The organism is Allobosea sp. TBD101 (assembly GCF_059817965.1).
This window is the reverse complement of record NZ_CM187543.1, coordinates 3,723,423-3,780,017: the sequence shown is the minus strand read 5'-3', so window position 1 is coordinate 3,780,017 and position 56,595 is coordinate 3,723,423. Positions and strand designations below refer to the sequence as shown.

The following is a 56,595-nucleotide window of genomic DNA, read 5'->3' as shown; positions in this document are numbered from 1 at the left end:
AACCACGATCGCGACCTCGCGCGGATATTTCAGCAGGCCACGCAGCGAGCTCTCGCGTTTGATGCCGCTCTTCTTGGCGGCCTCGAACGACTCGGTCTCGTGCATATGGCGGCGCATGAACATGGCGGTGATCGCCAGGAGCGCGCCGATGACGAAGGGAATGCGCCAGCCCCAGGCGACGAGCTGCTCATGTGTCAGGAAGACGTTCTGGAGCAGCAGCAGCACCAGGATCGCGGTCAACTGCCCGCCGATCAGCGTGACGTACTGGAAGCTCGAATAGAAGCCGCGATGTTCAGGGTCGGCGATCTCGGAGAGATAGGTTGCCGAGGCGCCGTATTCGCCGCCGAGGCTCAGGCCCTCGATGATGCGCGCCAGCGCCAGCATGGCCGGTGCCGCGAAGCCGATCGTGGCATAGGTCGGCGTCAATGCGATGATCAGTGAGCCGAAGCACATCATCAGGACGGAGACGGTCAGCGACAGGCGCCGTCCATAGCGGTCGGCGATATGTCCGAACAGCCAGCCGCCGAGCGGACGCACGATGAAGCCGGCCGCGAACAACGTCGCTGCGTTGAGCTGCTGCACCACCGGGTCGTGCGACGGAAAGAAATGCGGCGCGAAATAGAGCGCGAAAGCCGTATAGGCGTAGAAATCATACCACTCGACGAGATTGCCGACCGAGCCAATGAAAATCGCCTTGAGGCGGCGCTTGGCGTCGTCGAACTGGATGGGATGGGTGGGAGATGTCGCTGTCGTCTCGGACATGGCGGCCTTCTGAGCTGGGGAGCGTCAGAAGCGGGCGCGCGGCGCGAAGGGGCCGTGGGACGGGTCTGGCGGCCTCCCGGAGGCGGCTTGGATGGCCCCTTATGCTGCCGATCCGGTCATGCGTCCAGAAATCATCGCGCCGTTCTCTGATGGTCTTCCATGCGCTGGCCGCATGGAACTTTTTGCGTTCAGGGCCGCGCGACCTGTGGGCCCAGATTGGGCGCGAGATTGGGCGCGACGATCCGCACCGTCCGGCGCTCGCCGGTGGCGCTGCCCGATTCGCTCTTCAGCCCGTCCTTCTTGTCGAGCACCTTCTCGCCGACGATGACGGGGCCGACGCCGGCCGACTCGGTGCCGGCCGTCGGCGAATCCTCTGATGGCATCGGCTTCTCGTCAGGGATGGCCGGAACCGGCGCCGCTGCCGGCTGGGCGGCCGCAGCGCCCTTGCGCTTCGGGTCGGCTTTCGGGCGCGACAATTCGGCCGCGCGCTGCTCGCTCAGGATGACGTCGCCCTTGCGCTTGTCGAGCAGGTACTCGGCGTCCCTGAGCGCGGCAGACCAGCTCTGCCCCTGGCCGCGGCAGGTACAGGCGGCGTCGAAGCTGCGGGTGTATTTTCCGGCATTGGCCAGCGAGGAATAGGGCTGGCCGGTCGAGCGGGAGGCGGCGTTCTGGATGTCGCCGCCGGCGCTCATGCCATAGGCCAGCGTCTCGGTGCCCGGGCACAGCGCCTGGCACATCTCGTCGCCATTGCCGGTGTTGTTCGAGAGCGGGAAGAAGTAGCCGTCGCAGGTGCGCACGCAGACGGTCTGCGGACCGCCCAGACGCGGCTTCGCCGGCTCCGTCGGCTGCTCGGGATCGAGCTCGGGCAAGGTCGAATCGAGCGTGCCGGGGCCGGGATCGCGTCCGAAGATCGTGTCGAAGAAGCCGCGCGGCTGCGCCCGGCAGTTGTTGTTGATCGCGGCGGCGAGTTGGGCCCGGCGCTGCTCGATGCCGCCGACTTCGGCCTGGCGCTGCAGCGCGCCGTACTGGTTTTGCAGCTGGCCGATCTGCTGGCGGACGAAATTGCATTGCGGCGGCGGCGAGTCGAAGAAGCTGAAGCCGCGGTCGCAACCCATCGAGCGATACTGGTTGCTCAATTGCGCGAGCTGGGCGCCGACGCGCTGCGCGGCCTGCGTCGCGCGCGGATCGCCGCCGCTGCGGCCGTGAAGGCTCTCCAGTTCGGCGCGCCAGGCATTGCAGGACGCCGACTGCGCCACGGCGGTGCCGCCGAGGGCCGCCAGCATCAGAAGGGCCATGCCGAAGCGTCTGGACAGTCGCAGCATCATCGCAGGTCGGGTCACGTCATCCATAGTCGAGCCGGCAGGCCGGCCCTGTTCGGGAACTGTGGTCTAGAACACCCGCCAAACACGACGGAACTATGGAGCGGAGCCTCGCCTGAAAGGCCGCGGGGACGCTCCATCACGGAGCTTCGCATGCCATATTCGGACAAGCGCAGCAATGCGGGGAAGCGCGCGCCGTCGCGGTGGTGGAAAACTACCGCTTTCGCTGGAGCCGGGTCCGATCAGGTTGATTCAACCTGATCCGTGAATCCGTCTCCAAACTTGAGTGAGAGAACGCGTTATCCGATCCGACTGCGTTGCAGTCGGATCGGCGCGTGCTTTAGAAGACCTGCGGCAGCGGCCCGGCCGCGCCGGCCTTCCGTGCAGCGCCAATGAGGCAAGCCCCGCCCATGTCCGATTATCTGCCTCTTCACGAAGCCGTCATTCCCGAGCTGCCGAATTATTATCGCGGCAAGGTCCGCGAGAATTACGACCTGCCCGATAATCGCCGCATCCTGATCTCGACGGACCGGCTCTCCGCCTTCGACCGGGCGATCGCCTCGATTCCGCTGAAGGGCCAGGTGCTGACGCAGACCGCGCGCTACTGGTTCGAGCAGACCGCCGATATCTGCCCCAACCATGTGCTGGAATATCCGGACCCGAATGTCGTGGTCGGCAAGCGGCTGGAGATCCTGCCGGTCGAGATGGTGGTGCGCGGCTATCTCGCCGGCACGACCGGGACCTCGATCCTGACGATGTATAAGCAGGGCCGGCGCGAGATGTACGGCATGACCTTGCCGGAGGGCTTGCGCGACAACGAGGCGCTGCCGCAGGCGATCATCACCCCGACCAGCAAGGCCTTCGACGGCGGCCATGACGAGCCGCTCTCGGCCGAGCAGATCGTCGGGGAGGGGTTGCTGACGCAGAAGCAATGGGACACGGTCTCGGCCTATGCGTTGGCGCTCTTCGCCCGTGGCCAGAAGCTCGCCCGCGGGCGCGGCCTGATCCTCGCCGACACGAAATACGAGTTCGGCACCGATACTGAGGGCAACATCGTGCTGGCCGACGAGATCCATACGCCGGATTCGAGCCGCTACTGGTTCGCCGAAAGCTATCCCGAGCGCTTCGCCGCCGGGGGCAAGCCCGAATCCTTCGACAAGGATTTCGTGCGCAACTGGGTCGTGGCACGCTGCGACCCCTATACGCAGGACCTGCCGCCGATCCCGCAGGAGCTGATCGACGAGACCTCTGCGGTCTACGTCCGTGCCTATGAGGCGATTACCGGAACGGCTTTCGCATATCCGCCGAAGGGCGAGGACCCGGCGCAGCGCATCAGGCGCAACCTGGCGCGGTATTTCTAGGAAACTCTGCCGAGTCGCTCACCCTCGACATGTCATCCCGGGCGAAGCGAAGCGGAGACCTGGGATCCATGCCTGAACCTTCATCGGAAACGTTCCGGCATGGATCCCGGATCGGCGCCGCTTCGCGGCTTGTCCGGGATGACCGCAGCGGGGAGAGGGAGGAACTAAGCCCCGTCTTCCTCGCGATAGTTTCCGGCGAGATGCCGGCCGCGCTCGGTCAACGTCGAGAGCACGCGCTCGAACACCTTGAGCTCGTCAGGCGCGATGCCCTCGATCCAGCGCGCCTCGAAGCCCAGTGCCAGCGGCACGATCTGGTCGTAGATGCGCTTTCCCGCCGGCGTCAGCGCGACGAAGGATTCGCGCCGGTCCTGCCGGTTCTCGGCGCGCGAGACGAGACCGCGCTTCTCCAGCTCGCCGACGGCGCGCGAGACCTTGGTCTTGTGCATCTGGGCGAGCTCGCCGATGTCGCGCGAGGTCAGCTTGCCGAACTCGCCGAGCTGCGCCACCACGCGCCATTCCGGGATGCCGATGCCGAAATGCTCGCCATAGATGCGGCCGAGCGCGCGGCCGCCGAGCGTGCCGACGACATTGAGGCGATAGGGCAGGAAACGCTCCAGATGGAGCGCCTTGGCCTCGGGATCGGTGGGTGGTTTCGTCGTCATGGCGAGGAGGAAGGCGCGCGTCAGCGCGCCTTCAGCCTGTTCATGAACGAGTCGTAGGACAGTTCCGCGACCTGCCACCAGAGCAGATTCTCGCCGCGGAAGGCGACCATCGAATCGTAGCCCTTCTTGAAATCCGGGCTCTTGGCGCTGGTCTCGGCGTAGTATTCCTCCGCCGCCTTCAGCGCCGCTTCCATCACCGGCAGCGGGAACGCCTTGAGTTGCGCGCCCTGGGCCACCAGCCGGCGCAACCCACCCGGGTTCACGAAGTCGTACTTGGCCAGCATCCAGTTGTTGGCCGCCTCGCAGGCGTTCTGGACAATTGCCTGATAGTGCTTCGGCAGCTTGTTCCAGGCGTCCTTGCCGATGATCAGGTGCAGCATGGCGCCGCCCTCCCACCAGCCGGGATAGTAATAGTACTTGGCGACGCGGATGAAGCCGAGCTTCTCGTCGTCATAGGGGCCGACGAACTCGGCCGCGTCGATCGTGCCGCGCTCCAGCGCCGGATAGACGTCGCCCGGCGCGATCTGCGTCGGCACCACGCCAAGCTTGGCCAGAACTGCCCCGCCCATGCCGCCGATGCGGAATTTCAGGCCCTTGAGGTCGTCGATGCTCTTCAATTCGTTGCGGAAGAAGCCGCCCATCTGGCAGCCGGAATTGCCGCAGGGGATCGAATAGGCGTTGAAGCGGTCGAGCACGCCGTTCACGATCTGCTCGCCGCCGCCGAAATACCACCAGCTATGCTGCTGGCGGGCGTTGAGGCCGAAGGGGATGCCGGTGCCGAGACCCAGCGTCGGGTCCTTGCCGATATAGAAATAGGTCGGCGAATGCGCGCATTCGACCGTGCCGGATGAGACCGCATCGAGCGCCTGCAGGCCGGGCACGATCTCGCCGGGCGCGAAGACCTGGATGTCGAACTTGCCGTCGGTCGCCTCGGAGACATATTTCGAGAACTGCTGCGCCGTGCCGAAGATCGTGTCGAGCGACTTCGGGAAGCTCGACGTCAGGCGCCATTTCACCTCGGGCTGCGACTGTGCGATCGCGGGCATCGCGACCGTCGTCGCGGCGGCGGCCAGCGCCCCCGATTTCAAAAAGCTGCGACGTTCCATATGGTTTCCTCCCGAGGGCTTGTTATGCCCTTATTGGCGCGTCCGGGAAGGAATGAAAAGACATGAAGCTCGCCTCGCTCGCGCATGGCCGTGACGGCCGTCTCGTCGTCGTCTCGCGGGACCTGACCCGCGCCACCGACGCCTTTCCGGTCGTGCCGACGCTGCAGGCGGCGCTCGACGATTGGGATCGCCACGCTCCGCGTCTCGCCGATCTCGCCGAGGGGCTGGAGCACGGCTCGGTCCCGTCCTTCCGCTTCCATGAGCATGACTGCGCCGCGCCGCTGCCGCGCGCCTATCAATGGCTCGACGGCTCGGCCTATGTGAATCACGTCGATCTCGTCCGGAAAGCGCGGGGCGCCACCATGCCGGAGAGCTTCTGGATCGATCCGCTGATGTATCAGGGCGGCAGCGACGCCTCGCTCGGCCCGCGCCAGGCCGTGCAGGCCCGCAGCGAGGAGGACGGCATCGATTTCGAGGCCGAGATCGCGGTCGTCACCGGTGACGTGCCGATGGGCGCAAGCCGCGACGAGGCGCTCCGGTGCATCCGCCTCGTCATGCTCGTCAACGACGTGAGCTTGCGGAACCGGATTCCCGGCGAATTGGCGAAAGGCTTCGGTTTCGTTCAGTCGAAGCCGTCCTCGGCCTTTTCGCCGGCCGCGGTGACGCCGGACGAGTTGGGCGGTGCCTGGCGCGACGGGCGTTTGCATCTGCCGCTGCTGGCGCAGGTCAACGGCTCGCTCTTTGGCAAGCCCGATGCCGGCGCCGACATGACCTTCGATTTCGGCACGCTGATCGCCCATGCCGCCGCGACGCGCCGCCTCTCGGCCGGCACGGTGATCGGCGCCGGCACGGTCTCGAACCGTGACGCCGATGGCGGCCCGGGCCGGCCCGTGGCCGAGGGCGGGCTGGGCTATGCCTGCATCGCCGAGCAGCGCATGGTCGAGACGATCCGGCAGGGCGGGCCGAAGACACCGTTCCTGCGCTTCGGCGACACCGTCCGCATCGAGATGAAGGATGCTTCCGGGCATTCGATCTTCGGCGCGATCGAGCAGGAAATTCTGCCCCACAGCTAATCCAGTTCCGGTTGTCTCGGCTTGGCGGCAGCCGGGCCGCCGGATAACCTCAGGCCGATGCCAGACGCGAGAACCGAGACGCCATGATCGAGACCGTGCCGTTCTATTCGACCACCATTCCGCTGGCCTTCTTCATCTGGGGGCCGGTCCTGGTGGTGGTGCTGTTCTGGGCGGTTGGCGTCTGGTCGAGCCGGCAGGGCGTGCCGCGCATGCTCGAAAGCGACTGGGACGGCTACAGCGTCGCCGATGTCGAGAAGCTGTTCACGCTCTATGGTGAGGACAAGCGCGCGCGCTACCGCAACCGTGTCCTGCCGGCCGATGTCGCCTGCGCCTTCACCTATGCGATCGTTGGCGCCCTGATCGTCGCTGGTCTTGCGATGCGCGGCCAGCCCTGGTGGGTGGCGGCGCTCTGTGGCGGCGGCTGGCTGATCGGCGGGCTCTGCGATGTCGCCGAGAATTTCGCCGTGGCGCGATTGCTCGATCGCTACCCGCAGGTGGATGGCGGCAATGTCGCCTTCGCCAGCACGATGACGCGGTTGAAGTTGGTTCTCTTCGCGCTCGGCGTGATCGGCGCGCTCGTGGCCGCCTATCTCGTCTTCAAGCCGCTGACGGGTTGAGACCAGCGGCTTTGCGCCTGACCGATATTGTGCGGCGCAAAGCTCTGGTGCGCAGCCGCCCGACTTCCCATATCCTGACCGGCGCCAAGCTGGAACGCGCCGGGAGAATGGGAATGCTGCTTCGTCGTTGGGTCCTGGCCGCTCTGGCCCTCACCCTGTCGGGAATGATGCTGTCGCCAGCCACGGCGCAGGAAGACCTGATCTTCAGGAAATCGACCGTCTGGAAGATGCTGACGCCGAACGACAAGCTCGCCGTCTATGGCGTTGACGACCCGATCGTCGAGGGCGTCGCCTGCCATTATACCGTGCCCGAGAAGGGCGGCATGTCCGGCATGTTCGGCGTCGCCGAGGAGGTCTCGGAGGTCTCGCTCGCCTGCCGCCAGATCGGCCCGATCAAGTTCAAGGAGAAGGCGGAGCAGGGTGATGTCGTCTTCCGCGAGCGCCGCTCGCTGGTATGGAAGAAGATGCAGATCGTGCGCGGCTGCGACGCCAAGCGCAACGTGCTGGTCTATCTCGTCTATACCGACAAGCTGATCGACGGTTCCCCGCAGAACTCGACCTCGACCGTGCCGCTCATGCCCTGGGGCGCGTCGGGCGAGCCGCCGAAGTGCTCGGAATGGATTCGGTGAGACTGTAGAGGGCTATTCGCCGCAGGTGATGCTGAGCGGCTGCTCGGCCGTCTGGGCCGGGCTCTGCTTGGTCACCGAGCCGGTGAAGTCCTCGCGGGTGGCGACGCCGAAGGCGACCGCCTTCCCGAAGCCTTGCGACTCGCACCAGGCATTGGCGACAATCTTGCCGCATTCGGCCTTGGACGAGATGCAGTCGGCGACGCCGTAGCCGTCGCTGGCCGGAATCAGGAAGGTGCGCGGCTCGTTCGCGGCAGCGGCCGTATGGCTGGTCGGCATGACCGACAGCGAGATGCCGGCGGCAACGATCCCGAGCAGTCCGACGAGAGCCACGGCGCGGCGCATGAATTTGGGTTCCTGATGGGTTGCGGGCGCAGAACCCGCGAATCGGGAGGATGGTTCCGGCCGGTTAAATTTGAATGAACCGCGGCAATTCTGAGGCAATGCTGCAATGCAGCAATCGGGCGCCCTCTTGACGGAAAGCGCGCGGAAAGGCAATCAGCTCCGATCATGACGCGAGCCGCCATCAACAGCCCTTGCATTATTTGCCGCTAGCTTTCGCTGGCCGGCTGCTCACGTCCTCGTCCTGAAAAACGAACCGACAAAAGCGCCCCCGGCCAGCGGCCAGGTCGCCCTTTCGTATTTCGCCGTTCGTTTCGTTCCAGGATTTCGCCCCGATGTCGCCGACCCTGAGGCTCTACAACACGCTGACGCGGACGAAGCAGGACTTCGCGCCGATCGATCCGTCGAATGTCCGCATGTATGTCTGCGGCCCGACGGTCTACGACTACGCCCATATCGGCAATGCCCGCCCGGTCATCGTCTTCGACGTGCTCTACCGGCTGCTGCGCCACATCTACGGCGCCGATCACGTCACCTATGCCCGCAACCTCACGGACGTCGACGACAAGATCAACGCCCGCGCGGCGCGTGATTATCCCGGCCTGCCGCTGAACGAGGCGATCGCCAAGGTCACTGAGACCACGACCGCGCAGTTCCATGCCGATATCGATGCGCTCGGCACTTTGCGCCCGACGACGGAACCGCGCGCCACCGAGCATATCGAGGAGATGAAGGCGATCATCGAGCGCCTGATCGCCCGCGGCGTCGCCTATGTCGCCGAGGAGCATGTGCTCTTCCATGTCCCGGCCGTGGCGCATCTCGTGAAGGCACCGAAATACGGCACGCTCGCCCGCCGCTCGCTCGACGAGATGCTCGCCGGCGCCCGTGTCGATGTCGCGCCCTACAAGCGCGACGCAATGGATTTCGTGCTGTGGAAGCCGAGCCGCGACAGCATCGATCCCGGCTGGCCGTCGCCGGCCGGCATCGCCACGCCCGGCCGTCCCGGCTGGCATATCGAATGCTCGGCCATGTCGATGGCGAAGCTGCTGACCCCCTTCGGTGGCGGACTCGCCTGCGACGATCCCATGAAGAACGTCTTCGACATCCATGGCGGCGGCATCGACCTCGTCTTCCCGCACCACGAGAACGAGATCACCCAGTCCTGCTGCGCCTTCGGCGGGGCGGAAGGGCAGCCGCTGATGGCCAATATCTGGATGCATAACGGCTTCCTGCAGGTCGAAGGCGAGAAGATGTCGAAGAGCCTCGGCAACTTCGTCACCATCAACGAACTGCTGGAGACGCGCGTTTTTGGCTCCAACATGTGGCACGGCAAGGTGCTTCGTCTCGCGATGTTGATGACTCACTATCGCCAGCCGATTGATTGGACGGTCAATAGGCTCGTTGAGGTCAGGAAGACGTTGTTTGAATGGGTAAGCACGGCTTCGGGGCACAAGCCCGATAGCGCGTTGCCCGACCCAATTGTGCTCGAAGCGCTCTTGGATGACTTGAACACGGCGAAGGCGGTAGCTCAGCTCCACTCGCTCCAATCCGCTTCAATGAAGATGGATGCCCAAGCTTCACAACGGCTCGCCAACACTCTTGCCTTCCTAGGTCTTTGGAGTGGTGAGGAGCCGAGCGATATTTACAGCTATGGGTACGAGGTGACGGATGGACCGTCCGGCGCAGATCTTGAGCACGCAACGATCGAACGCCTGATCGCCGCCCGCCTCGCCGCCCGCCTCGCCAAGAACTTCGCCGAGTCCGATCGTCTCCGCGACGAGCTCGCCGCGATGGGCATCGCGCTCAAGGACGGCAAGGACCCCGCCACCGGCGAGCCGACGACGGCCTGGGAGGTGAAGCGATGACCCCCAAGATCCGCCCGGCGGGCTCGCTCTCCTTCGCCATCAAGCTGGTCATGCTGGCCATGGTCGTGCCGCGCGTCGTCCGCTTCAAGTTGAGGCGGGGACGATGAGCGCGGCCCGCGTCCATCTCTTCGACACGACCCTGCGCGACGGCGCCCAGACCACGGGCGTCGACTTCTCGCTCGACGACAAGCGCGCGGTCGCAAGCCTGCTCGACCGGCTCGGCGTCGATTATGTCGAGGGCGGCTATCCCGGCGCCAACCCGCTGGATACCGCCTTCTTCGAGCAGAAGGCGACGAAGCAGGCGAAATTCGCCGCCTTCGGCATGACTAAGCGGGCAGGGCGCTCGGCCGCCAACGATCCCGGTATCGCCGCGCTGCTGGAGGCCAAGGCCGACGCCATCGTCTTCGTCGCCAAAGCTTGGGACTACCATGTCCATGTCGCGCTCGAGATCTCGCTGGAGGAGAACCTCGCCGGCATCCGCGAGAGCGTCGAAGCAGCCAAGGCTGCCAGCCGCGAGGTGATGCTCGATTGCGAGCATTTCTTCGATGGTTACAAGGCGAACCCCGATTACGCGCTCGCCTGCGCCCGCACGGCGTATGAGGCCGGCGCCCGCTGGGTCGTGCTCTGCGACACCAATGGCGGCACGCTACCGGACGAGGTCGGCGCGATCGTGCGCGAGGTCGCCAAGACCGTGCCGGGCGACAATCTCGGCATCCACGCCCATGACGATTGCGGCTGCGCGGTCGCCAATTCACTGGCGGCGGTCGAGGCCGGCGCGCGCCAGATCCAGGGCACGCTCAACGGGCTCGGCGAGCGCTGCGGCAATGCCAATCTCGTCACGCTGATCGGCGCGCTGAAGCTCAAGGAGCGCTATCGCGGCCGTTTCGAACTCGGCGTCAGCGAGGATCAGCTCGGCGAATTGACCCATGTCTCGCGGGCGCTCGACGAGATGCTGAACCGGGCGCCAAACCGGCACGCGCCCTTCGTCGGCGCCTCGGCCTTCGCGACCAAGGCCGGCATCCACGCCTCGGCCGTGCTGAAGGACCCGCGCACCTACGAGCATGTCATGCCCGAGGCGACCGGCAACACCCGCAAGGTCCTGATCTCCGACCAGGGCGGCAAGTCGAACCTCGTCGCCGAGCTGGAGCGCATCGGCGTCACCCTCGGCCGCGACGATCCGCGCCTCAACCGCGTGCTGCAGGAGGTCAAGGACAAGGAGGCGCAGGGCTATGCCTTCGAGGGCGCTGACGCTTCGTTCTTCCTGCTGGTGAAGCGCATCCTCGGCGAAGTCCCGGATTATTTCGCGGTCGAGCGCTTCGCCGTGAATGTCGAGCGGCGCTACAATGCGCTGGGCGAGCTCGTCACCTTCTCCGAGGCGATCGTGAAGGTGAAGGTCGGCGACGATGTGCTGATCTCGGCGGCGGAGGGCGATGCCGGCCCGGTCAATGCGCTCGATATCGCGCTCCGCAAGGATCTCGGCCGCTACCAGTCATTGATCGGGGGCTTGCGCCTCGTCGACTACAAGGTCCGCATCTTCCAGGGTGGCACCGATGCCGTGACCCGCGTCCTGATCGAGTCGGGCGACGAGACCGGCGAGCGCTGGACCACGGTCGGCGTCAGCGCCAACATCATCGACGCCTCGTTCCAGGCGCTGGTCGACTCGATCACCTACAAGCTGGTCAAGGCCGGCGCGACGGCGTGACCGGAGCCTTCCCTTCTCCCCTTGCGGGAGAAGGTGGCCCGCAGGGCCGGATGAGGGGTCGCACAGGTTCGGAAGCTTGGTCTGTGGCTGGCGATGACCGTCGCGAGACCCCTCATCCGCCTGCCGGCACCTTCTCCCGCAAGGGGAGAAGGGCGCTGTTTGGCGGGCTCGCCAATCCTACTCCGTCAGCCGGATCACCCGGTCCCTGCACAGGTCCATATCGGCGTCGCTCTCGGCTTCGTCCTCGAATTTCGCCTGCACCGTATAGGCGCAGCCCTGCGGCTTGTTGAGCTTCAGCGCAACGCTTTTGCCGGGCGCCAGCGGCTTGGCGAGCTTGGCGACGAGGCGCGGCTGGTCGCCGGGCGTGGCGATCGCGAAATTGATGAGCGGCACGGTGCGCTGGTTGGTGATCGTGATCTGCGGATGCGGTCGAGAGTTCTGCGCCACGGCAGGCAGAGCGAGGACGAGCGCGGCGGTAATGCCGACCCCGGCGGCTGCAAGCTGTTGAGCCTTCATGGTGTTTCCTTCCCTGATGGCGGACGTCGAGCGCCAGAGCCGGGATCGGATACCTGGGATGGGGCGATGGCAAGGCAGCTTTCGGGCGAGCTGCCGCATGCTCCCCACGCAACGACATTCCCATGCAATGGCGTCCGATTGCGTCTATATGGGCGCTCTAACTGGAATCGTTTGAAAATGTCCGCGCCGTCCGCGCCGCCTCCGGCGCCGAGCTTCCAACGCTCTGCCGTGATCCAGCCCGGGTCCGGCTTCTTCGCCACCTTCCGTGCGCTCTGGCCCTATCTTTGGCCGGCGGAGCGTGCCGACCTGCGCACGCGCGTCGTCGCGGCTTTCGCTCTGATGCTCTGCGGGCGGTTGGTGCTGATGGGCGTGCCCTTCACCTTCAAATGGGTGACGGACGCGCTGGCCGGCTCCTATTCCAATCTTGAGAAATGGCTGCCCTGGCTGGTCGGCGCGCCGCTGGCGCTGACGGTGCTCTACGGTCTCGCCCGCGTCGGCGCGGCCGCTTTCGTCCAGATGCGCGACGCGATCTTCGCCCCGGTCTTCATGCATGCGGTGCGGACGCTGGCGCTCCAGACCTTCGGCCATCTCCACCATCTCTCGCTGCGCTTCCATCTCGAGCGCAAGACGGGCGGGCTCACCCGCGTGCTGGAGCGCGGCCGCAACGGCATCGAGGAGATGGTCCGCCTCGGCCTCAACCAGCTCGTGCCGGTGATCATCGAGGTCGTGCTGATCATCACGGTGCTGCTCTATCTGTTCGACTGGCGCTATGTCGTCGTGCTGGTGACGATGGTCACGGCCTATATGACTTACACCATCAAGGCGACGGAGTGGCGCATCGCCATCCGCTCGGCGATGAACGAGTCGGATACCGACGCCAATGCCAAGGCGATCGACTCGCTGCTGAATTACGAGACGGTGAAGTATTTCGGCGCCGAGGCTCGCGAGACCGCCCGCTACGACCAGTCGATGGCGCGCTATGAGCGCAACTCGATCAGGTCCTATACCTCGCTGGCCTGGCTCAATTTCGGCCAGGCCGCGATCTTCGCGGTGGGGCTGACGCTCTCGATGGTGATGGCGGTGCGCGGTTTCCAGGCCGGCACCAACACGGTCGGCGATCTCATCCTGATCAACGCCATGCTGATCCAGCTCTACCTGCCGCTGAATTTCATGGGCACCGTCTATCGCGAGATCAAGCAGGCGACGCTCGACATCGCCCAGATGTTCTCGCTGATCGGCCGCGATCCCGAGATCCAGGACAAGCCCGGCGCGAAACCGCTGGCGGTGCCCGCCGGCGAGGTCGCGTTCGAGGACGTGCATTTCGCTTATGTGCCGGAGCGGCCGATCCTGCGCGGCGTCTCGTTCAAGGTCCTGCCGGGCCAGACCGTCGCCATCGTCGGTCCGTCGGGCGCCGGCAAGTCGACGATCTCGCGCCTGCTCTTCCGCTTCTACGAACCGCAGGCCGGCCGCATCCTGATCGATGGCCAGCCGATCGCCGATGTCCAGCAGATCTCGTTGCGCGCCGCCATCGGCATGGTCCCGCAGGATACGGTGCTGTTCAACGACACCATCGAGTACAACATCCTCTATGGCCGCCCCGAGGCGACGACGGCCGAGGTCGAGGAGGCCGCACGCCTCGCCCAGATCGACCGCTTCATCCGCCTGCTGCCCGAGGGCTATTCGACCTCGGTCGGTGAACGCGGCCTGAAGCTCTCCGGCGGCGAGAAGCAGCGTGTCGCCATCGCCCGCACCATCCTGAAGGGGCCGCCGGTGCTCGTCCTCGACGAGGCGACCTCGGCACTCGATTCCTTCACCGAGAAGGAAATCCAGGACGCGCTCGACCGGGTCAGCGAGGGCCGCACGACGCTGGTCATCGCTCACCGGCTCTCCACCGTGGTCAATGCCGACGAGATCATCGTGCTCGACAAGGGCCAGATCGTCGAGCGTGGCCATCACCGCGATCTGCTGGCGGCGAACGGCGTCTACGCCGCGATGTGGAACCGCCAGCGCGAGGTCGACGAGGCCAAGGCCACGCTCCAGCGCGCGACCGAGGCCGAGGGCGAGAGCGTTCGGGTGACGCTGTCGTAGAAGCTGGGCCGGCGGCACGCGCCGGCCAGTTTGAAACCGCTCGCAACTGCGGTCCGTTTTCTGCATGCTGCCCAGGCAGGGTGAAGCTGGGGGGCTGCCATGTTCGATCCGACCACATTCGTAGGTTTTCACACCTGGCTGAGCCTGATCGCCATCGTGGCCGGGTTTCCGGTCACGGTCGGACTGCTCCATGGACATACGCGGCCGGGCTGGACCGGCATCTTCCTCTCCACGGCCTTCGCCACCAGTGCGACCGGCTTCGGCTTCCCGTTCAACGGCGTGCTGCCGTCGCATGTCGTCGGCGCGATCCATATCGTGCTGGTCGCGATCGCGGCCTACGCACTTTATGGGCGCAGGCTGGAGGATGGCTGGCGCCGGATCTATGCGATCATGGCCGTGCTGTCCTTCTACCTGCTGATCTTCGTGCTCGTCGCGCAGCTCTTCTCGAAGGTTCCGGCCCTGCGTGCGCTGGCCCCGACGCAGTCCGAGCCGCCCTTCGGCATCGCCCAGGGCATCGTGCTTGTGGTCTTCGCCCTGCTGACCTGGAAGGCGGCGGCGCGCTTCGTCCAGGTTCCGCACCGGGTAGCCTGACCGGAAAGGCCGCGACATCGCGCGCCGTTCACCGGCGCGTGCCGGGGCTTTCCCTTCGCGCTGGAACGCCCTAAATCAGCGCAACGTTCGCCGCCGGCCTTCGACGGCGACCATGTCATTCCCGTGCGCCCGGCGCCGACAGCCTAACGGAAACCGCTATGTCCCTCGTCGATTCCGTCCGCAAGGTGATCGTGCCCATCCACAAGGAGGGCTATGTCTTTATCGCGATCGGCCTGGTCGCGACGATCATCCTCGCCAATCTCTGGTCGCCCTTCGGCTGGATCGGCGCGATCATCACGATCTGGATCTGCTATTTCTTCCGCGATCCGGTCCGCGTCACGCCGCAACGCGAGGGGCTGGTGATCTCGCCGGCCGACGGCCGCATCAGCCAGATCGCACAGTCGCTGCCGCCGCCGGAGCTCGAGCTGCCGGCCGAGCCGATGACCCGCATCTCGATCTTCATGAACGTCTTCGACTGCCATGTGAACCGTGCGCCGGTGCCCGGCCGCATCGCCAAGATCGCCTATACGCCCGGCCTCTTCCTCAATGCCGAACTCGACAAGGCGAGCGACGACAACGAGCGCAACGCGCTGGCGATCGAGACCAAGTCCGGCATCGTCGGCGTCGTCCAGATCGCCGGCCTGATCGCACGGCGCATCGTGCCCTTCGTCAAGGAAGGCGACGTGCTCGGCACCGGCGAGCGCTTCGGCCTGATCCGCTTCGGCTCGCGCGTCGACGTCTATCTGCCGTCCCATGTCGTGCCGCTGGTCGGCGAGGGCCAGACCATGATCGCCGGCGAAACCGTGCTGGCCGACCTGAGCGGCAACGAGCCGGTGGCGCGCAGCTTCCGCGACATCTGAGGGCAAGCGCCCAAAGAGGCGGTGTCATCCCGTGCGCGCTGCGGCATGCGAATGCCGCTGCGCAGACACGGGACCGCTCCCCGAAAGGGGCGCCCGATCCCAACGCTCCCGAGAAGAACACCCAATCCTGATGACGATCCCGCATCTGCGCAGCGGCACTTTGCGCCGCAGCGCGCGCGGGATGACACGCGCGGGCGCCTAGCCTGCGCCCTCAAAACCGCGTATTCCGGCTGACATGAGCGACCTGTTTCCTCCCTTCGAGCCCGAGCGCGCCGAATCCAGGCGCGCCCGCTTCAAGCCGATTCCCTTCCGGCTTCTGGCGCCGAACGTCATCACGCTGCTGGCGCTCTGCCTTGGCCTCACCGCGATGCGCCTGATCGTCGAGGGCAAGCTCGAGACGGCGACGATCTGCATTCTGATCGCGGCGGCGCTCGATGGTGTCGACGGCCGTCTGGCCCGCATGCTCAAGGGCACCTCGCGCTTCGGCGCCGAGCTCGATTCGCTCTCCGATTTCGTGAATTTCGGCGTCGCCACCGGCTATGTCCTGTGGATCTTCGTCCTGCACGACCTGAAGTCGTTCGGCTGGATCATCGTGCTGACGCTGGCCTGCGCCATGGCGCTTCGGCTCGCGCGCTTCAACGTGATGATCGACGATCCCGACCGGCCGGAATGGCAGAAGAACTTCTTCGTCGGCATGCCGGCTCCCGCCGGTGCGATCACGGCCATGTTGCCGGTCTATCTGCACATGATCGGCGTGCCCGTGCAGGAATACGGCGCGCTCCCTGTCGGCATCTACATCCTGTTCATCGCTTTCCTGACGATCTCGCGCATCCCCTGCTATGCCGGCAAGACGCTCGGCACCCGCATCCCGCGCACCCAGGTGCTGCCGATCTTCGTCGCCGTGGTGGTCGTCGCCGGCCTGCTCTTCGCATACACCTTCGAGGTGCTGGCGGTTGTCGTGATCGCCTATCTCGCGCTGATTCCGGTCAGCGTCGCGCGCTACCGCAAGCTGGAGCGCGAGCACGCGCTCCAAGCGCCGGTTACCGCGACGGAAGCGGCACCCGATAGTCAGGCCTGATGGGTCGGAGAGCTTTAGCGGCGATAGCCGCTGAGGCGCGCCGCGTTGGCGCGGGTGCGCCGGGCGAAGGGCTCCAGCGTGCTGTCGGCAGCCTTGACCGCCGCTGTAGTGAGATCGAACTGGCCGAACGGGTTGAAGGCGAGGCCCCACCAGAAGGCCGTCGTTGCCTGCGTCGCGGCAAAGCTGCTCTCGAGCACGGCCGATACCTTTTCCGTCACGGCCTTGGTCGCCTCGCGCTGGCCGTGGCTGTCGCCGAAGGCGCCCTTCATCAGAAGCGGCATCCGCATGGCGATGGTCAGGCCGGCTTCGGCATGCATGGACATCACGCGGGCCGCGAGAACCTGCGCCTCCGCCCCGGTCGCAAGGGCGGAGCCCGTCGATTTGCGCGGTAGGGCCATGAGGGAAACTCCAATAGATCGGCGTCACCAGAGAGCGGAGCGCCGAGGGGAGGGAAGTCTGCCGGCAACGGCCCGGCTTGGCAATGCCTAGTATACCAGCCTCCCGCCCGGATTTCGGGCAGCCGGGCTGGATGCCCAAATGGGTGGCACCTCGTCGGCGCTGCCTCTCCGGATGGATTTATCGGGCTGCGGAAATGCTCTAAAGGCTGATCCGGTGCCGATCTTCCCCGGCACCTTAATTCTGTCGAGCAGCCTGTTGAGCCTTTTCTCCACTCCCAAACATCCCGGCTGGCGGCCGATGCTCGTTCTCGCATCGGCCTCGCCGCGCCGCCTCGCCCTGCTGGAGCAGGCTGGCTTGAAGCCGGACGCGTTGCTGCCCGCCGATCTCGACGAGAGCCCGCTGAAGGGCGAGCGCCCGCGCGATCTCGCCCGCCGCCTGGCGCGCGAGAAGGCTCAGGCTGCGTGCGAGGGCGCCAAGGCCCGTGCCGATCTCGAAGGTTGCTATATCCTCGCAGCCGACACGGTCGTCGCCGTCGGCCGGCGCATCCTGCCCAAGGCCGAGATCGTTGATGAGGCGGCCGCCTGCCTGCGCCTGCTCTCGGGCCGCGCGCATCGCGTCTATACCGGTGTCGCGCTGGTGACGCCGTCCGGCACGATCCGGGACCGCATCGTCGAGACGCGCCTGCGCTTCAAGCGCCTCTCCACCGAGGATATCGAGACCTATCTCGCCTCGGGCGAATGGCGCGGCAAGGCCGGCGGTTATGCCGTGCAAGGCATTGCCGGCTCCTTCGTCGTCAAGCTCGTCGGCTCCTATACCGGCGTCGTCGGCCTGCCGCTCTACGAGACGGTCAATCTTCTCGGCGGAGAGGGTTTCCCCATTCGCTTCGGCTGGATGAACGCAGCCTGATACGGCGCCGATGCGGGTTGCCGGATCACGTCTCGCGGCCGATCCTGCCGCCGGGAAACGCGCCGCGCTGGAACGCGCCGATGAGGGGGAAGCGGAGATGACGGGACGTCTGAGCGGCAAGGTCGCGATCGTGGCCGGGGCGGGGTCGATCGGGCCGGGCTGGGGCAACGGCAAGGCGACGGCGACGACCTTCACCCGTGAGGGCGCCAAGGTCGTCTGCGCCGACATCAACCGCGACGCCGCCGAGGAGACCGCCGGCATCATCCGCAACGAGGGCGGCGAGGCCTTCGCCATGCAGGCGGATGTTACCAAGGCGGAGCAGGTCGCCGGGCTCGTCGCCCAGGCGCTCGGCCGCTATGGTCGCATCGACATCCTCGACAACAATGTCGGCATCGCCGAGGTCGGCAGCGTCGTCGATCTCTCGGAGGAGGTCTGGGAGCGCGTCTTCCGGGTCAACCTCACCGGCGCCTTCCTGGCGATGAAGCATGTCATCCCGGTGATGCAGCGCCAGTTCGCGGAAACGGGCGAGGGCGGTTCGATCATCAACATCTCGTCGATCGCCTCGATCCGCCATACCGGCGTGCCCTATGCCAGCTATTCCGCGACCAAGGCGGCGCTCAACCAGCTCACCCGGACGACGGCGGTGCAGTTCGCTCCGCAGAAGATTCGCGTCAACGCGATCCTGCCCGGCCTGATGAAGACGCCGATGGTCGAGCATTCCGCCGGCCTCGCCGCCGTCTACGGCAAGGGCGATGTCGATGCGATGTGGGCCGCGCGCGCCGCGCAGGTCCCGATGGGGCATATGGGCGAGGCCTGGGACGTGGCCAATGCCGCGCTCTTCCTCGCCAGCGACGAGGCGCGCTACATCACCGGCATCGAACTCGTCGTCGATGGAGGCATCACGCTCAAATATGACTGACACCGACAAAGCACCGCCGGCCGCGAAGCCCTGTGCGATCTGCGGCAAGCCGGCGGTTGCGCGCTTCAAGCCATTCTGCTCGCCACGCTGCGCCGATATCGACCTCGGCCGCTGGCTGAAGGGAAGCTATGTGATTCCCGGCGAGCCCGTCGAGGATGCGGAGGAGGGCGCGCCGCAGCAGCGCGAGCGCGAGGACTGAAGGGCGGAAACGCCGTCCGTGGTACGGATTGAGTTCCGAGACCCCATCGGTGCAAGCTGTGGTGGACAATCGAGTGGCCGTCGCGGGAGTTCTCCGCATGCTGACCTCACAAGCCGCGATCTCTCACCGGCGGCCGGGCCGATGACCGCCACGCCGGAGCATCACGTCGTCATCGTCGGCGCCGGCTTCGGCGGGCTCGAAGCCGCGCGCAATCTCGCCAGCGCTCCGGTCCGGATCACCATGATCGACCAGCGCAACCATCATCTCTTCCAGCCATTGCTCTATCAGGTCGCGACCGCCTCGCTGCCGACTTCCGAGATTGCCTGGCCGATCCGCTTCCTGCTGCGCGGCCACAAGAACGTCACGACCCTGCTCGGCACGGTCACCGGCGTCGACAAGGCGAACAAGCAGGTGCTGCTGGAGGGCGAGCGGCCGATTGGTTTCGACACGCTGATCCTCGCGACCGGCGCCCGCCATGCCTATTTCGGCCATGACGAGTGGGAGCCCTATGCGCCCGGCGTCAAGACGCTGGAGGATGCGACGCGGATCCGGCGGCGCATCCTCTCGGCCTTCGAGCAGGCGGAATGGGAGACCGACCCGGAGCGACGCGCGCAATGGCTGACCTTCGTGATCATCGGGGCGGGGCCGACCGGCGTCGAGCTTGCCGGCACCATCGCCGAGCTGGCGCATGACACGCTGCGCGGTGATTTCCGCAATTTCGATACGCGCAGCGCCCGTGTCGTGCTGGTCGAGGCCGGCCCGCGTATCCTCGCCGGCTTCACCGAGGACCTCTCGGCCTATGCCGAGCGGGCGCTGAACCGCCTCGGGGTCGAGGTCAGACTGGGCCAGCCGGTCTCCGAATGCCGCGCTGACGGCATCATGCTCGGCGGTGATGTCCTGCCGGCGCGGACCATTCTGTGGGCGGCCGGCGTCGCCGCTTCGCCGGCGGCAGAATGGCTGGAGGCGCCGGCCGACCGGGCGGGCCGCGTCCGCGTCGAGCCCGATCTCACGGCTCCCGGCGAACCCGACATCTTCGTGATCGGTGATACCGCCTTCGTTGCCGGCGCCGACGGCAAGCCGGTGCCCGGCATCGCTCCCGCGGCCAAGCAGCAGGGGCACTATGTCGCTGGCCTCATCAAGGCACGGCTGCGGGGCAAACCGACCCCACCGCCCTTCGCCTATCGGAATGCCGGCAATCTCGCGACGATCGGCAAGCGCGCGGCCATCGTCGATTTCGGCTGGATCAAGCTGCGCGGGCGCCTGGCCTGGTGGATCTGGGGCATCGCCCACATCTTCTTCCTGATCGGCTTGCGCAACCGGCTCGCCGTCGCGCTCAACTGGCTGTGGATCTATGTCAGCGGCCATCGCAGCGCGCGGCTGATCACGCAGCGCGATCCCGGAAGCGGCGGCGAGACGCGTTAACGCCGCCAGCCCGGTGGCGATGGCGGCCCCTGCAGTCTCTTCTCTCCGTCCGGTTGGAAAGGACCGGCTAACCAATTGGCAGGTTTGACGCTGCTGCCGATCCCCCTTCGGTGATAGTTTGAAGCTTGCTTGGCCTCTTGACGCAATCTCCTTCGACGGAGGGGCAATGGCTGACTGGATGAAGGATCTGCTGGCGCGCGACATCGAAGCGCTGCGCGCCGACGTGCTCAAGGCTGGCCTTCTCAACGCGAAGGCTTTGCAGGAAAGCGCGGAAACCCACGTTGCGCATCTCCATGATGTGCTGCGCGAAACCCGCGAGCTGCAAGAAGCCTCGTTCCAGGTGGTGAACGACACCATCGGGTTCGCCAAGCTTCTCTATGGCCATGCTGCCATCGCCGAATCGGAGCAGGCCCGGCGCGCAGCGCTGGCCGCCATCGATCGCCTCGCAGCGGTGCTCGGGCGTTGCGAATGCCGGGAGGCGGCGGGCTCTCCCTGAACCAGGCTGACTGACGGCATTCAACGGCGATTTCGGGCCACCCAATCCACAGGCCTGGAGCCAGTTGACGCCGTATTGAAGAAAGCCGGCTGAAGTGACTGGACAGGCCGAGCGCCTGCCTCTATATCGCCCCCACCAACACGAACGGCCTCGCGCCGCTCCCGGTTCGCCCAGGTAGCTCAGTTGGTAGAGCATGCGACTGAAAATCGCAGTGTCGGCGGTTCGACTCCGTCCCTGGGCACCATTTTCCCGCCAAGTGGTTGCAAGCTCAAAAAATCTCGGGCCAATCTGCGGCTTGAACGCGTTTTGTGGCGTGGCGGGCTGAGCTGAGCACGCGCCGGAACGGCACGCTCGCTCCAGAATCGTCAGGTATGCGCCAAAGGAAGCGTTGACGCTGCCGGCCGATGCGGAAACGATGGCGCATGCTTGCTGCTGCGGCTCCCGGGTGCCGGGGCCCTCATCGGTCTGGTCGACGACGGGCGCGCGTTTGCGCGGAGGCCCGCGCTTTGCCGCAGAGCTGCCAGGCCCTGATCCCCTGGAGTTCCCGACGATGAATCAGACGAGCCCGCTCGCCGCGACGGCGCCTGCGCAGCCGCTGCGCCTCACCAGCCTGGCCCATGGCGGCGGCTGCGGGTGCAAGCTGGCACCGGCCGTGCTTCAGCAATTGCTGGCGGGGCATCCGGCCGCCGGCCCCTACAGCCAGCTCCTCGTCGGCACCGAGACGGGCGACGATGCCGCAGTCTGGCAGGTCGACGAGAACACCTGCGTCGTCGCCACCACCGATTTTTTCATGCCCGTCGTCGACGATCCCCGCGATTTCGGCCGCATCGCCGCGACCAACGCGATTTCCGACGTCTATGCCATGGGCGGGCGGCCGATCATGGCGCTCGCGATCCTCGGCATGCCGCTCGACAAATTGCCGATCGAGGTGACGCGCGAGATCCTGAAGGGCGGTGCCTCGATCTGCGCCGAGGCCGGTATTCCGGTCGCCGGCGGCCATTCGATCGATGCGCCGGAGCCGATCTACGGACTCGCGGTCATCGGCCTGCTCAAGCCTGCGAACCTGCGCCGCAACAGCGGCGCGAAGCCCGGCGATGCGCTGATCCTGACCAAGGCGCTAGGCGTCGGCATCTACTCGGCCGCCTTCAAGAAGGGCGAGCTCTCGGCCGCCGCCTATGACGAGATGGTCGCCTCGACGACGCTGCTCAACCGCGTCGGCGCCGACCTGGCGGAGGATCCCGCCGTCCATGCGGTCACCGATGTCACCGGTTTCGGCATCCTCGGCCATGGGCTCGAGATGGCGCGCGGCTCCGGCGTTACGCTGAAGCTCCGGCTTTCCGACCTGCCGTTCCTGACGCAGGCCGAGCGTCTGGCGCGGGAGGGCAGGGTCACCGGCGCTTCCCACAGGAACTGGACGAGCTATGGCGAGGGCGCGGTTCTCCCGGAGGGGCTGCCCGATTGGCAGCGCCATCTGCTCACCGATCCGCAGACCTCGGGTGGCCTGCTGGTTTCCTGCGCAGTCGAGCGGGCCGATGCCCTGCTCGCGCAGATCAAGGCAGCCGGCTATCCGGCGGCGCGGATCATCGGCGCGGTCGAGGCCGGGCCGGCGCAGGTCGTGGTGAGCTGAGAAGCGTCACCGCGCCTCCTGCACCTCGAGGTTCCGGCCCCAGACGTCGAAGAAGGCGCCCTTGTTGAGGGTGAGTCGGTCCTCGCGCAGCGCCGCTTCCAGCTCGCGCAGGCGGTTGCGGGCGGTCGCGTCGGGTACGAGCCCGCCATCGTCGTCGCGGGTCGGGAAGAAGGCGGCGCCGTCCCAGTTGACGCCGGCGCCGCGCAGCATCAGGACGATGTCGCCCCAGTCGATCTCGTTGCCGACGACATGGACGAACGTCGAGCGCAGTGGCTCGACCTTGGGCTCGGCGATCCTCACCAGCACGATCAGCGCCGTGAACGGGCCCTTGCGGAAGAGCTTGCCGAGCCAGCGGTCGAAATCGGTTCCCAACCCCCTAGAAGTCGACACGCGGCGTCTCGGGCATGTAGCGGTCGAACAGGGCGTAGAAATCGCTGCCGGTCTCGGCGCCGTACCAGTCTTCGAAGGTGGCGAGGGCTTCCTGCACGGCTTCCGGGTTGCCGCGATCATCGGCCATGCTGGTCTGAAGGGCTTCGAAGACAGGCGTCAGCCGCGCCAGGACCAGTTCCTGTCGGGGCCCGATCTCGTCCCAGCCCAGAGACTGGGCGACGAGGAACCGGGCGCGTGCGATCGGCTCCTCGGCCGCCGCGAGGGCCGTGCTTGCCTGTCGCAGCAGGTTGAGGCGCCGGAAGGCCCGGCCGCGGGCCTGCGCGAGCGCTTCGATCCGCTTCGCCGCCTCACGCCGATAGGCATCTTCGGCTTCGCGCGCGGCTTCCGCAGCCTCTTCGAAGCGGGCGATCAGGCCGATCGCGGCTGTTTCGGCGTCCGTCATGCGCCCTCAGTGAATTGGCGGAAGAGAATGGGAGTCGAACCCACCAGAGACCGTCTGACGGCCCCTCCCGGATTTGAAGTCCGGACGCCCCACCGGGGACGCTTCTCCTCCATCGCTCAAGCCGGGCGGCGGGCCGAACAGGTCGAGCCGCCGCCGGTTGATGCGTCTCAGGTCGCCGCGGCGGATCGTGATGCCGTGGCGATCGAAGAACTCGAGAATCTGGATAGCGACCTTTCGGCCGTTGTCGAGCCTGTCTCGGAACTGCGCCGCATTGAAGCCGGCCGGATGCAACGCCGCAAGCTCGGCCGCGATGCCGACCATCTCGGCAAGCGTATCGCGCAGGAAGAAATGGTCGAGCGCGACCTCATGGACATCGCCGCGCCGGCCGGTGAGACGTAGCAGGCGCCGGATCTCCTCCTCGGGCCGCCCGAGCATCTGGCCGATATCGCGCACGCGAGGTGGTCGGAAGCGCTCGCCCTCAGCGATCAGCGGCGCGATTCGCTCCCAGAGCGCCTCGTCCTCCGGCAAGAGCCGGGCTTCGTGACCGGGCCGCCGGAGCCATGACCCGGCCGGCACCAACACGCCGTCCTCCGCGAGCCGGGCGAGGGCCTGCCGGAATAGGGGCGCGGGCCAGCGCGGCGCGACGGCGAAGCGCAGGCGCTCCAGTCCCATGCCGGGCAGGTCGGGATGCTCGGCATGAAAGGCGTCGAGCCTCTCGGTCGCGGCCTGCGCCAATACCTGCCAATGTGCGGGCAACAGTGCGAGCGGGCCGATCCTGACGAGGTCGAGCCGGTTCGACAGATTTTCCGCCGCACCGGGGCCGAGCGCGCGGTCGCGGACGAAGCCGTCGAGATCGGCGTGATAGGGTGGCACCGCGAGCAGGGCCTGCAGCGCATCCGCGGGGTCGAAATTGCTGAGCGCCGCGAGCTGGGCCAGGCGCTCCGGGCTGCGCCGTCGGCGTTCCGGCGCGCGCAGGTCAAGGAAGCGGCCGCCGCCGATCGTGCGCGTCGCACTGGCGTCGCGCAGCACGAACCGGTCGAGCACCGCGGCGGCGAGCGGCTCGTCGAGAACGAGCTGGATCAGGCCGTCCGCGCCGGGCGCGGTCTCGTCGCCGAGCAGGACGATGCGGGCGCCGATCTCGGCGGCGGCATGGTGCAGGCGGACTGGCTGCCACATCGTCAGCGCCTTCTCGCCGGGCAGCAGCGTGACTTCGGCGTCGATCCGCATCGTCGGCGCATGGAGTGCCGGCGCCAGCACCATCTCGCCATGCCGGATGGCGTCCTTCGTGATGCCGGGGCCGGCAAGATTGAGCGCGCAGCGCTCGCCGGCCATGCCGCGCTCGGCCGGGCGGTTCTGGGCGTGGATCGAGCGTACCCGCGCCGGCAGGCCGCCGGGCGAGACGACGACGCTGTCGCCAATCGCCACACTCCCGGACAGAACGGTGCCCGTCACCACCGTTCCTGCGCCTTGCAAGGTGAAGCAGCGATCGACCGCCAGCCGGAAGGCGCCGTCGCCCTGCCGCGCCTGGGCTTCCAGGGCGCGAGCGGCGAGCAGGTCGGCGAGCGCGGGCAGGCCTTCTCCCGTCAGCGTCGAGACAGGGAGCATCGGTGCCCCGGCAAAGGGGCTTGACCCCAGCAGCGCTGCGATCTCTCCCTCGACGGTCTCTATGCGCTCGGCGTCGACCAGATCGGCCTTCGTAACTGCGACCACGGCCTCGGCGATGCCGAGCAGCCGGGCGATCGCGACATGCTCACGCGTCTGCGGCATCACGCCGTCATCGGCCGCGACGACCAAGAGCAGCAGGTCGATGCCGGTGGCGCCGGCCAGCATCGTGTGCACGAATTTCTCATGGCCGGGCACGTCGATGAAGCCGACGATCGAGCCGTCTGCTTGGGGCCAATAAGCGAAGCCGAGCGCGATCGAGATGCCGCGCGCCTTCTCCTCTTTCAAACGGTCGGTATCGACACCGGTCAGCCGCCGGACCAGCGAGGTCTTGCCATGGTCGATATGGCCGGCGGTTCCGATGATCATGGCGCCGTCTCTGCGGGAGAGACAGCCGCGCGCGCGGCCTTGATGAAGGGCGCCGCGAGCGAGCTGCCCTTGCCCTCGGCCGAGAGCAGCAGCGCGAGCGCGCGTTCGGCATTGGCCGGCACGCCCTGGCCAAGCAGGGTCGCAGCGCCGAGCATGGCCTCGGAATCCGGATCGCCGGCCGCCATGCCGCGCTGCCACCATTGCGCGGCGGCATCGGCATCGCGATCCACGCCCAGTGCATCGTGATGCATCATGCCGAGCCGCGTCATGCTGGTGGCGATGCCGGCCTCTGCCGCCGCCTGCGCCCAGCGCAGAGCCTCGGCCCGGTCGTTGGAAACTCCGCCTTCCAGCAGCATCCAGGACAGCATGTCCTGTGCCGGGGCGTCGCCCTGTTCGGCGGCGAGCCGATAGAGCCGCATCGCCTCGGCATCGCTCTGCGCGACGCCTTCGCCCTTGAAATGCAAGGCGGCCAGATTGCGCTGCCCGACCGGATCGCCGCTTTCCGCCGCCAAGGTCAGCCAGCGCAGAGCCAGGGCCGGATCGCGTTCGACGCCGAGTCCCTCGGCGAAGCAGGCGCCGATATTGTTCTGCGCCCGCCCGACGCCGGCATGGGCGAGCGGCCCCCAAAGCGCGAGCGCAGCCGCATGGTCGCCGCGTTCGACGGCCGCTGTAGCTTGCGCCATCGTGGCGGCGACATCGCCATCGGCGGCCACGTCACGGCCGAAAAGGCGCTCAAGCCAGCGCATCGGGCGATCCGGGTTTCAGAGCGTCGAGCTGCGCCGCGAACAGCACCTCGTCCTCCAGGCAGCGCAGGTCGAGGATGAGCGCGCCCTGCGCGATCCGTCCGATTACCGGCACCGGCACGGCGCGGAAGGCCGCCGCCAGTTTTTCGACGGCGGAACCCGCAGCCTTGCCGGCCGGCCGCAGTGCAAGCCCCGCACTCGGCAGCGTCTCCAATGGCAGCGCGCCGGAGCCGATCTGGCTGGCGCAGTCGCTGATCTCGACGATCCAGCCCGGGCCGACTGCCGCTGTGACCTTGTGCTGAAGGCGCTCGGCCAGCGCGCGCAATTCGGCGGCAGTCCGCGTGAACAGTCTGAGCGTCGGCAGGCGCTGCGCCAATCGGTCGGGGTCGCGATAGAGCCTGAGCGTCGCTTCCAGCGCCGCGAGCCGGAGCTTGTCGAGCCGCAGCGCCCGCTTCAGCGGGTTCTTCGCCAGTTTCGCGATCAGGCCCTTGCGCCCGGCGACGATGCCGGCCTGCGGCCCGCCGAGTAGTTTGTCGCCGGAGAAGGTGACGAGATCGGCACCGCCTTTCAGCGCATCCTGCACCGTCTTCTCGCGGCGCAGGCCCCAGCGCGAGAGGTCGATCAGCGTGCCCGAGCCGAGGTCGTCGACGAAGGGCACATCGTGCTGGCGCGCGAGCTTCGCGAGTTCCGCCGGCTCGACCTCGGCGGTGAAGCCCTGCACCACGTAATTCGAGGTGTGGACCTTCATCAGTAGGCCGGTCTCGGGACCGATGGCCTCGGCATAGTCCTTGAGATGCGTGCGATTGGTGGTGCCGACCTCGCGCAAGGTCGCGCCGGCACGCGCCATGATGTCCGGCATGCGGAAGGCGCCGCCGATCTCGATCAGTTCGCCGCGCGAGACGATGGCTTCGCGATCCCGGGCGAGGGTGTTCAGCACGAGCAGAACGGCCGAGGCGTTGTTGTTGACGAGGATCGCGTCCTCGGCGCCGGTCAGCTCGCGGATGAGGCCGCGAACATGCGCATCGCGCTCGCCGCGTTGACCTGCCTCGATCTCGTATTCGAGATTGGTCGGCGCGCGCATCGCCGCGACCACGGCCTCGATCGCCTCCTCGGCCAGGAGCGCGCGGCCGAGATTGGTGTGCAGTACCGTACCGGTCAGGTTGATGACCGGGCGCTGCGAGGGGCGGTTCTGCTCGTCCAGCCAGCCCAGCGCCATGCGGCCGACCTGCTCAGCCGAGGCCGCCGCCGGCGCACCGCCCGCCCGCAACCGCTCGATCACATGCCGGACCGCATCCGTCGCGGCAGCCCGCCCGTGCTGCGCGATCGCGAGCCCGCCTGCGGGGCTGCGCAGCACCGTGTCGACCGATGGCGGGCGGAAGCTTTCCGGCTTGTTCATCAGGCTCCCTCCGGGAGACGCTTGATCAGTATCCGAGCAGGAATGGGTTCACCCCGGCCCGGCTCCAGCCGGCCTCGGTCACCAGCAGGTCGAGCCCGAGGCTCGCGACATCGTCCGCCACGGCTTCCAGCTCCGGGGCCTTGCGGCGGTTCAGGATCTTCACATAGGTCCGGCATTCGTCGCAGGTCTCGGCCTTGATCGTGTCGGCGATGCCCTCGATCTCCTGATAGGCGATGCCCTTGGTCGAGCCGCAGGAGACGCATTTCACCCGGACATGGTTCCACTGTGCCGCGCAGAGCGAGCACTGGACATAGCGCACGCCCTCGACATTAAGGTCGGCGACGACCGCGCTCGCCACCGGCGGGCCGCCGCAGCAGGGACAGACGCCGTCGGCGACCGGCTGGGGCAGGGCGGGGTCGAGCCGCGCGCTGCGCAGCGCTGCGACGACCTGCAGGGCGGCGGCGGCAAAGATGTGCTCGGCAACGGCCTCGACCGGCACCGCATCGGCCAGGACGGCGGCAAACATCGCCTGTCGTGCCTCCGGTTCCGCCGCGACGGCGCGGGCGAGGGCGGCGCGGGCGAGGTCCGGCATAGCGACATCGGCCAGCAATGCCGCCAGTCGGTCGAAGGCCTCCGAAACCGCCGGATCGGTGGCTAGTTCCTCGCGCGGAAGCAGCGGCATGCCGTTGGCCGCGCGCAATCGCAGATCACCGGGAGCGGGCAGGCCGGGCGCGTCGATCGTCGCCGCCAGCGTCGCCTGCGCCTCGCTCAAGCCGCCGAGAAAGCTGAGATAGGCTTCGAGCTGATGCCCCGGCGCCAGCGCGGCGAACCGTTCCGCCCGCAAGGCAAACAGCTTCGCAGGCTCTGGCAGGCGCAGGAAAGGCGGCTTGTCGCGTTCAGGCGTGCCGACATCTTCGAAGGTGACGAGATCCTGGTCGTCGCTCATTCCTTGTCCTCTCGAACCGCACGGGTCACGGGAGGCGGAGCGGCGGGTGCCGCCCCGCAGTCGAACTCATTCGGCCGGGCCGGCGCTGTGGCGGCGCGGCGGCGCCTGGCGCTCGTCGATCACGCCCTCGCGCGCTTCCTGCCGCAGCCAGAGCCGGTGGTGGCGGAAGGCCCAGCCGCCCGTCACCTTGCCCTCGGTCATGGCGCTGATCGTGCCACGGACATAGAAGCCGGCATAGATATGGACGATGACGACGAGCAGCATGGCGATCGCCGCCAGCGCATGCACGATATGGCCGACGCGCTGCTGCTCGATGGTGAAGCTCGCGCCGAAATACTCGTACCAGATCACGATGCCCGTCCCGAACAGGACGATGATCAGGAGCGTCATCAGCCAGAAGACGATCTTCTGCGCGCCGTTATACTTGCCGATCTCGGGCAGGTTCTCCTCGCGGCCCGACATCGCTTCGCCGATATGGCTCATCCATCGGGTGTCGGCCTTCGTCCAGAAATTGTATTTGACCATCTGGATGAAGAGGATCGCGAAGCTGGCGAGCAGGACGACGCCGATCCAGGGATGCAGCGCGCGTGTGTTGGAGCCACCGCCGAACAGGCTCGACAGGAAGAACAGCGCCGGATGGAACAGCGCGGCCCCGCTGAGGGTGAGCAGGATCAGCGAGATCGCGGTGACCCAGTGATTGACGCGCACGCGGCCGGGATAGCGGTCGACGGTCGTGCGCTCCTCTTCACGTCTTACGGCCACGGGCTGCCTCCTCGTCGATCAGATGCTCGGCCTCGCGGTCTTCGGCGCGGCTGACATCGTTGCGTCGGGCGATCGTCGCATGGACGAAGGCGAAGGCGGCGGCGAAACCGACGGCCGCCATGCCGGCATATTTGGTCAGCCCCTTCCAGAGCTCGACGACCTGGCTGATGCGCGGGTTGTTCGGCAGGTTGGCGTAGAGCTGCGGCTTGTCGGCGTGATGCAGCACATACATCACATGCGTGCCGCCGACGCCGGGCGGATCGTAGATGCCGGCATTCTTGAAGCCGCGCGACTTCAGGTCGGTGATACGGCCCTGGGCATGGTCGAGCATCGCCTTCTTGGTGCCGAACACGATCGCGCCGGTCGGGCAAGCCTTGGCGCAGGCCGGCGCCTGGCCGACCGAGACCCGGTCCGAGCAGAGCGTGCATTTATAGGCCTTGTGATCGGCCTGGCTGATGCGCGGGATGTTGAAGGGGCAGCCCTTCACGCAATAGCCGCAGCCGATGCAGTTCTCCGAGACGAAGTCGACGATGCCGTTATTGTACTGCACGATCGCGCCGGGCGAGGGGCAGGCCTTGAGGCAGCCCGGATCGGCGCAATGCATGCAGCCGTCCTTGCGGATCAGCCATTCGAGATTGCCGCTCTCCGGGTTCTCCCATTCGGTGAACCGCATCAGCGTCCAGCTGTTCGGCGTCAGGTCGTGCGGGTTGTCGTAGACACCCCGGTTGATCCCGACCTCCTCGCGCAGGTTGTTCCACTCGAGGCAGGCCGCCTGGCATGCCTTGCAACCGATGCATTTGGAGACGTCGATGAGCTTGGCCACCTCGAAATCGTGGCGGACATCCGGCGGCCTGAAGGTGGTCGCCGAGATGCGGGCGAAGTCCTGACTCTGCAATCCTGCCATTGGACCCTCCCTAGCTCGTCGCCGGACCGTTGGACGGCTCGACATTCACCAGGAACGCCTTGAACTCGGGCGTCTCGATGTTGGCGTCGCCGACGAACGGGGTGAGGCTGTTGGGGCCGAAGCCCTTCTTGGCCGCACCGGTGAAGCCCCAGTGGAGCGGGATGCCGACGACATGGACGGTCTTGCCGTCGCAGATCAGCGGCTTGATGCGCTTGGTCACCACCGCCTTGGCATAGACCGTGCCGCGGGCCGAGGAGACCTTCACCCAGCCGCCCTTCTGGATGTTCTTCTCCGCGGCCAGCTGCTCGCTGATCTCGACGAAGAACTCCGGCTGGAGCACCGCATTCACCCAGACATGCTTCGTCCAGTAGTGGAAGTGCTCGGTCAGGCGGTAGGAGGTCGCCGCATAGGGGAACTTGTCGGAGGTCCCGAGCGCGGCGAGGTCGTCCTTGAAGATGCGCGCGGCGGGGTTGCCGCGGATCTTGGGCGCCATGACATTGGCGACCGGGCTTTCGAACGGCTCGTAATGGGCCGGGAAGGGGCCGTCCTTCATCATGCCGCGCGAGAACAGGCGTGCCGTCCCCTCGGGGTTCATGATGAACGGACCGACATCCCGCGGCTTGGCCGTGACCGCGATGTCCGGCACGTCGTAGCCAGTCCAGGCCGTACCGTTCCACTCGATCAGCTTGCGCTTGGGATCCCAGGGCTTGCCGTCGATATCGGCCGAGGCGCGATTGTAGAGGATGCGCCGGTTGGCCGGCCAGGAGAAGGCCCAGTTGGGATAGGCGCCGGTATTGGCCGGGTCGTTGGTGTCGCGGCGGGCCATCATGTTGCCCCGCTCGGTCCACGAGCCGGAATAGATCCAGCAGCCGCAGGCCGTCGAGCCGTCGTCGCGCAACTGGCCGAACGTGTCGACCTGCTTGCCCTTCTCCAGCAGGACCTTGGTCGGGTCGACCGGGTCCGTTACCGTCGAGACGACATAGCCGTTCATCTCCTTGGCCATCTCGTCCGGCTGCGGATCGTCGGGCTGGCGATAGGGCCAGTGCAGATTGACGATCGGATCCGGGAAGGCGCCGCCCTCCTTCTCGTAGAGGGCGCGCAGGCGCTGGTGGATCTGCGCCATGATCCAAGTATCAGGCTTGGCCTCGCCCGGAGGTTCCTGCCCCGGCCAGTGCCATTGCAACCAGCGGCCGGAATTGACCAGCGAGCCCTCGTCCTCGGCGAAGCAGGTCGTCGGCAGCTCGAAGACCTCGGTCTGGATCGACTCGGGCTTGACGTCGTTATGGACGCCTTCGTCCTTCCAGAACCGCGCGGTCTCGGTCTGCAGCGGGTCCATCACCACTAGGAATTTCAGCTTCGACAGCGATGCCGAGACCTTGCCGCGATTGGACAGGGAGAGCAGCGGGTTGAAGCCCTGGCAGAAATAGCCGTTCACCTTGCCCTGGTGCATCATGTCGAAGTACCGGAGCATGTCGTAGCCGGGCACGTCGAGCTTCGGCAGCCACTGGTAGGCGAAGTCGTTTTCCGGCGTTGCGGCCTTGCCCCACATCGACTTCAGGAAGCTCACCATGAACTTCTTGTAGTTCTGCCAGTAGCTCATCTGGTTCGGCCGCAGCGGCTTGAAGCCGCGCGTCGACATGTAGGTCTGGAAATCGACCTCCCTGTCGGTCCCCAGCGTGAGATAGCCCGGGATCAGGTTCGACATCAGGCCGATATCGGTCAGACCCTGGATGTTGGAGTGCCCGCGCAGCGCGTTCATGCCGCCGCCGCGCACGCCGATATTGCCGAGCAGCAATTGCAGCATCGCCATCGAGCGGATGTTCTGCGAGCCCTTGGAGTGCTGCGTCCAGCCGAGCGCGTACATCGAGGTCATGACCTTGTCGCGCGCGGAGGTCTCCGAGATCATCTTGCAGATCGCCAGGAACTTGTCCTTCGGCGTGCCGCAGATGCGCTCGACCATCTCCGGCGTATAGGCCGCGATGTGCTTCTTCAGGAGTTGGTAGACTGAGCGCGGATGCTGGAGCGTCTCGTCGATCTGGACATAGCCGTCCGGCCCGAGCTCGTATTCCCAGCTCGAGCGGTCATAGTCGCGCTTGGCCTCGTCATAGCCGGTGAACAGGCCGTCCTGATAGCCGAAGCCCTCCTTCACGATATAGGGCGCGTTGGTAAAGGCGCGCACGTAGTCGTGCTGGATCTTGTCGTTGTCGATGCAGTACTTCATCGCCCCGAGCAGGAAGGCGATGTCGGTGCCTTGCCGGATCGGCGCATAGAAATCCGCGACCGAGGCCGAGCGCGTGAAGCGCGGATCGACGACGATCAACTTGGCACCACGTTGGGCTTTCGCCTCAGTGACCCATTTGAATCCGCACGGATGCGCTTCGGCGGCATTGCCGCCCATGATGATGACGAGGTCGGTGTTCTTGATGTCCGTCCAGGAGTTGGTCATCGCACCGCGACCGAATGTTGGGGCCAGACTGGCCACCGTCGGTCCGTGTCAAACGCGCGCCTGGTTGTCGAACGCCAATATCCCGGTGCTTCGCACGACCTTGTAGGTCAGGAAGGCCGTCTCGTTGGTGGTGGCCGAAGCGGCCAGGAAGCCCGTGGTCAGCCAGCGGTTGACCGTCGTGCCATCCTGGTTCTTGGCGACGAAGTTCTTGTCGCGATCGTCCTTCATCAGCCGCGCGATGCGGTCGAGCGCCTCGTTCCAGCTGATCTGCCGGAAGGCCTTCTCGCCTGGGCCGCGATATTGCGGGACCTTGGTGCGGGTCTCGGAATGAACGAAGTCGAGGAGGGCGGATCCCTTCGGGCACAGCGTGCCGCGATTGGTCGGGTGGTCCGGATCGCCTTCGATATGGATGACCGCCGGATGGGCGTTCTTGGACTTGTCGCCCAGGCTGTACATGATCACGCCGCAGGCGACGGAGCAGTACGGACAGGTGTTTCGTGTTTCTGTGGTGCGCGCCAGCTTGAAGGGCCGCACGGCCTGGGCAAGCGCCTCTTCGGCGCCCCCGAACCCAAGCGCGGCGACGGCAGAGCCGGCGACACCCGCACCCGCGGCTTTCAGAAACTGGCGACGCGAGAGCTCATGCAGCATCTCAACCTCCCAGGCGAACGACAAGGCGTTGTTCAATTTGGAATAGTGAAACTCTGCAACGGAGGCGTCAAGGCGCACTTCGGGAGGGCGGATGAGCGGCTTCTTAGACTTTCGATGTACGATCGGCGGGGGCGGCGCAGCGACGCGAGCGGGCCCGGCGCCGGACGCTGTCGCATGGCAGGCGGCTCGGGTAGAGACGGGCTCCGCTGGAGCTTGCGGAGCCTTCCTTTTGCCGGTCGGTCTCGCTCTGGTGATGCCTCAGCGCGACATCATCTGCAGCGGCCACATCACGATCTGCGGGAAGATCACCAGCAGGGCCAGCACGATGAGCTGGGCGACCATGAAGGGCGTCACGCCCTTGATGACGCCCGTCATCGGCACCTTGGCGACGCCGCAGACCACGTTCAGCACGGTCCCGACCGGCGGTGTCACCAGTCCGATGGCGTTGTTCATGATGAACAGCACGCCGAAATAGACCGGGTCGATGCCCGCCTGCTTGACCACCGGCATCAGCACCGGCGTCAGGATCAGCACTGTCGGGGTGAAGTCGAGCGCCGTGCCGACGATGAAGACCATCACCATCAGGATGGCCATCAGCAGGATCTTGTTCTCCATGAAGGGCGCGACCATGTCGGCGACCTGCTGGGGAATGTTGGCCGTGGTGATCAGCCAGGCAGAAACGCCGGCCGCCGCGACCAGGAACATGATGACGGCGGTTGTCTCGGCCGCGCGGTACATCAGGCCGAACAGGTCGCGGATCTTGATCTCGCGATAGATGAAGACACCGACGAAGAGCGAGTAGGCGGCTGCGATCACCGCGGCCTCGGTCGGGGTGAACCAGCCGACCTTGAGCCCGCCGATGATGACCACGGGCAGCACCAGCGCCCAGCCGGCATTGCGGGTTTCGACCAGCCGTTCGCGCATGCTGCGCTTCGGCTCGACGCGCGGGTTGTCGCGCTTGATGCTCCAGCGCCAGGCCAGCATGATCGCCATACCCATCATCACGCCCGGCACGATGCCGGCGATGAACAGCTTGGTGATCGAGACGCCGCCGGTGACGCCGAAGATGATCATGCCGATCGAGGGCGGAATGACCGGCGCGATGATGCCGCCGCAGGCGATCAGGCCGCAGGAACGGTTGATGTCGTAGCCGGCATTGCGCATCAGCGGCACGAGTACGGAGGCGAGCGCCGCGGTGTCGGCGACGGCCGAGCCCGAGAGCGAGGCCATGATGACGGCGGCGATAACAGCGACATAGCCGAGGCCGCCGCGGATATGGCCGATCCAGGCCATGGCCATGGTGATGATCCGGCGCGTCATGCCGCCGGCATTCATCAGCTCGCCGGCCAGCATGAAGAAGGGCACGGCCAGCAGCGGGAAGGAATTGGCGCCGTCCCACATGTTCTGGATGATGATCTGCGGGTCGGAGATGCCCATGTAGAGCATCATGGCGAGGCCGCAGCCGATCAGCGCGAAGGCGACCGGCATGCCCAGCGCCATCAGGCCGAGCAGCGACGTGATGAAGACGAAGACGATCACGGCTTGGCTCCCTGCGCCTTCATGTCGCGCTCGGCTTCGAGTCCCTCGGCCATTCCCTCCTCGTGCACGTCGATCAGCTCATTGTCGGAGACCTGTCCCAGCGCGAGGCGGATCAGGTTCGACAGGCAGATCAGCGCGATCGCGGCGCCGGTGACATAGCTCACGCCATAGACCCAGATCATGCTGAGCTGCGCGACCGGCGAGGCGTTGCCGGCGATGATGTCGTGCTGGAGATAAGTGCCGTAGAAGATGAACAGCGCGCAGATCAGCATGATGACCTGGCTGATCGCCCAGCAGACCTTGCGGCCGAAGATCGGCAGCGCCTGGACCACCATGTCGACGCCGAGATGGCTGCGCCGGTGCAGGCCGATGATGCCGCCGAGGAAGGTCATCCAGACGAAGGCGAAGCGCGGGATTTCTTCCGACAGGTCGATGCCGGTGTTGAAGAAGATCCGCAGCATCACGTTGCCGAAGACCATGACCAGCATCACGGCCATGCAGATCACGAGGATGACCTCGATCAGGCGGTAGAAACCGTCCGTCGCTGTCTTGAGCAGGCTGGTCATCGGTCACCTCGCCGGCGGCACTTGGAAGGGGATCGCCGGCTCGGCGCCGGTACTTGAGAAAAGGACAGCCGGCCACTCGGGCCGGCTGTCGTCGCGTGCATTACTTGGCGGCGCGTGCCTTTTCGATCTCGGCGACGAAGCCGTTCACGAACTCCTCGCCGATCTGCCCCTTGAACTTGTCGACCACCGGCTGAACCTTGGCCTGCACCTTGCGCAGGTCGTCGGCCGAGACCTCGTCCACCGAAACGCCAGCGGCCTTGAACTTGGTGATCACGTCGCGGTCGCCCTCGTCGAGCAGCTTGCGCTGCAGCAGGCCGGCCTCGGTCGCGGCCTTCTGGACGCCGGCCTTGTCAGCGGCCGAGAGCGAGTCCCAGAACTTCTTGGAAGCGACCAGCGCCACCGGCGTGTAGACGTGGTTGGTGATGGAGATGTGCTTCTGCACTTCCTGCATCTTGTTCGCCCACATGTGCTGGAGCGGGTTCTCCTGCCCGTCGAGCGCCTTGACCTCGAGCGCGGTGAACACTTCCGAGAAGGCCATCGGCACGGCGTTGGCACCGATCGACTTCCAGGTGTCGAGCGCCACCGGGTTCGCCATCACGCGCAGCTTCAGGCCGTTGACGTCCTCGGCCGTCTTCACGGCACGGCGGCTGTTCGAGAGGTTGCGGAAGCCCATGCCGGTCCAGGTCAGGCCGACGAGGCCGCTCGGCTCGATCTTCTCGAAGATCTTCTTGACCGAGGCGCCGTCGAGGACCGCGTAGACCTCCTTCTCGTTCTGGAACAGGAAGGGCAGGTCCCAGACCTGGACTTCCTTCACGCGGGTCGAGAGTGGCGCCAGCGTGCCGATGTAGAATTCCTGCGTGCCGGCCTGCGTCGCCTGGAGCTGCTTCTCGTCGCTGCCGAGCATGGCCGAGTGGAACGCCTGAATCTTGACGTTGCCATTGGTATAGGTGCCGGCGAGTTCCGCGAACTTGGCGACGGCGGTCGCCTGCGGGTGCGTGTCGGGCATCGCATGGCCGATCTTCGCCTTGACCTCGGCCATGGCCGCTGTCGAGCCCAGCAGGGCAGCGGCCAGTGCGGCGATGAAAGCGAAGCGTGTCGGATGGGTCTTGGTCACGATACTCGTCTCCGGAACAGTTGCTGGGGGATGTGTCACCGAACGAAGGCAGGCTCAACCGCTCGGCGGCGTTGTCCACCGCCGAGGGCAGGGACTCATGTCCGGTGTCTCTTGATCTCGGCGTGGACGTCGCGGGAAGATCCGGCCTGACCGTCCCGGCCTCTTGACGGCGCGGCCAAGGCTGCTCCGGCGACGGGCGGAGTCCGGCGGGTCCCTGCGAGCATATCGGCCTTCCCTCGATCGCGGCGCGTTGTTTTCGCTCTGGAGGCGGGCGCCGTTGCGGCACCCATAACGCGGCAGAAGTCAGGTTGTCAAACAACTGACAACATGACAATGATGCTCTAGCAGGAAGTCACCATGCAGCTCTCATCCATCGGATCACGGCCCAATCTCGCGAGCGATGCCGCCACCGCGCTGGCGACCTCGATCCGTTCGGGCGCCTTGCAGCCGGGCGATCGGCTGCCCTCCGAGACGGAGCTTGCCCGCCAGCTCGGCGTCAGCCGGCCGGTGGTGCGCGAGGCCATCGCCTATCTGAAGGCCGACGGCATCGTCGAAAGCCGCCGGGGGCTCGGGCTCTTCGTCAACCAGCAGGATTCATTGCGCCTGCGCCGGGCCGAGATCGCGGCCTCCGAGCAGTCGATCCTGCAATTCCTGGAATTCCGCCTCGGGCTGGAAGTCGAGGCAGCGCAACTGGCCTCGCTGCGCCATACGCCGGAGGACCTGGCCCGGATGGAAGCGGCCGAGGCCGCGCTGAACGCCGCCGACGATACGGGGGAGGACAGCTCGGCCCATGACCTCGCGCTGCATCTCGCCATCGCAACGGCCGCGCATAACCCGCTCTTCCTGACCGTGCTCCAGTTCGTCTCGAGCCCGCTGCTCAATTCGATCCGCAGCATGCGCGACAAGGATCGCGGCGAGGATTCGAACATCGCGATCCGCCGTGCCGACCATGCCGCCATCCTCGGCCGCATTCGTGCCCGCGACCCGGCCGGCGCCGGCGAGGCGATGCGCAAGCATATCGGCGAATCCTACCGCCGCTACGCGGCTAAGCTCGCCGCGAGCGGTACGATGCCGGCCCATCCGGCCCTCCAGATCCCATCGACATAGGACGCTCAAGCGTGACCTCTCCCTTCGATCTCTCGGGGCGCACCGCGCTCGTGACCGGTTCCTCGCGCGGGCTCGGCCGTGCCATGGCCGAAGGGCTCGCGGCCGCTGGTGCGAGTATCATCCTCAACGGTGCCGATGCCGGGCGCCTCTCCGAGGCCGTCGCGGCGATGACCGCGGCCGGCCACACCGTGCGGGGCCTCAACTTCGACGTGACCGATGAGCAGGCCGTGGTCACCGCCTTCGCGGCACTCGATGCCGAGGGCGTCGCGGTCGACATTCTCGTCAACAATGCCGGCATCCAGTTCCGCAAGCCGATGCTGGAGCTGGAGACGGCCGACTGGCGCCGCGTGCTCGACACCAACCTGACCAGCGCCTTCGTCGTCGGTCGCGAGGCGGCCCGCCGCATGGCCAAGCGCGGCCATGGCAAGGTCATCAATATCGGCTCGCTGACCAGCGAACTCGCCCGCGCGACCGTCGCGCCCTACACGGTGGCCAAGGGCGGCATCAAGATGCTGACCAAGGCCATGGCGGCGGAATGGGGCGAGCTCGGCATCCAGGCCAATGCGATCGGCCCTGGCTACATGCTCACCGACATGAACCAGGCGCTGATCGATAACCCCACCTTCGACGCCTGGGTGAAGGGCCGCACGCCCGCCCGCCGCTGGGGCCGCCCGGACGAGCTCGCCGGCACCTGCGTCTACCTCGCCTCCTCGGCTTCCGACTATGTCAGCGGCCAGATCATCTATGTCGACGGCGGCATGATCTCGGTGCTGTGAGCCCACGATAACCGACAAGCGGCGAGGGGTCTGCGCGCCTGCTCCCGGACTGATTGAACAGGACGAAACGCCATGAAGATCACCGCCATCGAAACCCTGCGCGCCGAGGAATTCGGCAATGTGCTCTGGGTGCGAGTCCACACCGATTCAGGCCACATCGGGTTGGGCGAGACGTTCTACGGCGCTGCCTCCGTCGAGGCGCATATCCACGACACGTTGGCCGGCCGCCTGCTCGGCAAGAACCCGCTGCATATCGAGGCGCTGCATCGCGAGATGACCAACCTGCCGATGGCGCAGTCCTCGACCGGCGCGGAATCGCGCGCGACCTCGGCGATCGACATCGCGCTCTGGGACCATTTCGGCAAGGTCTGCGGCCAGCCCGTGCACCAGATGCTGGGCGGCCTCTGCCGCGACAAGCAGCGCATCTACAACACCTGCGCCGGCACTCGCTATGTCCGCTCCAGCAACATCAAGCCGGTCTCGAACTGGAGCCTGGGCGACGAGGGCAGCCCCTATGAGGACCTCGACGGCTTCATGAACCGCGCCGACGCGCTGGCCGAGAACCTGCTGGAGCAGGGCATCACCGCCATGAAAATCTGGCCCTTCGATCCGCCCGCGATCGAGAACCAGGGCCTCTACATCACGGCCGAGCAGATGAAGAAGGCGGTCGAGCCCTTCGAGAAGATCCGCAAGGCCGTCGGCGACAAGATGGAGATCATGGTCGAGTTCCACTCGCTCTGGAACCTGCCGACAGCCAAGCAGATCGCCCGCGTGCTCGAGCCCTACAAGCCGACCTGGTACGAGGACCCGATCAAGATGAACTCGCCGCAGGCGCTGGCTGAATACGCTCGCTCGACCGATGTCTGGGTTTGCGCCAGCGAGACGCTGGGTTCGCGCTGGCCCTACAAGGACATGCTGGAGCGCGACGCCGCCCATGTCGTGATGGTCGACCTGTGCTGGACCGGCGGCCTGACCGAGGGCCGCAAGATCGCGGCGCTGGCTGAGACCTGGCACCGCCCCTTCGCGCCGCATGACTGCATCGGCCCGGTCGGCTTCGTCGCGGCGGTCCACACCTCTTTCAGCCAGCCGAACACGCTGATCCAGGAATCGGTGCGCGCCTTCTATCGCGGCTGGTATCTGGAACTGGTCACCGAGATGCCCCGCATCGAGAACGGCTATGTCTACCCGATGGAGGCGCCCGGCCTCGGCGTCGACCTGCTGCCGGCCGTCTACGAGCGCTCCGACCTGACGGTGCGCCGCTCGACGCTCTGAGAATGCCGGGGCGCCGTCCGCAGCAGCGTCCGCCTCGGGAAGCGTAGTAAACATGGAGGTGCCGGAGCATATCGACGGATCGTCGACGTGCTCCGGCACGATTCTTTGCGTCACCCCCCAAATGGGAGATGCATAATAACAATGGCTTTCTCAAAGACGCTCGAATATTCCAAACGTTCGTATTTCTCGTGGGGGGGCTGCGACCTGTCGTGCCGGGCTGCCGGTCGCGGCCAGAACGTCGCGCCATGGCGGTTTTTGGCATGAACATCGGTGTATTCGCGCAGGAATATCTGCGCGCGGCAGTTCGCAAGCCGGGCCAGTTCCTGCAGGCGCGCCCGGCGCGGCTCTGTACCATCTGCGGTCATGAGGGGCGCTTCCTCGATGTCGGCCCGCGGCCCGAGGCGCGCTGCCCGAACTGCTCCTCCAAGGAGCGCGACCGGATCATGGGGCTGTACCTGCGCGCCAACCGCCTGGACCTGGCCGACAAGGCCGTGCTGCATTTCTCGCCGGAGCGGCCGTTCTTCCGCTTGTGGAAGGACAATCCCCGTTACGTCGCCGGCGACGTCAAAATCAGCAAGGTCGCCAATGCCGTCGTCGACATCACCAATATCCAGTTCGCCGACGACCATTTCGACTATCTGATCTGCCATCATATCCTGGAGCGCGTTCCCGATGACGCCCAGGGCATGCGCGAGTGCTTCCGCGTCCTGAAGCCCGGCGGCACCGCCTTCTTCTCGGTGCCGCTCGACCAGTCGCGGGCCGAGACCTGGGAGCCGCCGGCGGATATGCCGGCCGCCGAGATCGAGCGCATCTGCGGCTGGGACCATGTCCGGCTCTATGGCCGCGACTTTCCCGACAAGCTCGCTGCCGCCGGTTTCGACGTCGACGAGATCAGGTTCTCTGCGGAAGATGGCGACCGCAGCCGCCTGACCGAGAAACATGCGCTCGAGCCGCAGGGGCTCGACCGCCTCTTCGTCTGCCGGAAGTGACCGGCGCCTTCGCCGCTCAACCGATTGCGTGAGTGATCGACCGCGGCTCGCAGGAGCCACGGTCCATCATCGTGCCGGCCGTGCCGATCACTCCGCCGGAGCCATCAGCGGCTCGTCGAGGAAATCCGGCAATTCGCCAGCGAGCGCGGCCTTCAGGCGGTTCTCGTCGAGTTCGCCTTCCCAGCGCGCCACCACGATCGTGGCCACGGCATTGCCGATGAAGTTGGTCACCGCCCGGCATTCCGACATGAAGCGGTCGATGCCGAGGATCAGCGCCATGCCGGCGACCGGGACGGCCGGGACGACGGAGAGCGTGGCGGCGAGCGTGATGAAGCCGGCCCCGGTGATGCCGGCCGCGCCCTTCGAGGACAGCATCGCGACGAGCAGCAGCAGGATCTGGTCGCCGAGCGGCAGGTGGATATCCATCGCCTGCGCGATGAACAGCGCCGCCAGCGTCATGTAGATGTTCGTGCCGTCGAGGTTGAAGGAATAGCCGGTCGGGATGACGAGCCCGACGACCGAGCGCTTGCAGCCGGCGGCTTCCATCTTCTCCATCAGGCTCGGCAGCGCCGCTTCCGAGGAGGAGGTGCCGATGACGAGCAGGATCTCGTCCTTGATGTAGCGGATCAGCGCCAGCACCGAGAAGCCGTTATAGCGAGCGACCGCGCCGAGCACGACCAGCACGAAGACCGCCGCCGTGATGTAGAAGGTCAGGATCAGGAAGGCGAGGTTGGCGACCGAGCCGATGCCGTAGCGGCCGATGGTGAAGGCCATCGCGCCGAAGGCGCCGATCGGGGCGGCCTTCATCAGGATCGCGACCAGCTTGAAGATCGGGGTCGAGAGCGCCTGCAGGAAGTCGAGCACCGGCTTGCCGCGCTCGCCGACCATCGCCAGCGACAGGCCGAACAGCACGGAGAAGAACAGCACCTGCAGGATGTCGCCCGAGGCGAAGGCGCCGACGATCGTGTCCGGGATGATGTTCTGCAGGAAGCCGACGATGCTCGTGTCATGCGCCTTGGCGGCGTAGCCCTGCACGGCCTTGGCATCGAGGCTGGCGGGATTGATGTGCAGGCCGGCGCCGGGCTGGATCAGGTTGCCGATGACGAGGCCGACGATCAGCGCCAGCGTCGAGAAGCACAGGAAATAGATCATCGCCTTGCCGGCGACGCGCCCGACCTTCTTCATGTCGGTCATCCCGGCGATACCGGTCGAGACCGTCAGGAAGATCACCGGCGCGATGATCATCTTCACGAGCTTGATGAAGGAATCGCCGAGCGGCTTCAGGGCGGCGCCCTGTTCCGGCCAGAAATGGCCAAGCAGGATGCCCGCCGCGATGGCGAACAGCACCTGCACATAGAGATGTTGATAGAACTTCTTCGGGTGCGCCGGCTGAGCGGGCGCGACGTCGATCATGGTCGCCATGGTCTGCTCCTTGGGTCGGCGGTCGTCTTGGTTTTGTTCGAAACCGCTGCCCCTCTTTCGCAACCGGCGTGCCAATCGATCGAGATGAGAGGAATCGTGTGAAAACAAAGGGTTGCGCTTCCATCCGGAATCAATCTGCGAGCGGTCCGAGTGGAATTCCGCACGCGGCCTCTTGATTTGTGCGGGAAACCGCACAACGACAGGGGATGAGCCGCTCCAGGCGCGACCCGTGGAAAAGTGCCGTGACGCTGCGCTGGCTGGTCTTCGGACTGGTCGTCGCCGCGCTGGCCATCGCCTCGCTGTTCGCCGTCGGCGAGATCGGCCGCAGCCGCGCCATCGCGGCGACGCAGAGCCGTGCCACGGACGGCGGCACGCTGGCGCTCGCGATCCTGCGCGGTGAACTCGAGAAGCAGCGTGCGCTGCCGGTCATCCTGGCGCGCGATCCCGATGTCCGGCAGGCCCTGACCGGCGGCAGCCGCCACGGGCTGGACCTCAAGCTCGAAGCCATCGCCCGCGAAGCCCGTACGGCGGTGATCTATCTCCTCGGTCCCGACGGCGTCGCGATCGCGGCCAGCAACTGGAACGAGCCCACGAGCTTCGTCGGCAGCGACTACAGCTTCCGCGACTACTTCAAGGGCGCCGTCGCGAATGGCGCGGCCGAGCAATTCGCGCTCGGCACCGTCAGCCAGCGCCCCGGCATCTACGTCTCCCGGCGGATCGAGGAGGGCGGCCGGAGCCTCGGCGTCATCGTCGTCAAGGCCGAGTTCGATCGCGTCGAGGCGGATTGGCGGGCGCTCGGCGGCCAGACCTATGTCGTCGACCGGCGAGGCGTGGTGCTGCTCTCGACGGTCGAGGATTGGCGCTTCCGGGTCGAGGCGCCGCTTGCTCCGGCGACCGCGGCCGCGATCCGGGATTCGCTTCAGTTCGGTACCGCTCCGCTGACAATGCTGCCGCTGCAGGAGCGCGGGGATCTCGTGCAGGGCGCAGATGCCTTCGCCGGGCGCTATGTCCGCATCCGTCAGCCTGTCGCGACCACGGACTGGCTCTTGGAGGTGCTCCAGCCTGTCGATGCCGCGATCACCGCCGGACGCTCGCAATCGCAGGCGCTGGTTGCGCTCCTGCTGATGCCGGGGGCGGCGCTGGCTGGCTTCGCGCTGCATCGCCGACAGCGCAACCTCGCCCGGCAGGAGGCCGATGCCCGCTCCAAGGCCGAACTGGAGGACCGCGTCGCCGAGCGCACGGCCGAGCTGGCCGGAGCCAATGAACGCCTCGTCGCCGAGATGGCGAAGCGCACCCGCGCACAGGAACGGCTCTCCAATCTCCGCGAGGAATTGGCCAAGGCCAACCGCCTCGCGACGCTCGGCCAGGTCACCGCCGGCGTCGCGCATGAGGTCAACCAGCCGCTGGCGGCGCTGCGCACCTATGCCGAGAACGCCCGCGCCTTCCTCAAGCGTGCCGAGCCTGCGGATGCGGACGGGGCGCTGGTCCGGATCGTCTCGCTGACCGACCGGATCGGCGCGATCACCGAGGCTTTGCGCGGCTTCGCGCGGCGCGGCAAGGAGCCGTTGGCCCCGGTTCCGATCGGCACGATCATCGAGGGCGCCTTGACCCTGCTCGAAGGTCCCTTGCGGCAGGCGGGCGTGACGCCGCTCGTCACCGTGCCGCCGGAGCCGATCCATGTCATCGCCCGCCCGATCGAACTCGAACAGGTCTTCGTCAACCTGTTGCGCAATGCGATCGAGGCGTTGATGGAAGGCGGGCAGGGCGGCGAGCCTGCGCTCGCGATCACGGTCACGCCAGGCGACGAGAGGGTCGAGATCGCGATTACGGATCGCGGCCCCGGCTTGTCCGAGCAGGCGCTGGCGCAGCTCTTCGTCCCGTTCAGCACGTCGAAGCCCAAGGGGCTCGGCCTCGGGCTGGTGATCTCGCAGGACATGATCGTCTCCTTCGGCGGCACCTTGAACGCGACGAGCGCTCCCGGCGCCGGAGCCAGCTTCATCATCACTCTCGAAAGGGCGGCGGCATGAGCGATTCCGCAGGCTCCATCGCTGCGATCGAGGTCTCCTTCGTCGATGACGACCCCGATCTGCGCGATGCCAATGTCCAGGCACTGCGCCTCGCCGGCTTCCGGGCGGTGGCACTATCCTCGGGCGAAGCGGCGCTGGAACGGATCGGGCCGGACTATGCCGGCATTGTCGTCACCGATATCCGCATGCCCGGCATGGACGGGATCGAACTGTTCCGGCGCTTGCGGGCGCTCGACCCCGATATCCCGGTGATCATGATCTCCGGCCATGCCGATATCGCCACCGCCGTCGGCGCGATGAGCGAGGGCGCTTACGACTTCATCGCCAAGCCCTATGCCGGCGAGCGCCTCGTCGAGACACTCCGGCGCGCGGCCGAGAAGCGCGCGCTCGTCCTCGAGAATCGGCGGCTGCGGGCGCTGGCCGAACAGGGCGAGGAGGAGACCGCGCTGATCGGCGAGACCGCCGCGATCACGCGCCTGCGCCAGACCATCCGCGAACTCGCCGATGTCGATGTCGACGTGCTCGTGCTCGGCGAGACGGGCACCGGCAAGGAGGTCGTCGCCGGGCTGCTGCACCGGCTCGGTCGCCGCCGCGACAAGCCGTTCGTCGCGCTGAACTGCGGCGCGCTGCCCGACAGCGTCATCGAGAGCGAGTTGTTCGGCTACGAGCCCGGCGCCTTCACCGGCGCGCAGAAAAAGCGGATCGGCCGCATCGAGCATTCCAGCGGCGGCACGCTCTTCCTCGACGAACTGGAGAGCATGCCGCCTTCGGCTCAGGTCAAGCTGCTGCGCGTATTGGAGATGCGCGAGATCGCCCCGCTCGGCTCGAACGACTTGCGCCGCGTTGATCTGCGGGTTGTGGCCGCGACCAAGGCCGATCTCGGCGATCCCGCCCAACGCCGCGATTTTCGCGAGGACCTGTATTATCGGCTGAACGTGGTGACGCTCCGCATTCCGCCGCTGCGCGAGCGCCGCCGCGACATTCCGCTGCTCTTCACGCGCTTTCTCGCCCGTGCGGCGGAAAAGTATCGCCGGCCGGTGCCGGTTCTGGATCGCGCGGTCGAGCGGCATCTGGTCGAGAACGACTGGCCGGGCAATGTCCGCGAGCTCGTCCATTTCGCCGAACGTGTAGCGCTCGGCCTCTCCAGCGTCCTGCCGGCGCAGCCCAACCGCAACGATGTCCCGGTCGCCAGCCTGCCGGATCGCCTCAACGCGATCGAGGCCAATCTGATCCGCGAGGCGCTGGAGGCCAATCGCGGCGATGTCCGCGCGACGCTGGAGACGCTCGGCATCCCCCGCAAGACCTTCTACGACAAGCTCGCCCGTCATGGCATCGATAGGGCGGCCTATGCGATGGCGGAGTGAAATGGCGGCAGGGGCTGGCCGACCATTCTCGGAACCACGCGGGTCATCCCGGGCTTGACCCGGGATCCATTCCGGAACGCTTCCGATTGAGGTTCAGGCATGGATCCCGGATCTTCGCTGCGCTCCGTCCGGGATGACCCGCGTTTTCTTACAAGACAGCCAGTTCCCGGGGCATCACACGAACAGTGCCCCCGGATCCGGTGTATAGCGGCCGAGCTTGTCGCGATCGATCGTGACGCCGAGCCCCGGCAGGTCCGGAATCGTCAGCCAGCCCTCGGCATCGAGTGCGAAGGGCGTGGCGAGGATGCCGTCGACATAGGGGCTGCCGCCGATGAACTCGACGAGATCGGCATCCGGGAAGGCCGCGGCCATCTGCAGGTCGGCGGCGAGGCCGAGCGCCGTGTTCCAGCCATGGCCGACATATTTGATGCCGAGATCATAGGCCATCCAGGCGATGCGGCGCTGCTCGGAGATGCCGCCGACCTTGGTGACGTCGGGCTGGACGATGTCGAGCGCGCCGGTCGTCAGCCAGGGAATGAAGCTCTGGCGCCGGGTCAGCACCTCGCAGCCGGCGATCGGTACGGCCGAGGAGCGGCGCAATTCGCGATAATCGTCGATGGCATCGGGCCTGACCGGCTCCTCGAACCAGCCGACCTCGTAATCCGCGAGCATCTCGGCCGTGCGCTTGGCCCATTTCAGCCCATGCGGCCAAAGCGCGTCGCTGGCGCCGGCATCGACGAAGAGCTTGGACTTCTCGCCGGCCGCCTCGCGCGCGGCCCGCACGATCGCCTCGTCGAGCTTGACGTCGAGCGCCCGGCCGAACGGCCCCCAGCCGATCTTGAAGGCACTGAAACCCTTGTCGCGATAGCTCGCGACGACATCCTTCATCGCCGCCGGCTCCTCCATCAGCAGCGAGCAATAGGGCTGCACGCGTTCGCGATAGCGCCCGCCCAGCAGGCGCCCGACGCTGAGCCCCGTCGCCTGGCCGAGAATGTCCCAGAGGGCGATGTCGATGCCGCTGATCGTATGGGTCAGCGTGCCGCCGCGCCCCATCCAGAAGGTGTTCTGATGCAGCTTCTCGCTGACGAAATCGGGCGAGAGCGCATCCGCGCCGAGGAAGAGCGGCTCCAGCACCTTGAGGCCCGCCTGCACGAGCCGGCCATCGGTGAAGACGCTGCCATAGCCGGTGAGGCCCTGATCGGTATGGACCGCGATCAGCGCATGGATCGAATCCTCCGGCCGGATCTCGGCCGACCAGCCGCCTTTCGGGCTTTCGCCGAACAGGGGGGCGGCCTCGATGCGGGTGATGCGGAAGGGCGGGAGCCCCGCCGTCCGGCCGGCCGCGCGCGTCTGGATGGGCTGGTCGTTCACGGCAAATCCCTTTCCTTGCGGCGCTGGGCGACGATGGCCTCGTAATCCATCGCGTGGTTCATGACGGTGATGTGCTCGTCGAGCGTGCGGGTGATCACCGCGATATCGCCGGCCTCGAAGGCGGCGAGCAGGTCGACATGCTCCTCGACCACGCCGGCCATCGGTTTGCCGAAGGTGGCCAGGCCGAAAATGATCGTGCATTGCGGCGCCAGCGTCTCCCACAGGTCGAAGGTGACGCTGTTGCCGCCGAGCCGGCAGAGTGCGCGGTGGAAGCCGGTATCGGCGACCGCGACGCCATAGGCGCTGCCGCGCGCCGCCATCAATTCCATCTCCGCCACGGCGGCACGGAGTTCGTCGAGATGAGCCCCGCGATTGCGGCCGGCGGCGACGGCACGCACCACGGCGCTCGCTTCCAGCGCGATGCGCGCCTCGATCAGGTCCGAGACGCGCTCGTTCGTCACCGGGCGGAGCCGAATGCCCTTGTAGGGTTCGCTGACCACGACGCCCTGGCTTTCGAGCAGGCGCAAAGCCTCACGCACCGGCACGCGGCTGACACCGAGCTTGCGGGCGAGGTCGACCTCGACGATCCGGTCCCCCGGCAGGATCAGCCCGGCGGCCGCCCCGGCGATGATCGCCTCGATGGCATGGTCGACGAGCGTCTGCGGTTGCAAGGGCTGCCAGTCGGGCGCGGCGCTCTTCGCCCGCTCCTGTACTGCCGTTCCGGCTGCCCGCACTGGTCCGCCCGTATCCGTCATCCGGCTCTCTGCCTCTCGCTTGACAGGTCGTATGATCGTATACAATCATACGAAACGCAAGAGCGAGAGGGGTTCGCCATGGCGTCGGAAAGTCGGGTTCGTTGCGAGATCGACTTCGAATCTTCAGGCAGGCAAGCGGGTTATCTGCGGGCGCCTCTGTCCCGCAACACCTCCGGCTGGGGCGTCGTCGAAATCCCCGTCATCAGCGTGAAGAATGGCTCCGGTCCGACTGTCCTGTTCACCGGCGGGGTTCATGGTGACGAGTACGAAGGCCAGATCGCCGTCTCGCGCCTCGCCCGCAGCCTCGACCCGGCCAAGGTGCAGGGTAGGGTGATCATGATTCCGGCGCTGAACATGCCCGCCGTGCTGAACGACACGCGGCTCTCGCCGGTCGACAATCGCGACATGAACCGCTGCTTCCCCGGCAATCCGCGCGGCACCTTCTCGGAGATGCTGGCGCATTTCGTCGATAGCGTGGTGCTGCCGCTGGTCGATGTCTCCGTCGACCTTCACACCGCTGGCCATTCCGGCGACTCGGCGCTTTCGACCAACATGCACTACGTCTCCGACGCCAAATTGCGCGAGCGTACCATGGCTGCGGCGGCGGCCTTCGGCGCGCCCTACAATGTCGTGTTCTGGGGCGTCGACGAGGGCGCGACGCTGACCTCTTCGGTCGAGCGCCGCGGCATCCTGTCGCTCGGCACCGAGCTTGGCGGCTGGGGCCGGGTCAATGTCGAGGGCGTGCGCATCGCCGACCGGGCGCTGACCAATATCCTCAAGCATTGCGGCGTGATGGACGGCAAGCCCGACACGACGCAGCGCGACGGCTCGCCCGGCACCCGCCACATGATGGTGCGCGATGCCGCCGGCTATTCCTTCGCGCCGGCCGGCGGACTGTTCGAGCCGCGCAATGTCGTCGGCGACATCTGCCGCGCCGGCGATCTCGCGGGCTACCTGCATTTCGTCGAGGACATCGACCGCGAGCCGCTGGAGGTGCGCTACCGCCGCGACGGCGTGCTCTGGATGTCCGCCGGTCCGGGCCGGGTCCAGCGCGGCGACGCGGTTGCCGTGCTGATGGAGGATTACGACGCGGTGCGCGCCGCCGCCTGACCAAGCTTACGCCTGAACCACCACGTGCCTGACCATCAATCCTGAGGGGACAAGAACATGGCAAAGCACCTCATCTTCGGCGCCGCCCTCGCGGCAGCGCTTGTGCTCGGAGGGGCGCAAGGCGCGCTGGCCCAGCGCAAGGGCGGCGACGTCGTCATCGGCATCAGCCAGGCGCCGCCCTCGCTCGATGCGCAGATCACCTCGGCGCAGGCCTCGCGCAACGTCACGCTCCACATCTTCGAGACACTCTATGCCCGCGACGAGAACGCCAAGCCGGTGCCGGAGCTGGCCGAGGGCGTGACGGTCTCGCCCGATGGCAAAACCTATGTCTTCCCGATCCGCAAGGACGTGACCTTCCATAACGGCAAGAAGCTCGATGCGGCCGATGTCGTCGCCTCGCTGGAGCGCTACCGCAAGGTCGGCGCCTCGCCGGCGCTGGTCGCCGCCATCGATACGATCAAGGCGAGCGGCGAGCACGAGGTCACGGTCACGCTGAAACAGGCGCAATCGACCTTCCTCGACAATCTCTCCTCGCCACGCGCCCCGATCGCGATCTACCCGGCGAGCGAGGCCGCCAAGGAGGCCGGCAAGATCGAGGTCATCGGCACCGGCCCCTACAAGTTCGTCGAGTACAGGCCGGACAGTCACGTCAAGCTGACGCGCTATGACGGCTATGCGCCCAATCCGAAGGGCACCGGCCGGGACGGCTTCGCCGGCAAGAAGGAAGCCTTCTTGGACACCGTGACCTTCCGCTTCATGCCGGAAGGCGGCGCCCGCAGCGCCGCGCTCGAGGCCGGCCAGATCCAGCTCAACGAGACCGTCGACGGCCCGACCGCCAAGCGGCTGGGCACCGACAACCGCTTCACCATCCACAAGTCGATGCCGTTCGGCCTGCAGGTGATCAAGTTCAACCAGGCGCAGGCGCCGGCCAATGACGTGAATTTCCGGCTGGCCGTCCAGGCGGCGCTCGATATGGAGGAGATCATGGCGATCTCCTATGCCGATATCTACCAGATGGATCCGAGCTGGCTCTATCCGGGCGCGGCCTTCCATTCGACCGTCGGCAGCGACAAATACAACAAGAACGACATCAAGCTCGCCAAGGAATTGCTCGCCAAATCCTCCTACAAGGGCGGCAAGATCACCTTCATCACCGACAATCTGCGCCCCAATGTCGACACCGCGACGCTGGTCCAGCAGAAGCTGAAGGAGATCGGTGTCGAGGTCGACATTACCGTCGCCGACTGGCCGACCGTCTCGAAGATCGGCTTTACCCCGACCGGCTGGACCTTCTGGACGCACGGCTTCGGCATCGAACCCTATGAAGGGCCGGGCTCGGTGATGGCGCCCTGGGTCAACGGCCTGTCGCAGCAGGCGAAGGACCCGGAGATCGACCGCATCGCCGCCGCCTTCAACGCCGAGATGGACGAAGGCAAGCGCAAGGCCCTCTTCGATGCCTTCCAGAAGCACATGTACGATGCGGCCGTGGCGATGAAGGCCGGCAACTACGGGGTCTTCCAGGCCTCGACGGCGAAGCTCAAGAACTTCAAGCCCTATCGCATCCCGCGCATGTGGGGCGTCTGGCTGGAGCCCTGAGTGGTCTTTTGGGCCTCTTTAGCCCTCATCCTGAGGAGGCCCGCAGGGCCGTCTCGAAGGATGGTCCAGATGGTTCCGGAGCCTCCTGAAACATCCTTCGAGACGCCGCTGGCGCGGCTCCTCAGGATGAGGGCTCTCGGAAGCGAACCCGGCCCGCTGGTCTGACCCTGCGGGCCGCCTGGCGGCGGCGCCTTCACCTTTCACTCGACGAGGAGCGGCATGGGACATTTCCTGATCCGCCGGCTCGCGGGCGCCTTTCTCGTGCTCGTCCTGGTCTCGCTGATGTCTTTCGCGTTGATCTGGCTGGTGCCGGGCGATCCGGCGGCAGCCTTCCTCGACGCTTCGGCGACACCCGACCAGGTCGCCAAGCTGCGCAGTGCGCTCGGGCTCGACCTCTCGCTGCCGCAGCAGATGTTCGGCTGGTATGGGCGCATCCTCAGCGGCGATCTCGGCCAGTCGATCCTGCTCAACCGCTCGGTCACGGCCGCCCTGATCGAGCGCCTGCCGGTCACGCTCTCGCTGGCGGCATTGGCGCTCGCCTTCGCCGTCTTCTTCGGCGTCGCGGCCGGCATCATCGCCGCCGTCAATCACAACCGCTGGCCTGATCAGGCGGTGATGACCACGGCCCTGCTCGGGCTTTCCGTGCCGGATTTCTGGCTCGGCCTCGTCATGGTGCTGGTCTTCGCGGTGGCGCTCGGCTGGCTGCCGAGCGGCGGCTTCACGCCCTTCATGGAATCGCCGGGCCAGTGGCTGCGCGGCATGGTTCTGCCCGCGCTGACGCTGGGATTGGTGCAGGTCGGCTTCATCGCCCGCATGGCGCGCGCCTCGATGCTCGACACGCTCTCGCAGGATTATGTCCGCACCGCCGATGCCAAGGGGCTGGCCAAGCTGCATGTCGTCCTGCGCCATGCATTGCCCAACGCGATGATCCCGATCCTCACCGTGATCGGCATCGTCTCCGGCGCCTTGCTCGGCGGCGCGGTCATCGTCGAGCAGGTCTTCTCCATCCCCGGAATCGGCCGCTTGATCGTCGGCGCCATCGCCTCGCGAGACTTCCCGGTGCTGCAAGGTGGTCTGCTCTTCCTCGCGGTGGTTTATCTCGCGATCAATCTCGTCGTCGACATCCTCTACGCCGTGGTCGATCCGCGCGTGAGGCTGGCCTGATGCAGGGCACGCCTCTCGTCGGCCGCGCCCTCTGGGGGCGCCTCTTCCGTAACCGCTCCTTCGTGATCGGGGCGGTGCTGGTGCTGCTGATGGTCGCGGTCGCGCTTGCCGCCGATTGGCTGACGCCTTTCGATCCGCTCAAGAGCAATGTCCGCGCCCGCCTTGCGGCCCCAAGCGCCGTGCACTGGTTCGGCACCGACCATTTCGGTCGCGACATCCTCTCGCGCGTGATGATCGGCGCCCGCATCTCGCTCGCCATCGGTGCCTGCACCGTCGTGCTGGCGGGAATCGCGGGTACGCTGAGCGGCGCGATCGCTGGTTATTTCTACCGGCTCGACCAGCCGATCATGCGGATCATGGACGCGCTGATGGCGTTCCCGTCGATCGTGCTCGCCATGGTGGTCTCGGCGGTGCTCGGAGCCTCGCTGACCAATGTCGTTATCGCGCTCGCCATCGCCACGACGCCGCATACGGCCCGCATCGTGCGCGCCTCGGTGCTGCTCGAAAAGGAGCAGGAATACATCGCCGCCGCCCGCTCGATCGGCGTCGGCGAATGGACCATCCTGTTCAAGCATGTGCTGCGCAATGTCGCCGGCCCGCTGATCGTGCGCCTGACCTATGTCTTCGCCATCGCGGTGCTGGCCGAGGCTGCGCTCTCCTTCGTCGGCGCCGGTCCGCCGCCGCCGGCGGCCTCCTTCGGCTCGATCATCGCCCAGGGGCGCGACTTCATGCGCGAGGCCCCGTGGATCACGGTGTTTCCGGGCCTCGCGATCATCGCCTGCGTGCTCGGCCTCAACCTGCTCGGCGACGGCCTGCGCGACGTGCTCGACCCCCGCCTGAAATTCTGACCCCTAGAGGCTGTTAGTGACCATGGGAGGCATCTGATGAGGTCAAAACCGCAGAGATGGGAGGAGCATCGCGCCGCCGATACCACTGGTATCGGCAAGCGGTGCGACGCTGCAGCTCTGCGGTTTTCACCTCACCCGGAGGGCGCGGCGCTTTTGCGCGACTGCCGTGTCGTTCTTCGTAGCAAACCGGAAGGTTTGCGTCCTCGAACTCCTTGCATTCGCGCAAAATCGCCAGCGTCAAATCCCTCCCATGGTCACTAACAGCCTCTAGGAGCCGCCCGATGAAGCGCATCCTGATCGCCGACTGCAAGCAGGAGATCTCCTCCTTCAACCCGCTGCCGTCGCATTACGAGAATTTCCTGATCCATCATGGCGAAGGGCTTTACGTCCAGCGCGGCCAGAACCAGGAACTCGGCGGCGCGCTCGCGGTCTTCGAGGCGAGGCCCGATATCGAGATCGTGCCGACGATCTGCGCCCGCTCCGGCAGCGCCGGGCCGCTCTCGGCGACAGGCTGGAAGAAGCTCTCCGAGGAAATCCTCACTGCCATCTTTGCCAAGCTCGACCACATCGATGGCATCTATGTCTCGCTGCATGGCGCGATGGGGAGCGATGGCGAGCTCGACCCCGAAGGCTACCTGTTGGAGAAGCTGCGCGAGCGCGTCGGCCCGGACATGCCGATCGTGATCTCGCTCGACCTGCACGGCATCCTGACCGACCGCATGCTCCGCAACGTCGATGGTTTCGCGATCTACTGGACCTATCCGCATGTCGATTTCGCCGATACCGGACGCCGCGCGGCCGAACTCCTGCTGAAGCTGATGGCCGGCGGCATCAAACCCATCGCTGCCCGCGTCGTCATTCCGGCCCTGGTGCGCGGCGACGAGCTCATCACCAAGACCGGTTGCTATGGCGAGCTTCTGGCCGAATGCCGCCGGCTGGAGGAGGAGGGGCGGGCGCTCGCGGCCGGCATCATGATCGGCAACCCCTTCACCGACGTGCCCGAGCTGTGCTCGCAAGTGCTGATCCTGACCGATGGCGACAAGGCGACGGCCGAGCGCGAGGCGATCCGCTTGGCCGAGGAATTCTGGCCCTTGCGCTTCCGCATGCAGGGCAAGCTCGTCCCGCTGGAGCGCGCCATCGCGCAGGCCCGCAGCATCGACGGTCCCGTGATCTTCACCGATGCCGCTGACGCGACCTCATCCGGTGCCTCCGGCGACAGCAACCTGATCCTCGCCGCCTTGCGCAAGGCCGGCTACGGCAAGCGTGTATTGGCCCAGATCGTCGACGCGCCGGCTGCGGCTGCTGCGCACAAGGCCGGAGTCGGCGCGACGATCGAGGTCGCGCTCGGCGGTTCGATCGATCCCGCCCGCTTCCCGCCGATGAAGGTCAAGGCCAAGGTCAAATTGCTCTCGGATGGCGAGGCGGCGCTGGAGACGATGAAAGCGCCCCTGAGAGCCGGGCCGACCGCGGTTCTGACCTGGGACAACGTTACCGTCGTTGTGATGAGCCGCTCTGTCAGCCTGTTCGACCGGGCGATGTATTACGCCAACGGCATCGACCCGACCGATTTCGACCTGATCGTGGTGAAGTCGCCGCACACCGAGTTCCACATGTTCGACCAGTGGTGCGCGCGGAACTTCAACATCGATGCGCCCGGCGCAACCTCCGCCAACCTGAAAAGCCTGGGTCACACCATCTGCGCCCGGCCGATCTACCCGCTCGACGAGGGTGTCACCTTCACGCCCCGCGCCACGATCTACGAACTGTGAGGAGAAGACCTGTGCCCAGGATCGAGGCCGTCGATTTCTTCTATCTCGCCATGCCCGTCGTCACCGACGAAGCCGACGGCAGCCAGGATGCGCTGCTGGTCAGGGTCGCCGCCGGCGGCCATGTCGGCTGGGGCGAATGCGAGGCGGCGCCACTGCCCTCCATCGCCGCCTTCATCTGTCCGATGTCGCATGGCGTCTGCCGGCCGGTCGCCGATTCCGTGCTCGGCCAGACGCTGGAAGGCCCGGAGGATATCGCCCGCATCGCTGCTGCCGTCGCCTATAACTCGATGGACCTGCTGCAGGCGCCGCATACCTTCTCCGGCGTCGAGATGGCCTTATGGGACATCCTCGGCAAGATGCGCTCCGAGCCGGTCTGGCGCCTGCTCGGCTATGCCAAGAGCCATCCCAAGACGCCCTATGCCTCGGTCCTGTTCGGCGACACGGCGCAGGAGACACTCGACCGCGCCCGCGATGCCCGCAAACGTAGCTTCCGCGCCGCCAAGTTCGGCTGGGGGCCGATCGGCCGCGGCAGCGTCGAGGCCGATGCCGAGCATTTCGTCGCCGCCCGCGAGGGTTTGGGGCAGGACGGCATCCTGCTCGTCGATACCGGCCAGATCTTCATCGAGGATGTCGAGCGCGCCGCCGCCCGTCTGCCCGCGATGGAGAAGGCGAACGTGCTCTGGTTCGAGGAGCCGTTCCACGCCAGCGCGCTCGAAGCCTATGGCGCGCTCGCCAGGCGCAGCCCCAAGGTTCGCCTGGCCGGTGGGGAGGGCGCCCATAACGAATCCATGGCCCGGCAGCTCATCGATTATGGCGGCATCGGCTATGTCCAGATCGATTGCGGCCGGATCGGCGGCATCGGTCCGTCCAAGGCGGTGGCGGATTATGCGGTCGCCAAGGGCGTAACCTTCGTCAACCACACTTTCACCTCGCATCTGGCGCTCTCGGCCTCGCTCCAGCCCTATGCCGGCCTCGCCGATCACGAGATCTGCGAATACCCGGCCATGCCGAAGCCGCTCGCCACCGCGATCTCCGCCAATCATCTGGAGCGCGACGCGAACGGGCAGGTTGCGGCCCCTAATGCGCCGGGCCTCGGCATCGAGGTCGCGACGACCGCGCTGCGCAGCTATTTGCAGGAGGTCGAGATCTCCGTCGGCGGCAAGAGGCTCTACAGCACGTCAAGTCTCTGACGCGATGTTCGCTTGACGCAGCGCCACGCCCTTATAGGGTGTGCGCCGATCGAGGTTCTCCGGGTTGCTCCCGGAGCTAAGAGGGAATTCGGTGAGGTGCGACCCGCGCCAAAGCCGAGGCTGCCCCCGCAACTGTAAGCGGCGAGCTCTCCGTCCATCGTCCACTGGCGCCTGACGCGCCGGGAAGGCCGGGCGGAACAGGCATCGACCCGCGAGCCAGGAGACCTGCCCCGGTCGTCGAAGACGTCTTTCGGACGGGGTTTTCCGGAGCTTGTGAGTCGATGGTGGCCCTGTGCCGCCTTTCCGTCCCACATGCCAAAGCTGCCCCGGCCGTCATCTCGGGGAGCGATGAAATCCATGTTCACGAAGACCACTGCACCGGCCGCTCAGGGCGGCTTGACGGCTGCCTGTCGCGCATTCTATCAGAAATGCAACATTGTTACATTTCGGATGGCCTCGATGCCGGCAGCGCGCCCGTTCAATTCCCTGCTTCGCATGTCGGTCGCCGCGCTGTTCGGCGCTCTCGCCGCCGGCACGGCCACTGCGGCGCCGACCAAATATCCGCTGACGCTGGAGAATTGCCGCGAGACGATCACCTTCAACGCGGCGCCCAAGCGCGTCGTCGCGATCGGCCAGACCCAGACGGAAATCCTCTACGCGCTCGGCCTTGGCGACCGCGTCGTCGGCACGGCGGTGTGGTTCTCGCCGGTCGCCAAGCCCTATGAGGCGGTCAATGCCAAGGTGAAGCGCCTCGCCGATAACGACCCAAGCTTCGAGGCGGTGCTGGCGCAGGAGCCCGATCTCGTCACCGCGATGTTCGAATGGCATGTCGGGCCCAACGGCATCGTCGGCAAGCGCGACCAGTTCGCCAAGGTCAAGGTGCCGTCCTACGTCTCCCCGACCGATTGCGTCGGCAAGGACAATTCCGGTGCCGGCGACGGCGTCCGCACCCAGATGTTCACGATGGATCTGGTCTATCGCAACATCCGCGAATTCGGCGCGATCTTCGATGTCGCCGATCGGGCCGAGACGCTCGTCGCCGAGCTCAAGGCGCGCGAGGACAAGGCCGTCGAGCAGGTCTCGAAGCTGAAGGCGCAGGACGTTCCGGTCGTCGTCTGGTTCTCCAGCAAGGACATCAAGGGCGACGGCTTCATGGCCGGCAAGAACGGCGTGCCCGCCTATATCCTCTCCAAGCTCGGCGCCCGCAACGTCATCACGACCAATGAGGAATGGCCGCTGGTCGGCTGGGAGAGCATCGCCGCTGCCAACCCCGCCGTGATCGTCACCGTGAAGATGGATCGCCGCCGCTTCCCGGCCGACGATATCGAGAAGAAGCTGGAGTTCCTGAAGACCGATCCGGTCGCCAGCAAGC

Annotated in this window: 50 protein-coding genes, 2 tRNA genes, 1 pseudogene and 1 riboswitch (2 of these 54 running past the window's edge); of the genes and pseudogenes, 30 read left to right on the top strand and 23 right to left on the bottom strand. The window is 66.6% G+C overall.

All coding sequences use genetic code 11. The annotated features are described in order from the left end of the window. Together AC6RIC_RS18375 and AC6RIC_RS18370 are read right to left on the bottom strand one after the other, a co-directional pair. Window positions 1-762, bottom strand: the 5' portion of a protein-coding gene (locus AC6RIC_RS18375) for an MFS transporter (protein ID WP_499733403.1). 564 nt of this gene lie to the left of the window's left edge; 762 of the gene's 1,326 nt are visible here — the first part of the coding sequence; its start codon is at window positions 760-762; its stop codon lies beyond the left edge, outside the window. A gap of 188 nt (window positions 763-950) precedes the next feature. Then, window positions 951-2,102, bottom strand: a complete 1,152-nt coding sequence (locus tag AC6RIC_RS18370) for a DUF2865 domain-containing protein (protein WP_499733402.1) — start codon at window positions 2,100-2,102, stop codon at window positions 951-953. Between the two features lie 389 nt (window positions 2,103-2,491). Here AC6RIC_RS18370 and AC6RIC_RS18365 point away from each other — a divergent pair, with 389 nt between their 5' ends. Beyond that, window positions 2,492-3,442, top strand: a complete 951-nt coding sequence (locus AC6RIC_RS18365; RefSeq protein WP_499733401.1) for a phosphoribosylaminoimidazolesuccinocarboxamide synthase — start codon at window positions 2,492-2,494, stop codon at window positions 3,440-3,442. A gap of 164 nt (window positions 3,443-3,606) precedes the next feature. On the opposite strand, the gene AC6RIC_RS18360 is transcribed toward AC6RIC_RS18365, so the two are convergent. Then, entirely contained in the window at window positions 3,607-4,104 is a 498-nt protein-coding gene (locus AC6RIC_RS18360) for a MarR family winged helix-turn-helix transcriptional regulator (RefSeq protein ID WP_454657577.1), read from the bottom strand. A 20-nt stretch (window positions 4,105-4,124) separates the two neighbouring features. Beyond that, complete coding sequence (locus tag AC6RIC_RS18355) at window positions 4,125-5,210, bottom strand: TRAP transporter substrate-binding protein (protein ID WP_454657576.1); 1,086 nt, start codon at window positions 5,208-5,210, stop codon at window positions 4,125-4,127. Window positions 5,211-5,272: 62 nt separating this feature from the next. Between AC6RIC_RS18355 and AC6RIC_RS18350 the strand changes: the two genes are divergently transcribed. From AC6RIC_RS18350 to AC6RIC_RS18340, 3 genes are all read left to right on the top strand, one after another. Next, the gene (locus AC6RIC_RS18350) at window positions 5,273-6,283 is read left to right on the top strand and encodes a fumarylacetoacetate hydrolase family protein (RefSeq protein ID WP_499733400.1); all 1,011 of its coding nucleotides are present in this window, start codon (window positions 5,273-5,275) and stop codon (window positions 6,281-6,283) included. Between the two features lie 83 nt (window positions 6,284-6,366). Then, window positions 6,367-6,900, top strand: a complete 534-nt coding sequence (locus tag AC6RIC_RS18345) for a hypothetical protein (protein ID WP_499733399.1) — start codon at window positions 6,367-6,369, stop codon at window positions 6,898-6,900. Window positions 6,901-7,013: 113 nt separating this feature from the next. Next, window positions 7,014-7,529 (top strand): CreA family protein, encoded by a 516-nt coding sequence (locus tag AC6RIC_RS18340; RefSeq protein ID WP_499733398.1) that lies wholly within the window; start codon window positions 7,014-7,016, stop codon window positions 7,527-7,529. Between the two features lie 12 nt (window positions 7,530-7,541). On the opposite strand, the gene AC6RIC_RS18335 is transcribed toward AC6RIC_RS18340, so the two are convergent. Continuing rightward, window positions 7,542-7,871 (bottom strand): hypothetical protein, encoded by a 330-nt coding sequence (locus AC6RIC_RS18335; protein ID WP_499733397.1) that lies wholly within the window; start codon window positions 7,869-7,871, stop codon window positions 7,542-7,544. 332 nt (window positions 7,872-8,203) lie between these two features. On the opposite strand from AC6RIC_RS18335, the gene cysS reads away from it, so the two are divergent. Beyond that, complete coding sequence (cysS, locus tag AC6RIC_RS18330; protein ID WP_499733396.1) at window positions 8,204-9,733, top strand: cysteine--tRNA ligase; 1,530 nt, start codon at window positions 8,204-8,206, stop codon at window positions 9,731-9,733. Between the two features lie 103 nt (window positions 9,734-9,836). After that, the gene (gene cimA / locus AC6RIC_RS18325; RefSeq protein ID WP_499733395.1) at window positions 9,837-11,435 is read left to right on the top strand and encodes a citramalate synthase; all 1,599 of its coding nucleotides are present in this window, start codon (window positions 9,837-9,839) and stop codon (window positions 11,433-11,435) included. Between the two features lie 177 nt (window positions 11,436-11,612). On the opposite strand, the gene AC6RIC_RS18320 is transcribed toward cimA, so the two are convergent. Next, the gene (locus tag AC6RIC_RS18320; RefSeq protein WP_499733394.1) at window positions 11,613-11,951 is read right to left on the bottom strand and encodes a hypothetical protein; all 339 of its coding nucleotides are present in this window, start codon (window positions 11,949-11,951) and stop codon (window positions 11,613-11,615) included. A gap of 177 nt (window positions 11,952-12,128) precedes the next feature. Here AC6RIC_RS18320 and AC6RIC_RS18315 point away from each other — a divergent pair, with 177 nt between their 5' ends. The 4 genes from AC6RIC_RS18315 to AC6RIC_RS18300 all read left to right on the top strand — a co-directional run bounded on the left by AC6RIC_RS18315 (window position 12,129) and on the right by AC6RIC_RS18300 (window position 16,568). Next, entirely contained in the window at window positions 12,129-14,039 is a 1,911-nt protein-coding gene (locus tag AC6RIC_RS18315; RefSeq protein WP_454657568.1) for an ABCB family ABC transporter ATP-binding protein/permease, read from the top strand. A 99-nt stretch (window positions 14,040-14,138) separates the two neighbouring features. After that, window positions 14,139-14,630 (top strand): hypothetical protein, encoded by a 492-nt coding sequence (locus AC6RIC_RS18310; RefSeq protein ID WP_454657567.1) that lies wholly within the window; start codon window positions 14,139-14,141, stop codon window positions 14,628-14,630. 158 nt (window positions 14,631-14,788) lie between these two features. After that, window positions 14,789-15,490, top strand: coding sequence for a phosphatidylserine decarboxylase (locus tag AC6RIC_RS18305; protein WP_499733393.1), 702 nt, complete (start codon window positions 14,789-14,791; stop codon window positions 15,488-15,490). Window positions 15,491-15,725: 235 nt separating this feature from the next. Beyond that, window positions 15,726-16,568, top strand: coding sequence for a CDP-alcohol phosphatidyltransferase family protein (locus AC6RIC_RS18300; RefSeq protein ID WP_499733392.1), 843 nt, complete (start codon window positions 15,726-15,728; stop codon window positions 16,566-16,568). A gap of 14 nt (window positions 16,569-16,582) precedes the next feature. Here AC6RIC_RS18300 and AC6RIC_RS18295 read toward each other — a convergent pair whose 3' ends face one another. Continuing rightward, the gene (locus AC6RIC_RS18295) at window positions 16,583-16,966 is read right to left on the bottom strand and encodes a hypothetical protein (RefSeq protein ID WP_454657565.1); all 384 of its coding nucleotides are present in this window, start codon (window positions 16,964-16,966) and stop codon (window positions 16,583-16,585) included. A 298-nt stretch (window positions 16,967-17,264) separates the two neighbouring features. Here AC6RIC_RS18295 and AC6RIC_RS18290 point away from each other — a divergent pair, with 298 nt between their 5' ends. From AC6RIC_RS18290 to selD, 7 genes are all read left to right on the top strand, one after another. Continuing rightward, window positions 17,265-17,873 (top strand): Maf-like protein, encoded by a 609-nt coding sequence (locus AC6RIC_RS18290; protein ID WP_454657564.1) that lies wholly within the window; start codon window positions 17,265-17,267, stop codon window positions 17,871-17,873. A gap of 97 nt (window positions 17,874-17,970) precedes the next feature. After that, the gene (locus tag AC6RIC_RS18285) at window positions 17,971-18,792 is read left to right on the top strand and encodes an SDR family NAD(P)-dependent oxidoreductase (protein WP_499733391.1); all 822 of its coding nucleotides are present in this window, start codon (window positions 17,971-17,973) and stop codon (window positions 18,790-18,792) included. Beyond that, on the top strand, window positions 18,785-18,991 hold the full coding sequence (gene yacG / locus AC6RIC_RS18280; RefSeq protein WP_454657562.1) for a DNA gyrase inhibitor YacG: 207 nt from the start codon (window positions 18,785-18,787) through the stop codon (window positions 18,989-18,991). The genes AC6RIC_RS18285 and yacG overlap by 8 nt, the downstream gene beginning before the upstream one ends. A gap of 141 nt (window positions 18,992-19,132) precedes the next feature. Then, entirely contained in the window at window positions 19,133-20,413 is a 1,281-nt protein-coding gene (locus tag AC6RIC_RS18275) for an NAD(P)/FAD-dependent oxidoreductase (RefSeq protein ID WP_499733390.1), read from the top strand. 166 nt (window positions 20,414-20,579) lie between these two features. Next, window positions 20,580-20,909: a hypothetical protein gene (locus AC6RIC_RS18270; protein WP_454657560.1), complete on the top strand. Its 330-nt coding sequence runs from the start codon at window positions 20,580-20,582 to the stop codon at window positions 20,907-20,909. 168 nt (window positions 20,910-21,077) lie between these two features. After that, window positions 21,078-21,153, top strand: a tRNA-Phe gene (locus tag AC6RIC_RS18265). A 306-nt stretch (window positions 21,154-21,459) separates the two neighbouring features. Further along, the gene (selD, locus tag AC6RIC_RS18260) at window positions 21,460-22,536 is read left to right on the top strand and encodes a selenide, water dikinase SelD (RefSeq protein WP_499733389.1); all 1,077 of its coding nucleotides are present in this window, start codon (window positions 21,460-21,462) and stop codon (window positions 22,534-22,536) included. A 6-nt stretch (window positions 22,537-22,542) separates the two neighbouring features. On the opposite strand, the gene AC6RIC_RS18255 is transcribed toward selD, so the two are convergent. The 13 genes and pseudogenes from AC6RIC_RS18255 to AC6RIC_RS18195 all read right to left on the bottom strand — a co-directional run bounded on the left by AC6RIC_RS18255 (window position 22,543) and on the right by AC6RIC_RS18195 (window position 36,463). Then, on the bottom strand, window positions 22,543-22,926 hold the full coding sequence (locus AC6RIC_RS18255) for a hypothetical protein (protein WP_499733388.1): 384 nt from the start codon (window positions 22,924-22,926) through the stop codon (window positions 22,543-22,545). Next, window positions 22,913-23,368, bottom strand: a complete 456-nt coding sequence (locus tag AC6RIC_RS18250) for a hypothetical protein (protein WP_499733387.1) — start codon at window positions 23,366-23,368, stop codon at window positions 22,913-22,915. Before AC6RIC_RS18250 ends, AC6RIC_RS18255 begins: the two co-directional genes overlap by 14 nt. A 15-nt stretch (window positions 23,369-23,383) precedes the next feature. Then, a tRNA-Sec gene (locus AC6RIC_RS18245) sits at window positions 23,384-23,479 on the bottom strand. Window positions 23,480-23,584: 105 nt separating this feature from the next. Beyond that, a pseudogene (selB, locus tag AC6RIC_RS18240) lies at window positions 23,585-25,399 on the bottom strand (selenocysteine-specific translation elongation factor); the annotation flags it as partial. After that, window positions 25,396-26,145: a tetratricopeptide repeat protein gene (locus AC6RIC_RS18235; protein WP_499733386.1), complete on the bottom strand. Its 750-nt coding sequence runs from the start codon at window positions 26,143-26,145 to the stop codon at window positions 25,396-25,398. The gene AC6RIC_RS18235 and the pseudogene selB, both read right to left, overlap by 4 nt. After that, window positions 26,132-27,538, bottom strand: coding sequence for an L-seryl-tRNA(Sec) selenium transferase (gene selA / locus AC6RIC_RS18230; RefSeq protein ID WP_499733385.1), 1,407 nt, complete (start codon window positions 27,536-27,538; stop codon window positions 26,132-26,134). The genes AC6RIC_RS18235 and selA overlap by 14 nt, the downstream gene beginning before the upstream one ends. Window positions 27,539-27,563: 25 nt before the next feature. Then, complete coding sequence (fdhE, locus tag AC6RIC_RS18225) at window positions 27,564-28,484, bottom strand: formate dehydrogenase accessory protein FdhE (protein WP_499733384.1); 921 nt, start codon at window positions 28,482-28,484, stop codon at window positions 27,564-27,566. Between the two features lie 66 nt (window positions 28,485-28,550). Continuing rightward, window positions 28,551-29,246: a formate dehydrogenase subunit gamma gene (locus AC6RIC_RS18220; RefSeq protein WP_499733383.1), complete on the bottom strand. Its 696-nt coding sequence runs from the start codon at window positions 29,244-29,246 to the stop codon at window positions 28,551-28,553. After that, entirely contained in the window at window positions 29,230-30,150 is a 921-nt protein-coding gene (gene fdxH, locus AC6RIC_RS18215; protein WP_499733382.1) for a formate dehydrogenase subunit beta, read from the bottom strand. The genes AC6RIC_RS18220 and fdxH overlap by 17 nt, the downstream gene beginning before the upstream one ends. Window positions 30,151-30,160: 10 nt before the next feature. Further along, complete coding sequence (fdnG, locus tag AC6RIC_RS18210; RefSeq protein ID WP_454657551.1) at window positions 30,161-33,244, bottom strand: formate dehydrogenase-N subunit alpha; 3,084 nt, start codon at window positions 33,242-33,244, stop codon at window positions 30,161-30,163. 258 nt (window positions 33,245-33,502) lie between these two features. Beyond that, complete coding sequence (locus AC6RIC_RS18205) at window positions 33,503-34,783, bottom strand: TRAP transporter large permease (protein WP_499733381.1); 1,281 nt, start codon at window positions 34,781-34,783, stop codon at window positions 33,503-33,505. Continuing rightward, a complete protein-coding gene (locus AC6RIC_RS18200; protein WP_454657549.1) occupies window positions 34,780-35,349 on the bottom strand; it encodes a TRAP transporter small permease in 570 nt (189 codons plus the stop codon). Before AC6RIC_RS18200 ends, AC6RIC_RS18205 begins: the two co-directional genes overlap by 4 nt. A gap of 100 nt (window positions 35,350-35,449) precedes the next feature. Continuing rightward, entirely contained in the window at window positions 35,450-36,463 is a 1,014-nt protein-coding gene (locus AC6RIC_RS18195; RefSeq protein ID WP_499733380.1) for a TRAP transporter substrate-binding protein, read from the bottom strand. Window positions 36,464-36,820: 357 nt separating this feature from the next. Here AC6RIC_RS18195 and AC6RIC_RS18190 point away from each other — a divergent pair, with 357 nt between their 5' ends. From AC6RIC_RS18190 to AC6RIC_RS18175, 4 genes are all read left to right on the top strand, one after another. Further along, window positions 36,821-37,570 carry a FadR/GntR family transcriptional regulator gene (locus AC6RIC_RS18190; RefSeq protein ID WP_499733379.1) on the top strand — a complete coding sequence of 250 codons (750 nt, stop codon included), beginning with the start codon at window positions 36,821-36,823 and terminating at the stop codon, window positions 37,568-37,570. Between the two features lie 11 nt (window positions 37,571-37,581). Further along, entirely contained in the window at window positions 37,582-38,346 is a 765-nt protein-coding gene (locus AC6RIC_RS18185; protein WP_499733378.1) for an SDR family oxidoreductase, read from the top strand. A gap of 72 nt (window positions 38,347-38,418) precedes the next feature. Then, window positions 38,419-39,618, top strand: a complete 1,200-nt coding sequence (locus AC6RIC_RS18180; RefSeq protein WP_454657545.1) for a mandelate racemase/muconate lactonizing enzyme family protein — start codon at window positions 38,419-38,421, stop codon at window positions 39,616-39,618. 260 nt (window positions 39,619-39,878) lie between these two features. Then, on the top strand, window positions 39,879-40,607 hold the full coding sequence (locus AC6RIC_RS18175; RefSeq protein ID WP_499733377.1) for a methyltransferase domain-containing protein: 729 nt from the start codon (window positions 39,879-39,881) through the stop codon (window positions 40,605-40,607). A gap of 87 nt (window positions 40,608-40,694) precedes the next feature. On the opposite strand, the gene AC6RIC_RS18170 is transcribed toward AC6RIC_RS18175, so the two are convergent. Then, window positions 40,695-42,020, bottom strand: coding sequence for a dicarboxylate/amino acid:cation symporter (locus AC6RIC_RS18170; protein ID WP_499736622.1), 1,326 nt, complete (start codon window positions 42,018-42,020; stop codon window positions 40,695-40,697). A gap of 215 nt (window positions 42,021-42,235) precedes the next feature. Here AC6RIC_RS18170 and AC6RIC_RS18165 point away from each other — a divergent pair, with 215 nt between their 5' ends. Beyond that, a complete protein-coding gene (locus AC6RIC_RS18165; RefSeq protein WP_499733376.1) occupies window positions 42,236-44,056 on the top strand; it encodes a sensor histidine kinase in 1,821 nt (606 codons plus the stop codon). Further along, entirely contained in the window at window positions 44,053-45,420 is a 1,368-nt protein-coding gene (locus AC6RIC_RS18160; RefSeq protein ID WP_499733375.1) for a sigma-54-dependent transcriptional regulator, read from the top strand. The genes AC6RIC_RS18165 and AC6RIC_RS18160 overlap by 4 nt, the downstream gene beginning before the upstream one ends. Window positions 45,421-45,594: 174 nt before the next feature. Here AC6RIC_RS18160 and AC6RIC_RS18155 read toward each other — a convergent pair whose 3' ends face one another. Continuing rightward, window positions 45,595-46,791 (bottom strand): mandelate racemase/muconate lactonizing enzyme family protein, encoded by a 1,197-nt coding sequence (locus tag AC6RIC_RS18155; protein WP_499733374.1) that lies wholly within the window; start codon window positions 46,789-46,791, stop codon window positions 45,595-45,597. Beyond that, window positions 46,788-47,546 (bottom strand): GntR family transcriptional regulator, encoded by a 759-nt coding sequence (locus AC6RIC_RS18150; RefSeq protein WP_499733373.1) that lies wholly within the window; start codon window positions 47,544-47,546, stop codon window positions 46,788-46,790. The genes AC6RIC_RS18155 and AC6RIC_RS18150 overlap by 4 nt, the downstream gene beginning before the upstream one ends. 78 nt (window positions 47,547-47,624) lie before the next feature. On the opposite strand from AC6RIC_RS18150, the gene AC6RIC_RS18145 reads away from it, so the two are divergent. From AC6RIC_RS18145 to AC6RIC_RS18115, 7 genes are all read left to right on the top strand, one after another. Continuing rightward, complete coding sequence (locus tag AC6RIC_RS18145; protein WP_499733372.1) at window positions 47,625-48,656, top strand: succinylglutamate desuccinylase/aspartoacylase family protein; 1,032 nt, start codon at window positions 47,625-47,627, stop codon at window positions 48,654-48,656. 57 nt (window positions 48,657-48,713) lie between these two features. Continuing rightward, window positions 48,714-50,252 carry an ABC transporter substrate-binding protein gene (locus AC6RIC_RS18140; protein ID WP_499733371.1) on the top strand — a complete coding sequence of 513 codons (1,539 nt, stop codon included), beginning with the start codon at window positions 48,714-48,716 and terminating at the stop codon, window positions 50,250-50,252. Between the two features lie 219 nt (window positions 50,253-50,471). Beyond that, on the top strand, window positions 50,472-51,416 hold the full coding sequence (locus AC6RIC_RS18135) for an ABC transporter permease (protein WP_499733370.1): 945 nt from the start codon (window positions 50,472-50,474) through the stop codon (window positions 51,414-51,416). Continuing rightward, window positions 51,416-52,264 carry an ABC transporter permease gene (locus tag AC6RIC_RS18130; RefSeq protein ID WP_454657536.1) on the top strand — a complete coding sequence of 283 codons (849 nt, stop codon included), beginning with the start codon at window positions 51,416-51,418 and terminating at the stop codon, window positions 52,262-52,264. The genes AC6RIC_RS18135 and AC6RIC_RS18130 overlap by 1 nt, the downstream gene beginning before the upstream one ends. A gap of 281 nt (window positions 52,265-52,545) precedes the next feature. Next, window positions 52,546-54,033, top strand: a complete 1,488-nt coding sequence (locus AC6RIC_RS18125; RefSeq protein ID WP_499733369.1) for a M81 family metallopeptidase — start codon at window positions 52,546-52,548, stop codon at window positions 54,031-54,033. Window positions 54,034-54,044: 11 nt separating this feature from the next. Beyond that, window positions 54,045-55,223 carry a mandelate racemase/muconate lactonizing enzyme family protein gene (locus AC6RIC_RS18120; RefSeq protein WP_499733368.1) on the top strand — a complete coding sequence of 393 codons (1,179 nt, stop codon included), beginning with the start codon at window positions 54,045-54,047 and terminating at the stop codon, window positions 55,221-55,223. 35 nt (window positions 55,224-55,258) lie between these two features. Next, a riboswitch (cobalamin riboswitch) is annotated at window positions 55,259-55,470 on the top strand. 212 nt (window positions 55,471-55,682) lie between these two features. After that, on the top strand, window positions 55,683-56,595 hold the 5' portion of the coding sequence (locus AC6RIC_RS18115; protein WP_499733367.1) for an ABC transporter substrate-binding protein. Its footprint extends 125 nt past the window's final position; 913 of the gene's 1,038 nt are visible here — the first part of the coding sequence; the start codon lies at window positions 55,683-55,685; its stop codon lies beyond the right edge, outside the window.

Coding starts and splice junctions, on each gene's coding strand:
- AC6RIC_RS18365 (WP_499733401.1), top strand. CDS start 2,492: ATGTCCGATTATCTGCCTCTTCACGAAGCCGTCATTCCCGAGCTGCCG.
- AC6RIC_RS18360 (WP_454657577.1), bottom strand. CDS start 4,104: ATGACGACGAAACCACCCACCGATCCCGAGGCCAAGGCGCTCCATCTG.
- AC6RIC_RS18355 (WP_454657576.1), bottom strand. CDS start 5,210: ATGGAACGTCGCAGCTTTTTGAAATCGGGGGCGCTGGCCGCCGCCGCG.
- AC6RIC_RS18350 (WP_499733400.1), top strand. CDS start 5,273: ATGAAGCTCGCCTCGCTCGCGCATGGCCGTGACGGCCGTCTCGTCGTC.
- AC6RIC_RS18345 (WP_499733399.1), top strand. CDS start 6,367: ATGATCGAGACCGTGCCGTTCTATTCGACCACCATTCCGCTGGCCTTC.
- AC6RIC_RS18340 (WP_499733398.1), top strand. CDS start 7,014: ATGCTGCTTCGTCGTTGGGTCCTGGCCGCTCTGGCCCTCACCCTGTCG.
- AC6RIC_RS18335 (WP_499733397.1), bottom strand. CDS start 7,871: ATGCGCCGCGCCGTGGCTCTCGTCGGACTGCTCGGGATCGTTGCCGCC.
- cysS (WP_499733396.1), top strand. CDS start 8,204: ATGTCGCCGACCCTGAGGCTCTACAACACGCTGACGCGGACGAAGCAG.
- cimA (WP_499733395.1), top strand. CDS start 9,837: ATGAGCGCGGCCCGCGTCCATCTCTTCGACACGACCCTGCGCGACGGC.
- AC6RIC_RS18320 (WP_499733394.1), bottom strand. CDS start 11,951: ATGAAGGCTCAACAGCTTGCAGCCGCCGGGGTCGGCATTACCGCCGCG.
- AC6RIC_RS18315 (WP_454657568.1), top strand. CDS start 12,129: ATGTCCGCGCCGTCCGCGCCGCCTCCGGCGCCGAGCTTCCAACGCTCT.
- AC6RIC_RS18310 (WP_454657567.1), top strand. CDS start 14,139: ATGTTCGATCCGACCACATTCGTAGGTTTTCACACCTGGCTGAGCCTG.
- AC6RIC_RS18305 (WP_499733393.1), top strand. CDS start 14,789: ATGTCCCTCGTCGATTCCGTCCGCAAGGTGATCGTGCCCATCCACAAG.
- AC6RIC_RS18300 (WP_499733392.1), top strand. CDS start 15,726: ATGAGCGACCTGTTTCCTCCCTTCGAGCCCGAGCGCGCCGAATCCAGG.
- AC6RIC_RS18295 (WP_454657565.1), bottom strand. CDS start 16,966: ATGGCCCTACCGCGCAAATCGACGGGCTCCGCCCTTGCGACCGGGGCG.
- AC6RIC_RS18290 (WP_454657564.1), top strand. CDS start 17,265: ATGCTCGTTCTCGCATCGGCCTCGCCGCGCCGCCTCGCCCTGCTGGAG.
- AC6RIC_RS18285 (WP_499733391.1), top strand. CDS start 17,971: ATGACGGGACGTCTGAGCGGCAAGGTCGCGATCGTGGCCGGGGCGGGG.
- yacG (WP_454657562.1), top strand. CDS start 18,785: ATGACTGACACCGACAAAGCACCGCCGGCCGCGAAGCCCTGTGCGATC.
- AC6RIC_RS18275 (WP_499733390.1), top strand. CDS start 19,133: ATGACCGCCACGCCGGAGCATCACGTCGTCATCGTCGGCGCCGGCTTC.
- AC6RIC_RS18270 (WP_454657560.1), top strand. CDS start 20,580: ATGGCTGACTGGATGAAGGATCTGCTGGCGCGCGACATCGAAGCGCTG.
- selD (WP_499733389.1), top strand. CDS start 21,460: ATGAATCAGACGAGCCCGCTCGCCGCGACGGCGCCTGCGCAGCCGCTG.
- AC6RIC_RS18250 (WP_499733387.1), bottom strand. CDS start 23,368: ATGACGGACGCCGAAACAGCCGCGATCGGCCTGATCGCCCGCTTCGAA.
- AC6RIC_RS18235 (WP_499733386.1), bottom strand. CDS start 26,145: ATGCGCTGGCTTGAGCGCCTTTTCGGCCGTGACGTGGCCGCCGATGGC.
- selA (WP_499733385.1), bottom strand. CDS start 27,538: ATGAACAAGCCGGAAAGCTTCCGCCCGCCATCGGTCGACACGGTGCTG.
- fdhE (WP_499733384.1), bottom strand. CDS start 28,484: ATGAGCGACGACCAGGATCTCGTCACCTTCGAAGATGTCGGCACGCCT.
- fdxH (WP_499733382.1), bottom strand. CDS start 30,150: ATGGCAGGATTGCAGAGTCAGGACTTCGCCCGCATCTCGGCGACCACC.
- AC6RIC_RS18200 (WP_454657549.1), bottom strand. CDS start 35,349: ATGACCAGCCTGCTCAAGACAGCGACGGACGGTTTCTACCGCCTGATC.
- AC6RIC_RS18190 (WP_499733379.1), top strand. CDS start 36,821: ATGCAGCTCTCATCCATCGGATCACGGCCCAATCTCGCGAGCGATGCC.
- AC6RIC_RS18180 (WP_454657545.1), top strand. CDS start 38,419: ATGAAGATCACCGCCATCGAAACCCTGCGCGCCGAGGAATTCGGCAAT.
- AC6RIC_RS18175 (WP_499733377.1), top strand. CDS start 39,879: ATGAACATCGGTGTATTCGCGCAGGAATATCTGCGCGCGGCAGTTCGC.
- AC6RIC_RS18170 (WP_499736622.1), bottom strand. CDS start 42,020: ATGATCGACGTCGCGCCCGCTCAGCCGGCGCACCCGAAGAAGTTCTAT.
- AC6RIC_RS18165 (WP_499733376.1), top strand. CDS start 42,236: ATGAGCCGCTCCAGGCGCGACCCGTGGAAAAGTGCCGTGACGCTGCGC.
- AC6RIC_RS18160 (WP_499733375.1), top strand. CDS start 44,053: ATGAGCGATTCCGCAGGCTCCATCGCTGCGATCGAGGTCTCCTTCGTC.
- AC6RIC_RS18150 (WP_499733373.1), bottom strand. CDS start 47,546: ATGACGGATACGGGCGGACCAGTGCGGGCAGCCGGAACGGCAGTACAG.
- AC6RIC_RS18145 (WP_499733372.1), top strand. CDS start 47,625: ATGGCGTCGGAAAGTCGGGTTCGTTGCGAGATCGACTTCGAATCTTCA.
- AC6RIC_RS18140 (WP_499733371.1), top strand. CDS start 48,714: ATGGCAAAGCACCTCATCTTCGGCGCCGCCCTCGCGGCAGCGCTTGTG.
- AC6RIC_RS18135 (WP_499733370.1), top strand. CDS start 50,472: ATGGGACATTTCCTGATCCGCCGGCTCGCGGGCGCCTTTCTCGTGCTC.
- AC6RIC_RS18130 (WP_454657536.1), top strand. CDS start 51,416: ATGCAGGGCACGCCTCTCGTCGGCCGCGCCCTCTGGGGGCGCCTCTTC.
- AC6RIC_RS18125 (WP_499733369.1), top strand. CDS start 52,546: ATGAAGCGCATCCTGATCGCCGACTGCAAGCAGGAGATCTCCTCCTTC.